General features: G+C 65.4%; 42 protein-coding genes (1 of these 42 only partly in view). 28 read left to right on the forward strand and 14 right to left on the reverse strand.

What is annotated here, in order from left to right; genetic code table 11:
- Nucleotides 1-929 carry the 5' portion of an MFS transporter gene (locus ACROSR_RS04845; protein ID WP_432682646.1) on the reverse strand. The gene continues 451 nt to the left of window position 1, outside the view, so only the first 929 of its 1,380 coding nucleotides appear in the window; it begins with the start codon at nucleotides 927-929; its stop codon lies beyond the left edge, outside the window.
- A gap of 68 nt (nucleotides 930-997) precedes the next feature.
- On the reverse strand, nucleotides 998-1,534 hold the full coding sequence (locus tag ACROSR_RS04850; RefSeq protein WP_432682647.1) for a thioesterase family protein: 537 nt from the start codon (nucleotides 1,532-1,534) through the stop codon (nucleotides 998-1,000).
- 141 nt (nucleotides 1,535-1,675) lie between these two features.
- On the opposite strand from ACROSR_RS04850, the gene ACROSR_RS04855 reads away from it, so the two are divergent.
- The 3 genes from ACROSR_RS04855 to yaaA all read left to right on the forward strand — a co-directional run bounded on the left by ACROSR_RS04855 (nucleotide 1,676) and on the right by yaaA (nucleotide 4,873).
- Complete coding sequence (locus ACROSR_RS04855; RefSeq protein WP_432682648.1) at nucleotides 1,676-1,963, forward strand: YggT family protein; 288 nt, start codon at nucleotides 1,676-1,678, stop codon at nucleotides 1,961-1,963.
- Nucleotides 1,964-2,042: 79 nt separating this feature from the next.
- On the forward strand, nucleotides 2,043-4,079 hold the full coding sequence (gene recQ / locus ACROSR_RS04860) for a DNA helicase RecQ (RefSeq protein WP_432682649.1): 2,037 nt from the start codon (nucleotides 2,043-2,045) through the stop codon (nucleotides 4,077-4,079).
- Between the two features lie 32 nt (nucleotides 4,080-4,111).
- Nucleotides 4,112-4,873 carry a peroxide stress protein YaaA gene (gene yaaA, locus ACROSR_RS04865; protein ID WP_432682650.1) on the forward strand — a complete coding sequence of 254 codons (762 nt, stop codon included), beginning with the start codon at nucleotides 4,112-4,114 and terminating at the stop codon, nucleotides 4,871-4,873.
- Here yaaA and ACROSR_RS04870 read toward each other — a convergent pair.
- From ACROSR_RS04870 to ACROSR_RS04890, 5 genes are all read right to left on the reverse strand, one after another.
- Nucleotides 4,861-7,035 (reverse strand): response regulator, encoded by a 2,175-nt coding sequence (locus ACROSR_RS04870; RefSeq protein WP_432682651.1) that lies wholly within the window; start codon nucleotides 7,033-7,035, stop codon nucleotides 4,861-4,863. The genes yaaA and ACROSR_RS04870 overlap by 13 nt on opposite strands.
- 86 nt (nucleotides 7,036-7,121) lie before the next feature.
- Nucleotides 7,122-8,297: an acetyl-CoA C-acyltransferase family protein gene (locus ACROSR_RS04875; RefSeq protein WP_432682652.1), complete on the reverse strand. Its 1,176-nt coding sequence runs from the start codon at nucleotides 8,295-8,297 to the stop codon at nucleotides 7,122-7,124.
- Between the two features lie 577 nt (nucleotides 8,298-8,874).
- Nucleotides 8,875-9,594, reverse strand: coding sequence for a metallophosphoesterase family protein (locus ACROSR_RS04880; RefSeq protein ID WP_432682653.1), 720 nt, complete (start codon nucleotides 9,592-9,594; stop codon nucleotides 8,875-8,877).
- A 258-nt stretch (nucleotides 9,595-9,852) separates the two neighbouring features.
- Nucleotides 9,853-10,311: a DNA polymerase III subunit chi gene (locus ACROSR_RS04885; RefSeq protein ID WP_432682654.1), complete on the reverse strand. Its 459-nt coding sequence runs from the start codon at nucleotides 10,309-10,311 to the stop codon at nucleotides 9,853-9,855.
- 4 nt (nucleotides 10,312-10,315) lie between these two features.
- The gene (locus ACROSR_RS04890) at nucleotides 10,316-11,785 is read right to left on the reverse strand and encodes a leucyl aminopeptidase (protein ID WP_432682655.1); all 1,470 of its coding nucleotides are present in this window, start codon (nucleotides 11,783-11,785) and stop codon (nucleotides 10,316-10,318) included.
- A 148-nt stretch (nucleotides 11,786-11,933) separates the two neighbouring features.
- Here ACROSR_RS04890 and ACROSR_RS04895 point away from each other — a divergent pair, with 148 nt between their 5' ends.
- Genes ACROSR_RS04895 through rsmA form a run of 6 tightly spaced genes read left to right on the forward strand, consistent with a single transcriptional unit; the run spans nucleotide 11,934 to nucleotide 19,383 of the window.
- A complete protein-coding gene (locus ACROSR_RS04895; protein WP_432682698.1) occupies nucleotides 11,934-13,061 on the forward strand; it encodes an LptF/LptG family permease in 1,128 nt (375 codons plus the stop codon).
- A complete protein-coding gene (lptG, locus tag ACROSR_RS04900; protein ID WP_432682656.1) occupies nucleotides 13,058-14,149 on the forward strand; it encodes an LPS export ABC transporter permease LptG in 1,092 nt (363 codons plus the stop codon). The genes ACROSR_RS04895 and lptG overlap by 4 nt, the downstream gene beginning before the upstream one ends.
- A complete protein-coding gene (locus ACROSR_RS04905; RefSeq protein WP_432682657.1) occupies nucleotides 14,146-16,314 on the forward strand; it encodes an LPS-assembly protein LptD in 2,169 nt (722 codons plus the stop codon). The genes lptG and ACROSR_RS04905 overlap by 4 nt, the downstream gene beginning before the upstream one ends.
- Nucleotides 16,302-17,567: a peptidylprolyl isomerase gene (locus tag ACROSR_RS04910; RefSeq protein WP_432682658.1), complete on the forward strand. Its 1,266-nt coding sequence runs from the start codon at nucleotides 16,302-16,304 to the stop codon at nucleotides 17,565-17,567. Before ACROSR_RS04905 ends, ACROSR_RS04910 begins: the two co-directional genes overlap by 13 nt.
- Nucleotides 17,564-18,535: a 4-hydroxythreonine-4-phosphate dehydrogenase PdxA gene (gene pdxA / locus ACROSR_RS04915; RefSeq protein WP_432682659.1), complete on the forward strand. Its 972-nt coding sequence runs from the start codon at nucleotides 17,564-17,566 to the stop codon at nucleotides 18,533-18,535. The genes ACROSR_RS04910 and pdxA overlap by 4 nt, the downstream gene beginning before the upstream one ends.
- A complete protein-coding gene (rsmA, locus tag ACROSR_RS04920; RefSeq protein WP_432682660.1) occupies nucleotides 18,532-19,383 on the forward strand; it encodes a 16S rRNA (adenine(1518)-N(6)/adenine(1519)-N(6))-dimethyltransferase RsmA in 852 nt (283 codons plus the stop codon). The genes pdxA and rsmA overlap by 4 nt, the downstream gene beginning before the upstream one ends.
- 214 nt (nucleotides 19,384-19,597) lie before the next feature.
- Here rsmA and ACROSR_RS04925 read toward each other — a convergent pair whose 3' ends face one another.
- The gene (locus tag ACROSR_RS04925) at nucleotides 19,598-20,263 is read right to left on the reverse strand and encodes a DUF1638 domain-containing protein (protein WP_432682661.1); all 666 of its coding nucleotides are present in this window, start codon (nucleotides 20,261-20,263) and stop codon (nucleotides 19,598-19,600) included.
- Between the two features lie 96 nt (nucleotides 20,264-20,359).
- Here ACROSR_RS04925 and ACROSR_RS04930 point away from each other — a divergent pair, with 96 nt between their 5' ends.
- The gene (locus ACROSR_RS04930) at nucleotides 20,360-20,851 is read left to right on the forward strand and encodes a hypothetical protein (RefSeq protein WP_432682662.1); all 492 of its coding nucleotides are present in this window, start codon (nucleotides 20,360-20,362) and stop codon (nucleotides 20,849-20,851) included.
- 13 nt (nucleotides 20,852-20,864) lie between these two features.
- Here ACROSR_RS04930 and ACROSR_RS04935 read toward each other — a convergent pair whose 3' ends face one another.
- Both ACROSR_RS04935 and ACROSR_RS04940 read right to left on the reverse strand, forming a co-directional pair.
- Entirely contained in the window at nucleotides 20,865-21,569 is a 705-nt protein-coding gene (locus tag ACROSR_RS04935) for a corrinoid protein (protein WP_432682663.1), read from the reverse strand.
- Nucleotides 21,570-21,972: 403 nt separating this feature from the next.
- Nucleotides 21,973-23,361: a M20/M25/M40 family metallo-hydrolase gene (locus tag ACROSR_RS04940; protein WP_432682664.1), complete on the reverse strand. Its 1,389-nt coding sequence runs from the start codon at nucleotides 23,359-23,361 to the stop codon at nucleotides 21,973-21,975.
- Between the two features lie 246 nt (nucleotides 23,362-23,607).
- On the opposite strand from ACROSR_RS04940, the gene hemA reads away from it, so the two are divergent.
- The 6 genes from hemA (at nucleotide 23,608) to ACROSR_RS04970 (ending at nucleotide 30,170) form a co-directional block, all read left to right on the forward strand.
- Nucleotides 23,608-24,831, forward strand: coding sequence for a 5-aminolevulinate synthase (gene hemA / locus ACROSR_RS04945; RefSeq protein ID WP_432682700.1), 1,224 nt, complete (start codon nucleotides 23,608-23,610; stop codon nucleotides 24,829-24,831).
- A gap of 113 nt (nucleotides 24,832-24,944) precedes the next feature.
- The gene (locus tag ACROSR_RS04950) at nucleotides 24,945-26,198 is read left to right on the forward strand and encodes a helix-turn-helix domain-containing protein (protein ID WP_432682665.1); all 1,254 of its coding nucleotides are present in this window, start codon (nucleotides 24,945-24,947) and stop codon (nucleotides 26,196-26,198) included.
- Nucleotides 26,199-26,281: 83 nt separating this feature from the next.
- Nucleotides 26,282-27,409 carry a flavodoxin-dependent (E)-4-hydroxy-3-methylbut-2-enyl-diphosphate synthase gene (gene ispG, locus ACROSR_RS04955; protein ID WP_432682666.1) on the forward strand — a complete coding sequence of 376 codons (1,128 nt, stop codon included), beginning with the start codon at nucleotides 26,282-26,284 and terminating at the stop codon, nucleotides 27,407-27,409.
- Nucleotides 27,410-27,626: 217 nt separating this feature from the next.
- Nucleotides 27,627-27,977, forward strand: a complete 351-nt coding sequence (locus ACROSR_RS04960) for a hypothetical protein (RefSeq protein ID WP_432682667.1) — start codon at nucleotides 27,627-27,629, stop codon at nucleotides 27,975-27,977.
- A complete protein-coding gene (locus tag ACROSR_RS04965; protein WP_490166892.1) occupies nucleotides 27,877-29,256 on the forward strand; it encodes a DNA-packaging protein in 1,380 nt (459 codons plus the stop codon). Before ACROSR_RS04960 ends, ACROSR_RS04965 begins: the two co-directional genes overlap by 101 nt.
- A gap of 158 nt (nucleotides 29,257-29,414) precedes the next feature.
- Nucleotides 29,415-30,170: a GGDEF domain-containing protein gene (locus ACROSR_RS04970; RefSeq protein ID WP_432682668.1), complete on the forward strand. Its 756-nt coding sequence runs from the start codon at nucleotides 29,415-29,417 to the stop codon at nucleotides 30,168-30,170.
- A gap of 167 nt (nucleotides 30,171-30,337) precedes the next feature.
- Here ACROSR_RS04970 and ACROSR_RS04975 read toward each other — a convergent pair whose 3' ends face one another.
- Nucleotides 30,338-31,006, reverse strand: a complete 669-nt coding sequence (locus ACROSR_RS04975; protein ID WP_432682669.1) for a ChrR family anti-sigma-E factor — start codon at nucleotides 31,004-31,006, stop codon at nucleotides 30,338-30,340.
- Nucleotides 31,007-31,011: 5 nt separating this feature from the next.
- Nucleotides 31,012-31,572 carry a sigma-70 family RNA polymerase sigma factor gene (locus tag ACROSR_RS04980; protein WP_432682670.1) on the reverse strand — a complete coding sequence of 187 codons (561 nt, stop codon included), beginning with the start codon at nucleotides 31,570-31,572 and terminating at the stop codon, nucleotides 31,012-31,014.
- Nucleotides 31,573-31,787: 215 nt separating this feature from the next.
- Here ACROSR_RS04980 and ACROSR_RS04985 point away from each other — a divergent pair, with 215 nt between their 5' ends.
- The 6 genes from ACROSR_RS04985 to ACROSR_RS05010 all read left to right on the forward strand — a co-directional run bounded on the left by ACROSR_RS04985 (nucleotide 31,788) and on the right by ACROSR_RS05010 (nucleotide 36,764).
- A complete protein-coding gene (locus tag ACROSR_RS04985; protein ID WP_432682671.1) occupies nucleotides 31,788-33,086 on the forward strand; it encodes an NAD(P)/FAD-dependent oxidoreductase in 1,299 nt (432 codons plus the stop codon).
- Nucleotides 33,083-33,838, forward strand: coding sequence for a DUF1365 domain-containing protein (locus ACROSR_RS04990; protein WP_432682672.1), 756 nt, complete (start codon nucleotides 33,083-33,085; stop codon nucleotides 33,836-33,838). The genes ACROSR_RS04985 and ACROSR_RS04990 overlap by 4 nt, the downstream gene beginning before the upstream one ends.
- Nucleotides 33,835-35,076 (forward strand): MFS transporter, encoded by a 1,242-nt coding sequence (locus ACROSR_RS04995; protein WP_432682673.1) that lies wholly within the window; start codon nucleotides 33,835-33,837, stop codon nucleotides 35,074-35,076. The genes ACROSR_RS04990 and ACROSR_RS04995 overlap by 4 nt, the downstream gene beginning before the upstream one ends.
- Before the next feature lie 2 nt (nucleotides 35,077-35,078).
- Nucleotides 35,079-35,639: a DUF3833 family protein gene (locus ACROSR_RS05000; RefSeq protein ID WP_432682674.1), complete on the forward strand. Its 561-nt coding sequence runs from the start codon at nucleotides 35,079-35,081 to the stop codon at nucleotides 35,637-35,639.
- A complete protein-coding gene (locus ACROSR_RS05005) occupies nucleotides 35,636-36,370 on the forward strand; it encodes an SDR family NAD(P)-dependent oxidoreductase (protein WP_432682675.1) in 735 nt (244 codons plus the stop codon). The genes ACROSR_RS05000 and ACROSR_RS05005 overlap by 4 nt, the downstream gene beginning before the upstream one ends.
- A 67-nt stretch (nucleotides 36,371-36,437) precedes the next feature.
- A complete protein-coding gene (locus ACROSR_RS05010) occupies nucleotides 36,438-36,764 on the forward strand; it encodes a DUF3775 domain-containing protein (RefSeq protein ID WP_432682676.1) in 327 nt (108 codons plus the stop codon).
- Nucleotides 36,765-36,945: 181 nt separating this feature from the next.
- Here the strand turns inward: ACROSR_RS05010 and ACROSR_RS05015 are convergent, their stop codons facing one another.
- Both ACROSR_RS05015 and ACROSR_RS05020 read right to left on the reverse strand, forming a co-directional pair.
- Nucleotides 36,946-37,353 carry a c-type cytochrome gene (locus tag ACROSR_RS05015; RefSeq protein WP_432682677.1) on the reverse strand — a complete coding sequence of 136 codons (408 nt, stop codon included), beginning with the start codon at nucleotides 37,351-37,353 and terminating at the stop codon, nucleotides 36,946-36,948.
- Nucleotides 37,354-37,414: 61 nt separating this feature from the next.
- Complete coding sequence (locus ACROSR_RS05020) at nucleotides 37,415-38,989, reverse strand: lysine--tRNA ligase (RefSeq protein WP_432682678.1); 1,575 nt, start codon at nucleotides 38,987-38,989, stop codon at nucleotides 37,415-37,417.
- 118 nt (nucleotides 38,990-39,107) lie between these two features.
- Between ACROSR_RS05020 and ACROSR_RS05025 the strand changes: the two genes are divergently transcribed.
- The 6 genes from ACROSR_RS05025 to ACROSR_RS05050 all read left to right on the forward strand — a co-directional run bounded on the left by ACROSR_RS05025 (nucleotide 39,108) and on the right by ACROSR_RS05050 (nucleotide 44,108).
- On the forward strand, nucleotides 39,108-39,533 hold the full coding sequence (locus ACROSR_RS05025) for a tellurite resistance TerB family protein (protein ID WP_432682679.1): 426 nt from the start codon (nucleotides 39,108-39,110) through the stop codon (nucleotides 39,531-39,533).
- A gap of 76 nt (nucleotides 39,534-39,609) precedes the next feature.
- Complete coding sequence (rpiA, locus tag ACROSR_RS05030) at nucleotides 39,610-40,398, forward strand: ribose-5-phosphate isomerase RpiA (RefSeq protein WP_432682680.1); 789 nt, start codon at nucleotides 39,610-39,612, stop codon at nucleotides 40,396-40,398.
- 13 nt (nucleotides 40,399-40,411) lie between these two features.
- Nucleotides 40,412-41,767: a glutathione-disulfide reductase gene (gor, locus tag ACROSR_RS05035; RefSeq protein ID WP_432682681.1), complete on the forward strand. Its 1,356-nt coding sequence runs from the start codon at nucleotides 40,412-40,414 to the stop codon at nucleotides 41,765-41,767.
- Nucleotides 41,768-41,837: 70 nt separating this feature from the next.
- The gene (hflK, locus tag ACROSR_RS05040; protein WP_432682683.1) at nucleotides 41,838-43,028 is read left to right on the forward strand and encodes an FtsH protease activity modulator HflK; all 1,191 of its coding nucleotides are present in this window, start codon (nucleotides 41,838-41,840) and stop codon (nucleotides 43,026-43,028) included.
- Between the two features lie 4 nt (nucleotides 43,029-43,032).
- Nucleotides 43,033-43,914 (forward strand): protease modulator HflC, encoded by an 882-nt coding sequence (gene hflC / locus ACROSR_RS05045; protein ID WP_432682685.1) that lies wholly within the window; start codon nucleotides 43,033-43,035, stop codon nucleotides 43,912-43,914.
- Nucleotides 43,911-44,108, forward strand: coding sequence for a DUF2065 domain-containing protein (locus ACROSR_RS05050; protein ID WP_432682687.1), 198 nt, complete (start codon nucleotides 43,911-43,913; stop codon nucleotides 44,106-44,108). The genes hflC and ACROSR_RS05050 overlap by 4 nt, the downstream gene beginning before the upstream one ends.
- Nucleotides 44,109-44,186 lie beyond the last annotated feature (78 nt).

Here is a 44,186-nt window from a genome sequence, read left to right on the forward strand (position 1 = left end):
CAGGAAAACAGCGCCGCCGAGATCGCGCCGACGATGCCGAAGATGCCGACCGAGGTGATCGACCAGTTGAGCACGAGGATCGCGTAGGTGCCACCGAACCCGTACAGCCCGTTGAGCGCGTCGCGGTAGAACATCGACGAGCCGAGATATGTGCTGAGGCTCAGGCGGTGGCGCAGGCTTTTCACGGTTTTGCTGAGAAGCCCGAGCGCGCCGGCAAGGCCGCGCCCCTGCCGCGCCGGGCCTGTGTCGCGCACCCAAAGGAAGTACGGGATCATGAAGACCGCGAACCACAGTGCCGTGAACGGGCCGACGACCCGCGTGCCCTCGCGCGCGGCGGCGTCCAGCCCGAACGCCGGGTCGAGGCCGATCAGTGTCTTGCCGCTGGGCTGTTCGACGAACAATGCCAGCATGATCAGCAGCGACAGCACCCCGCCCGCATAGCCGAAGGCAAAGCCGGAGCCGGACAGGTCGCCCGCCTCTTCGGCGGTGGCAAGAGAGGGCAGTTGCGAATTCACGAAGATCAGCGCGTATTCCGCCCCGATGAATCCGATCCCGAAGGCGACAAGACCCCACCACAGGTTCGATCCGTCGGGCAGCATCCACCAGATCCCGAAGGCGCCGGCCACGTACATCGTTGAAAAGATCACGATCCACGGCAGACGCTTTCCCGTCGTGTCCGCGAACGCCCCAATGATCGGTGCCCCGAACCCGATGATCAGCCCGGTCACCGTCAGGCACCACGACCACATCGTCTGGGCGCGGGCATCGGCGACCCCTTCGCTCAGCCCGGTTGTCATGAAGTGATCCGAGGCGACCGAGGCGAAATAAGGCCCGAAGATGAAGGTGATCAGAAGGGTGTGATAGGGCTGGCTGGCCCAGTCGAAAAAGAACCAGCCCCAGATGCGTTTGCGCGGTGTGATGCCAGTCATGCCTGCCCCTTTGATCCTCGGGGGATATGACCGCTCAATCCTTGGGCGTGCAAGCTATTCCTGCCCGGTCACTCCTGCATGGGCGGCCAGGGCCGAAGGGCGTCGGCCTCGATCCACCCGCGCACCCATTCGGGCTGTGCGGGGCGGGGCGTGTCGGCGCCAAGCTCTGCGATCACGGTCTCGGGCGGGATGATTCCCGGCTTGCCGGTGACAGCGGTGCGATAAAGGATGTGATTGGCGCAGTGGCCGTCGCGCGTCCACATCGACTGCTCGATATAGACGAACTTGTCGTCCCACCAGACCACGCGCGAGCGCATCTCGACCCGCTCGAACACGCGGACGCGGCGGCGGTAGCGGATGCTTGCCCCGGCAATGGTCAGGCCCCAGCGGTTGCGCTTGAGCACCGCGATCAGTCCGGCGCGCCCTGCCAGCGGAATGCGGCCAAGGTCGTACAGTGTCAGCGTGCGCCCGTTATTGAGCTCGCGCCACAGGTCGATATCCCACGGCAGGCAGTAGTGCTGCGACACATGCGTGCCGGTGACCGGCAGTGGCGCGGACTTGCGGTGTTTGTATAGCTGCCACATCAGGCGGACGACAGGGTACATAAGCGGTCTCCTTCGGGGGGCGGCTTGGCACCGGCGCGCCGGGCGGTCAACCGCGACCGTGCGTCAGACTTGCGCTTTCAGGCAGGCTCGCTTAGGGCCTGATCGCGCAAGATCCAACGACGTTCAGAAGGACAAACGCCCATGCAATCGCTTTACCAGATCCTGATGCTGCTGCTCGATATCGTTTGGTTCTTCATCATCGCGCATGTGATCATGTCCTGGCTCATCAATTTTCAGGTTCTCAACCTGCGACAGCAATTCGTGGCGCAGATCTGGTATGGCCTCAACCGGTTGCTGGAGCCCCTGTACTCGCCGGTCCGCAATATACTGCCGCCCATGTCGGGCATCGATCTGGCGCCTCTGGTGGTGCTGGTGGGCGTTTACGCGCTGCGCATCGTCCTTATCAACAACGCGGCGGCGTTTTACTGATCGCGGGCCTTGCCCCCCGAATTGTGGTGTGAAACAGTACTTGTGACAGCATATATGGTATAAACTCACAGGTTCGCCCATGCAAAGCGCCGTAACGCTTCTGCGCGACGTCTTTGGATTCGACGCGTTTCGTCCCGGACAGGAAGAGATCGTCCACACCGTCGCCACGGGCTGCAACACGCTGGCGATCATGCCGACGGGCGGCGGCAAATCCCTGTGTTTCCAGTTGCCCGCGTTGATGCGCGACGGGGTCACCGTCGTGATATCGCCGCTGATCGCGCTGATGCGCGATCAGGTGCGCGCGCTGAAGGCGGCCGGGGTCGAGGCCGGCGCGTTGACCTCGGGCAATACCGAAGAGGAAACCGCCGAGGTCTGGGAAAAGCTGGAATCCGGTCGTCTGCGCCTTCTCTACATCGCGCCCGAACGGCTGTCGGCGGGATCGGCCATCGGCATGTTGCGGCGGATCGGCGTCGGCCTGATCGCGGTGGACGAGGCGCATTGCGTCAGCCAATGGGGGCACGATTTCCGGCCCGATTACCTGCGGATCGGCGAATTGCGGCGCGCGCTGGGTGTCCCGCTTGCGGCCTTCACCGCCACCGCCGACGCCGAAACCCGCGACGAGATCGTCGCGAAGCTGTTTGATGGCCAGCCGCCGCAGATCTTCCTGCACGGTTTTGACCGGCCCAACATCCACCTTGCCTTCCAGCCCAAGGACGGGCCGCGCCGCCAGATCATGGAGTTTGCCGAGGCGCGCAAGGGACAGTCGGGCATCGTCTATTGCGGCACGCGCGCCAAGACAGAAAGCCTAGCACAGGCGCTGGGCCAATCCGGGCACGCGGCCTGCGCCTATCACGGCGGGATGGAGGCCGATCAGCGCCGCCATGTCGAACAGCGCTTCAACACCGAGGACGGGCTGATCGTGGTCGCGACCGTGGCCTTCGGCATGGGCGTGGACAAGCCCGATATCCGGTGGGTCGCGCATGCCGACCTGCCGAAATCCATCGAGGCCTATTACCAGGAAATCGGGCGCGCAGGCCGCGACGGGGCACCGGCCGAGACGATGACGCTGTTCGGTCCCGACGATATCCGCCTGCGCCGGTCGCAGATCGACGAGGGGCTGGCCCCGCCAGAACGGCGCATGGCCGATCACGGGCGGCTGAACGCCCTGCTGGGGCTGGCCGAGGCGCTGACCTGTCGCCGGGTGGCGCTGCTGCGGTATTTCGGGGAAGAGGCCGCGCCCTGCGGGCATTGCGACCTGTGCGAAACCCCGCCCCAGTCCTTCGACGGTACCGCAGCGGTGCGCAAGGCGCTGTCGGCGATCCTGCGGACCGAGGAACGCTTCGGCGCGGGGCATCTGATCGACATCCTGACGGGGCAGACCACCGACAAGGTCACCGCGCGCGGTCACGACCGCCTGCCCACCTTCGGGGTGGGACGCGACATCGACAAGCGCGGCTGGCAGGGGGTGTTCCGCCAGATGATGGGGCACGACCTTGTGCGCCCCGATCCCGAGCGTCACGGCGCGCTGGTGATGACCGAGGCCGCGCGCCCGATCCTGCGCGGCGAAGAGGCGATCACCCTGCGCCGCGAGACAGCCCCCCGCGCACCGCGCCCGGCGGTCAAGGCGCTTGTCTCGGACGAGGATGCGCCGCTTCTGTCTGCGCTCAAGGCGAAACGCCGGGCATTGGCCGAAGCGGCCGGCGTGCCCGCCTATATCGTCTTCAACGACCGGACCCTCATCGAGATGGCCGAGACGCGGCCCGCCAATCAAGATCAGATGGCCCGGATCGGCGGGGTCGGTGCGACCAAGCTTGAACGGTATGGCGCGGCGTTCCTGGCGGTCATCAACGGCGGAACCGAGACCGTGCACCCGACTCGTCGCAAGCTGGCCGGGGGGGCCGCGGGCGAAGTCTACGACCAGTTGATCGAGGTGCAGGCGCAGCTTGCGCGCGGACCGGACGGCATCGACAAACCGCTCAGCTGTTCGGCCGCGGCGCTGGCCAAGGTGGCCCGACAGCGTCCGCGCGACAGCGATGAGATGGCCCGGCTTATCGGCGAGAAATATACCGAACGATTCGGTCCCGCATTTCTGGACGTCCTGCGCATGGCGGATTAACTCCACCGGTACCGTTACATAGGAATGCACATATGCTGGTTGTCGTCTCGCCCGCCAAGAAACTCGACATGAGTCCCGCCCCCGGCGTAACGCCGACCCGGCCCGCCTTTCACGCGCAGGCCGAGGACCTGGCATCGGTGGCGCGTGGATTGAGTGTCGGCGATCTGCAGGACCTGATGAAGATCAGCGAAAAGCTCGCCCGGCTCAACGCCGACCGGTTCGCAGAGTTCGGCACGATGGAGGCCAAGCCGGCCGCGCTTGCCTTTGCGGGCGACACCTATCAGGGTCTGGAAGCAGACAGTCTCGATCCCGAAGAGATGGCTTGGGCGCAGGATCATTTCCGGATTCTGTCGGGGCTTTACGGGCTGCTGCGCCCGCTTGACGCGATAGAGCCGTACCGCCTGGAAATGGGCAGCCGCCTCAAGACCGCGCATGGCAAAACGCTTTACGACTACTGGGGCGACACGATCGCAACGGCGCTCAACGCACAGGCGGCCGCGATCGGGTCCGACACGCTGGTGAATTGCGCCAGCCAGGAATATTTCGGGGCCGTGGACCGCGCCGCGCTGGACCTGCGGGTGATAACCCCGGTCTTCATGGAAGAAAAGGCGGGCACGCCGAAGGTCGTCAGCTTCTATGCGAAGAAGGCGCGGGGGGCCATGGCCCGTTTCATCATCCAGCATCGTCTGACCGATCCCGAGGCTCTCAAGGATTTCGACATGGGCGGTTATCGGTACAATGGCGACATGTCGGATGGCGACAGCTTCGTTTTCCTGCGCGATTACCCGGCCTGAGCATCGGCAACGTCCGAGACCGGCTGACGTGCGTCATCGGGGCGTGCGTCGACAATCCGCGCGATGATCGCCTCCTTGCGCAGCGGTTTGGTCAGGTAGTGATCGAGGCCCGCCGCAAGGATTTCGGCATCGTCGCCCTTTATGGCATGTGCCGTCATGGCGACAATGGACACATGCACCCCGCTGTCGGATTCGATCGTGCGTATCGCGCGGGCCGCGTCCTTTCCGTCCATTTCGGGCATGGATATGTCCATGAAGATGATGTCGGGATCAAAACGTTCGTAGAGTTCAACCGCCTCACGGCCGTTTTCGGCGAATTGCAGGTCGATATCGAGGGACTTGACCATCTTGGAAAACACCAGACGGTTGGTCTTGTTATCCTCGGCCGCGAGCACGCGCATCGGTCTTGGCCCGGCCCCTGCATGATCTGCGTTGGGGTCTGGGGCGACGGCGCAGAGCGCGTCGATCAAGGCGCGGCGCGGCGCGGGTTTGTGGACCACCGCCTGCACGCGAGTGCGGCCCGGTTCCCGATCTGCCTGTCCGGCGTTCCGGCTGAACAGGATGATCGGCATCTCGTGGCCCGCACCGCGCAGCGCCTCGGCCAGTTCGAGCCCGTCCATTTCGTCCATGGTATGCTCGCACAGGATCACGTCGATGTCGCCATCGACAAGGTCGAGCGCCTCGGCCGCGCTGCCGCAGCCGAGCACGTCAAGGTTCAGGCCGGATAGCTGGCGGGTCAGGATCGCGCGGTTCGCCTCTTGCGGGTCGACGATCAGGGCGCGCCGCAGGCCGGCGGGCAGGCGTGGCTCCCATGTCGTGTCGGGGTTTGCCACCGGCAGCGTCACGGAAAATCCGAAGGTCGATCCCACGCCCGGCACGGATTCGACCCAGATCTCGCCCTGCATCAGCTGGACCAGCTTTTGCGAGATCGCGAGACCAAGCCCGGTACCCTCGAACTTGCGGTTCCTCTCGTCGTCCACCTGGTTGAATTCGCCGAAGATATGCTCGACCTTTTCGGGTGGAATGCCGATCCCGGTATCCTCGATGCTGACATGCACGGTGGCCGTCTCGCCGTGCCCTTGGGGCACGCCGGTCACCCGGACAAGGACATGCCCCGCCTCCGTGAACTTCAGGGCATTGCCCAACAGGTTCGTCAGGATCTGGCGGATCCGCCCCGGATCACCGATCAGGCCGGTGGGCAGGAAAAGATCGTACTCGACCAGCAGATCCAGCCCCTTGTCGCGCGCGGTCGTCTGCATCAGCGTCACCAGCTCGTGAATGCAATGTTCCAGATCAAAGGGCACCGCCTGCAGCGACAGCTTGTCGGCCTCGATCTTGGAGTAGTCGAGCACGTCGTTGATGATCTCCAGCAGCGCCTCGCCGGAATGCTTGATGGTCGAGGTATAAAGCCGCTGTTCCTCGGTCAGGTCGCTGTCCAGCAGCAGATCCGCCATGCCGACCACACCGTTCATCGGCGTGCGGATCTCGTGGCTCATGTTGGCAAGGAAGGTGGACTTGGCCCGGTTGGCCATCTCGGCCCGGCGGCGGGCCTCCTTGAGATCCTTTTCATAGCGGATCGATGCGCTGATGTTCTGGACGAGGCTGACGACATCGCCGCCATGGCCGCGACGGTCGGTGAGCTTGATGTAGTGGCCGTTCCAGAGGCGGATCACATCGGAGGCGGGATTGTCCTGCTGCCATCGGTCGAGCATGCGCTCGCGCCACTCATGGGGTTTCAGATCGCCGATATCGACGATGCCCTCTTCGGTGAGAACCTGCAGGATCTCGATATAGCTGACACCGGGCCTGACGACCTCGACCCCGTCGAAGACCGCAAGCCACGCCTCGTTGGCGGCGATCATGCGGCTGTCGGCATCGAAGAAGGCGAACCCGTCCTGGATCGTCTGGATCGAATGCCACAGCCGCCGTTCGGCAATCTCGACCTTTTCATGTGCGACGCTGAGATCCGATTTGACGCGGATATTCTCGTCGCGCACGGTCTGAACTTCGGCGCGGGTGTCGTGGATCTCGTTTGACAGGGCGCGCGCGTGGTTGCCCAGCTTGCGGTTGGCGGCCTGCAATTCCGCCTGTTTCTGTTCCAGCAGCCGTTCGGCGGCCAGTCTGGCGCGTCGTTCCTCTGCCAGCTTGTTGGCAAGGGTCATGCCCATCCTCCGACCTGCCGGACCGTGTTTGTGTCACAATCCGGCATCGTCGTGAACAGGCGGTTAACGCGCGCGGGAATGTCCGGTCAGAGCGCCTCGATGGCAATGGCGATGCCCTGGCCACCGCCGATGCACATGGTGATCAGCGCGCGTTTGCCGCCGGTGCGCTCCAGCTCGTACAGCGCCTTGACGGTCAGGATGGCGCCCGTGGCGCCCACGGGGTGGCCCAGTGCGATCGCGCCGCCATTCGGGTTCACGCGGCCGGCATCAAGGCCCAGCCCCTTGTTGACCGCAAGCGCCTGCGCCGCAAACGCCTCGTTCGATTCCACGACGTCGAAATCGCTGGCACTCAGCCCGGTCTTCTCCATCAGGCTCTGGACGGCGGGGATCGGGCCGATGCCCATCACCTCGGGGCGGACGCCGGAATGCGCATAGCCAAGGATCCGCGCACGGGGTTTCAGGCCCGCGGCCTCGGCCGCCTCGGCGCGCGCCAGCACCAGCGCCGCCGCTCCGTCGTTGATACCGCTGGCATTGCCGGCGGTTACGCTGCCGTCCTTCTGGAAGGCCGGGCGCAGGCCGGCGAGTCCTTCGGCGGTGGTGGGCTTGGGGTGTTCGTCGGTCTCAAACGCCACCATGTCGCGCTTTACCCGCACTTCGACGGGCACGATCTGTGACTTGAACCGCCCTTCCTCGATCGCGACGCCCGCCCGGCGCTGGCTTTCCAGCGCGAAGGCGTCCTGATCGGTGCGGCTGATATCGTGCTCCTTCGCGACGTTGTCGGCGGTCACGCCCATGTGGCCCGACCCGAAGGGACAGGTCAGCGTGCCCACCATCATGTCAAGCGACTTGATATCGCCCATCTTGGCGCCCCAGCGTTGATCGGGCACGATGAAGGGCGAGCGGCTCATGTTCTCGACACCGCCGGCGAGGCCGAAATCGGCATCGCCCAGCATCAGGGACTGGACGACGGACACGACGGCTTGCGCGCCCGACCCGCAGAGGCGGTTGACGTTCATCGCGGGCGCGGTGTCGGGGATGCCGGCGTCGATGGCGGCGACCCGGCTGACATACATGTCGCGCGGTTCGGTGTTGATGACGTGGCCGTAGACGACATGGCCGATCTGCCCGCCCTCGACGCCCGCACGTTTCATCGCCTCTTTCGCCACGAGCGCGCCAAGCTGCGTGGGCGGCGTTCCGGCAAGCTTGCCGCCAAAGGTGCCGATGGCGGTGCGGCAACCGTCGAGTATCACGATGTCGGTCATGGGGTCCTCCTGTGAATCCTGTCGGGACGACCCTAGCGACTTGGCCCCGCGCTTGGCAACGATCATCGGCGGGGCTGCGTAAAGGGTGTACGTTTTTCACCCCTGATGTGTACACAAACCCGCGGCTTGCCGCGGCGGCGCTTGGGTGGTTTTGCCAATCACCCCATCCGCCCCTGTCGCGCGAGTGTAGTGCCATGACCATCCGGACCGATGCCGGTATCCGACGATTGCCTGTACAGGACGACCTGACCCGCGCCGACGAGACGCTGATCAAGACTTGCCGGGCGGATGAGCCGACGGTTCTGGGCGAGGATTTACCCGACGGCCCGAGCGACGCCCGCACCGTCCACGCCGACCTGCTGCGTCATCTTTCGGCAACATCTTCATCGACCGGGTCTCAACCGCTACCGCACGGAACAAGGCGCGCCGCCGCGCATCGCCGCGCCCCGGCCCTTCTCTGCGCGGGCCGCTTTTCCGTGCGGGGCCTCTTGGCGGGGTGGGGCGCTTTGGGGCTGAGAGATCGTCCGGTCGAGCCGGACAATGACCAGGGGCCGGCAAGTGGGCTGCGGAGTGACGCTCAGGGGCAGAGGGCGATGCGGCCCGTGCTTGACAGAAGCCAGCCATTGGTGCCCTCGAACACCGCGGGCCAGAGTGGGTGACCGTAGCCCGCCCCGGCGTCGAGGTCGACGCGGTTGCCGAAATATTGCGGGAACTCGAGCGCGGTGTGCCCGTGCACCACGAGCCATGGATGCGCGCCCTCGTAGTCGAGAAAGCCGTTGCGGATCCATTGAAGATCCTCGGGCCGCTGGTCTTCAAGCGGTATGCCGGGGCGGATGCCGGCATGCACGAAGAGCAGATCGCCGTCCTCATGCCAGAGCGGCAGGCCGGCCAGCCAGTCGCGATGCGCCTGCGGCACGGCGTCTTGGGCCGCGCGCCATGCGGCGGCATCGTTTTCTTCGGTCACGCCGTAGGAGGCCAGCGTTTCCGCCCCGCCCAGCCGGTGGTCTCGCCACGACAGGCCCGACTTGATCTGCGCGAAGTGCAGGCTGCCCGTGTCGAGGAAATCAAGAAACATCTGGTCGTGATTGCCGCGCAAGACGGTCCAGGGGTGACCGTCGGCCTGGCCCTGCATCAGGCGTTCGATCACCGTGCGGCTGTCGGGGCCGCGATCCACGAGGTCGCCGAGAAAGACGATGCGGGCGTCGGGCCCGCCATCGCGCGCGACCAGCGCGAGGGCTTGTTCAAGCTGGGCGGCCTGCCCGTGAATGTCGGGGATGGCGTAGATCGGATCCGTCATTGGGGCGGTAAAGCGTGGTGCGGGGGGAATGTCCAGAGGGGGGGCGTGGCGCCGGGTGCTCAGGCGCGGAATCGAGGCGCGCTTGCGCGCCGCCGCGCATCGCCGGGCCGCCCCCCGGCACGGCGATTTGGCTGACACCTGCGCGACGCTCGGATGTCGTTCGGGGCTGCCGACATCAAGTGCTGTCGCCCATGGCTTGGATCGCCGCACCGCGGCCCGTCGATGCGCGGCTTTCCCCGACTTTCGGGAAATGCCGCCTTATCTCTCGGCCTTCTTTTCCCAGCGGCCGGACTCTTCGGACCAGTATTGTGCGGCACAGCCCGCGTGGGTCAGGGTCTTCCACTGGCCGCGGGCCCGGTCCAGCGCCGTGGCGTCGTTGCCGTCGAAGAGGATGCAGACGCGCGACAGCGCGGCGACCTCGTCGGGCGCTACCTCGGCACCGTCGACGGCCATCACGCAGGTGGCCCCGTTGGGATGGTCCGCCGTGGTGGTCAGCAGCACCGGCTGGTCTGCATCATGCGGCCCGCCGGCCAGCCCGTGCGGCAGGAACCCGTCCTCGGGGCCCAGCCAGAGCTGCCGGTCGAGCCAGTCGAGGCGGTCGGGGTCCGTGCCGCGCACCGCGACCCGCCAGCCCGCCCCGAGCGCCTTTTGCAGCAGTTGCGGCAAGGTGGCCTCGAGCGGGCGGCGCGTCAGGTGGTAGAAATAGGCGGCGCCCATGCCGTCAGCCTTCCAGCATGTCCGCCACCAACCGGTTGAGGGTCATGACCCCCCAGCCCGACGCGCCCTTTGGGGCATAGGTCGTTTCCGCCTTCACATGGGCGACGCCGGCAATGTCGAGATGCACCCACGGCATGTCATCCTTGACAAAGCGATGCAGGAATTCCGCTGCGGTGATGGTGCCTGCCGGACGCCCGCCCGCGTTCTTGACGTCGGCGATATCGCTTTTCATCATGTCGGCATAGGCCTTGCCCAGGGGCATCCGCCACAGGCCCTCACCCTCGGCCTTTGCGGCCTTCAGCACCGCGTCGCAGAGCGTGTCGTCGGTGCTGAGCGCCGCGGCATTCTCGTGCCCGAGGGCGACGATGGCGGCCCCGGTGAGGGTAGCGAGGTCGATCACGCCGCGAGGCTTGTAGGTTTCCTGCGCATACCAAAGCACATCGGCCAGAACCATGCGGCCCTCGGCATCGGTGTTGATCACCTCGATCGTGTCACCCTTCATCGAGGTCACCACGTCGCCAGGTCGCGTGGCGCGGTCCGACACCATGTTTTCCACCAGCCCCACAAGGCCCACGACATTCGCGCGCGCCTTGCGCCGGGCCAGCGTGCGCATGACGCCCGCGACTACGCCGGCGCCGGCCATGTCCATCGTCATGTCTTCCATGCCCTGCGCGGGCTTGATGCTGATGCCGCCGGTATCGAAGATCACGCCCTTGCCCACCAGCGCCAGCGGCGCATCGCCGGCGTCGCCACCCTGCCATTCCATCACCGCGAGCTTGGAGGGGCTGGCACTGCCCAGGCCGACGCTGAGCAATGCGCCCATGCCCAGCTTTTCCATGTCGGTCTCTTCAAGGATGGTGACCTTGAGACCGAGATCCTGCATCGCCGCGATCCGACGCGCGAACTCGCTGGTGGTCAGGTGGTTGGCCGGTTCGCTGACGAGATCGCGGGTGAAGAACACGCCATCGGCGACGGCGAGGGCCGGTGCGGCCTCGGCCTCTGCGTCCTCGGGATTGGCGACCATCGCGGTGATCCGGCGCGGCGCGGGGCGTTCCACCGATTTGTGGTCGGTGAAGTCATAGCCGCGCAGGACCGCGCCCAGCACCACCTGAACCGGCCGCTTGAGGCTGCCGCCCAGGATCAGCAGCGGCCCGTCGCCCATGGCGCGGCCAAGCCCCACACCGGCGCGACGGCTGTCCTCTATGCCGGCATTGCGGGGCAGCACGACGATATCCAGCGCCTCGGCGGCCATGCCAGCGGGCCAGGCGAGCGTCAGCACGTCGCCGGGGGATTTCTTGTCCAGCGTGCCCGATTCGACGATGCGGGCCAGCGTGCCCTTGGTCACGCGATTCACCCGCCGCGCGGCTTGATCGAGCTTGCCATCGGGGGTGACACAGACCGCGACACGCCCCTCGGCGGTGGCGATCGTGTCGAGATCGGTCTCTGTGAAGGTGACGGACGCGGGCGTGGTCATCGAAGGACTCCTGTATTTTCCCTGTTTCGCCAGACCTAGCGCGCCATGCACCTGAACGCCAGTTAGCAGTTTTCCCGGTGCATCAATTCGGCTAGTCTGGCCGACACGTGCTGTCATGGGGGACAATGTGACCAGATTCGACAGATACATGCTGTCGCAATTCCTCGTGATGTTCGGCTTTTTCGCGCTTGTTCTGGTCTCGATTTTCTGGATCAACAGCGCGGTGCGCATGTTCGACAAGCTGATCGGTGACGGCCAGCCCGCGTGGGTGTTTCTGGAATTCGCGGCGCTGACCCTGCCGGGTGTGATCGGGGTCGTGCTGCCGATCGCGGCCTTCGCGGCGGCGGTGTACGTGGTGTACCGGATGTCGTCGGAAAGCGAGCTGACGGTGATGCAGGCGATGGGCTATTCGCCGCTGCGTCTCATGCGTCCGTTGTTGATGTTCGGGGTGATCGTGGCCCTGATGATGTCGGTGCTGGCGCATGTCCTGATCCCCACCAGCATGAGCCAGCTGCGCCTGCGCGAAGACGAGGTGTCGCGCAACATCACGGCCCAGTTGCTGAGCGAGGGCGAGTTCTTGCACCCCGCGCCGGGCATCACCTTCTACATCCGCGAGATAACGCCGGCGGGTGAATTGCGCGATGTGTTCCTGTCCGATCGCCGCGGCCGCGACAGCGCGGTCACCTACACCTCGACGCGCGCCTACCTGGTGCAGGATCAGGGCGCCACGCGGCTGGTGATGGTGGCAGGGCTCGCCCAGACCATACGGCAGGACAGCGATCGTCTGTTCACGACCCATTTCGACGACTTCTCTTACGATATCAGCAGCCTTGTCAGTCGCGATGCGATCGATCTCGACAAGGTCGCCTACGCCTCGACCCTCGACATGCTGCGCGCCCCCGAGGCCGTCGCCGACCGCACCGGTACATCCTACGGTCTGGTCATGTCGCAACTGCACGGCCGGTTCACCGACGCGCTGATGGGCATCATCGCCGCGCTGGTGGGGTTCTGCACGCTTCTGGTCGGCAGCTACAGCCGGTTCGGCGTGTGGCGCCCGGTGGGTCTCGCCTTCGGGCTTCTGGTGGGTATCAAGATCGTCGAGAGCGCAGTGATCGCGCCGGTGCTGGTCAATGGCGCGCTGTGGCCGGTCTTGTACCTGCCGCCGCTGATCGGCGTGGCCGTCTCGATCCTGTTGCTGAGCCTTGCCACCCGTCCCGGCCTTCTGCGGCGGCTGGTCGCGCGTCTGCGGGGCCGGGTGACGGGAGCGCAGGCATGACGCTGCATCTCTATTTCGCGCGCCGCTTTCTGCTGAGCTTTCTGGGCGTGGCGCTGTCGCTGGCCGCGCTGATCGCGCTGATCGAGTTGCTGGACGAACTGGGCGATTTCCCCGACCGGCCGTTCGGGGATGTGCTGACGCTGGTACTCTACAAGATGCCGTGGGCGAATTACGAAATCCTGCCGCTTGTCATCATCCTGTCCTCGGTCGCGCTGTTCGTGCGGCTGGGGCGCAGTTCCGAGCTTGTGGTCGTGCGGGCATCGGGCCGGTCGGCGCTGGGCGGGCTGCTCGCGCCGGTCTGCGTGGCGCTGATCATCGGGTGTCTCGGGGTGGCCATCGGCAACCCTATCGTCGCGGCGACGTCGAAACGCGCGCACGATCTTCAGAACCTCTATCGCGGGGCCGAAACCGCGTCGCTCGCGATCGCGTCCGAGGGGCTGTGGCTGCGGCAGGGGGGCGAGAACGGGCAGACGGTGATGTTCGCAGCGCGCGCAAGCTCGGATCTGGGTACGCTCTACGAGCCGAGCTTTCTGGATTTCGACAGCGACGGCGCGCCGCTGCGGCGCATCCAGGCCGAGTCGGCCGTGCTTGCGACGGGCGAGTGGCTGTTGCGCGACGCGAAGGTCTGGGACCTGTCCGAGGACGGCAACCCCGAGGCCGGGGCACGGCGGATGGACACGCTTGCCATCCCGTCCGATCTGACGCAGGAGCGGATCATCGAAAGCTTCGGGCGGCCCCGCTACATCCCCGTCTGGGACCTGCCGGACTTCATCGCCCAGCTCGAGGCGTCGGGTTTCTCGGCGCGCCGCTATGCCATCTGGTTCCAGAGCGAACTGGCCCGCCCGGTGTTCTTCGCGGCGCTAGTGCTGATGTCGGCGACATTCACCATCCGGCATGCGCGCGGGGCCAATATGGGGCTGATGGTGCTGCTGGCGGTGATCGTGGGGTTCGGGCTTCATTACATCCGCAATTTCGCGCAGATCCTCGGTGAGAACGGGCAGATCCCGGTGGCGCTTGCGGCCTGGGCGCCGCCCGTCGCGTCGCTGTTTCTTGCTCTGGGGCTGCTGTTGCATCTGGAGGATGGATGAGACGCGTGTTGTGCCTTCTCGTCGCCGGGCTGGCGATGCTGGGTCCGGTGCGGGCACAAGAGACGCCCGGCCCTGCGATGCTGGTGGCCGACGAGGTGCGCCTGACCGCCGCGTCCACACTGGTCGCCACCGGCAATGTCGAGGCGATGTATCAAGGCCGCCGTCTGACGGCCGAGAGGATCGTTTACGACCGCAGCGCCGACCGGCTGACGATCACCGGTCCGCTGACCCTGACCGAAGCGGGTGACACCGTGGTGGTCGCACAAAGCGCAGAGCTGGACCGTGACCTGACCAACGGCATCCTGCGCGGCGCCCGCATCGTGATGCAGGACCAGTTGCAGCTTGCGGCCCGGCAGATGCGGCGCACCGACGCGCGGTATAACCAGCTTTACAAGGTGGCCGTGACCTCGTGCCGGATCTGCGAGGACGGGCGGCCGCCATTGTGGCAGATCCGGGCCGAACGGGTGGTCCACGATCAGGAAAAGCGCCAGCTTCATTTCGAGAATGCGCAGCTGCGCGTTCTTGACACGCCGATCCTGTACCTGCCGCGCCTGCGCCTGCCCGATCCGACGGTCGAGCGTGCAACGGGGTTTCTGACCCCGTCGCTGATCAATTCCAGTCTGTTGGGCACGGGCCTGCGCGTGCCGTATTTCATCCGGCTGGGCGACCATCGCGACCTGACGCTCGTGCCGTTCTGGGCGACCGAAACGCGCCGCCTTGGCCTGCGCTACCGGCAGGCGTTCCGACGCGGCGAGATCGAGATCAACGCGGCGGTGGCGGATGACGATTTCAACCAGCGCGGATCGCGGGGCTACCTGTTCGCCGAGGGGCGGTTCGATCTGCCACGTGATTTCACCCTGCGGTTCGATCTCGAGATGACCAGCGACGACACGTTTCTTCTGGATCACGGGTTTTCCGCCAAGGACCGGCTGACCAGCGAGGTGTCCGTCGAACGCGCCCGGCGCGACGAATACATCTACGGCGCGCTGGCGCATTACCGGTCCCTGCGCGACGGCGAAAGCAATGCCACATTGCCGTCGATCGTCGGCGATGCAGAATATCAACGGCGGTTTTTTCCCGCGCGCCTTGGTGGCGAGCTTCGGTTTTCGGCCGCCGCCCACAGCCATTATCGCAGGTCCGACCGTGTCACGGACGGCCCGGATTTCGACCGCTTCGCCGACGGGCGGGATGTCACGCGGCTGACCACGGGGCTGCACTGGCGGCGCAACTGGCTGTTGCCCGCGGGCGTGCTCGCCGAGTTCCGCCCCGGGGTGACGATTGATCATTTCGAGATCCGCCAGATCGGCATGACAGCCCAAGCGCAGGCCACCGAGATCACGCCGACAGCGGCCGCCCGGCTGCGCTGGCCGCTGATCCGGGCCGGGCGTGGGGGCGTTGCACATGTGATCGAGCCGGTGGCGCAGCTGGCCTGGTCGGGGGGCGCGAACCCCGACATTCCGCAGGATGAGAGCACGGCCATCGAGTTCGACGAGGGCAACCTGTTCAACGTGTCGCGTTTCAGCGCCCCCGACCGGCGCGAACGCGGCTACGCGGCGGCCTACGGGCTGAGCTACACTCGGATCGATCCCGAGGGCTGGCAGGGACGGCTGGCCGTCGGGCAGGTGCTGCGCGACGACCGCCTGCTGGAGCCCGACGGCACGCCCACCTTCACCCGGTCCTCGGGGCTGCGCGACCGCCGGTCGGATCTGCTGATCGCCGCGCAGATCCGCAATGCCAACGGCCTGACCGTCACCGCGCGCAGCCTATTTGACGGCGTGTGGGACACCACCAAGGCCGAGGCCCGCGCAAGCTGGTTCAACGACCGCACCGATATAGGGGCGACCTATATCTGGCTGTCCAACGATCCGCGCGAAAGCCGGCCCTCGACCGTGTCGGAATGGGCGATCGACGGCAGCTACCGCTTTGCCCGTCACTGGACCGCGCGCGCCGAATGGCGCTATGACGCGGTGACAGAACGCAACATCCGTGCCGGTGCCGGGCTGACCTATTCCAACGAATGCGTGGACATCACGCTTTCCGTCTCGCGCCGCTTCACCTCTTCGACTATCCTTGAACCTGAGACCAACATCGGCTTTACCGTGGGATTGCGGGGATTTTCCGCAGCGACCCAGGACCAGAGCTTTACACGGACATGCAGGAACTGATCACAATGACCCCCAGCTTGCGTCGCATCCCGGCCCTTTTGGCCAGCTTCATTCTCGGGATCGCGGTGGCTGTCGCGGCGCCGACCGGCCCGGTCGGGGCGCAAAACCTGTTCGCGCCGGTGATCTACGTCAACGATCAGGCAATCACGCGCTACGAATTGCAGCAGCGCGCGCGGATGCTGGGCCTGTTTCGCGCGCCCGGCGATCCGCAGCAGCTCGCCCGCGAGCAGTTGATCGAGGAACGCATCAAGCTCGAAGCGGCGCGAAACGCCGGTGTCAGCCTTCCCGACGAGGCGATCCGCAGCGGCATGGAGGAATTCGCGGGCCGCGCCGACATGGGGGCGGATGAATTCATCGCGGCGCTTTCTCAGGCCGGCGTGTCCGAGGAATCGTTCCGCGAATTCGTCCGGGCCGGGATCACGTGGCGCGAATTCACCCGCGCGCGCTTTGCCCCTCGCGTCTCTGTCAGCGACGCCGATCTGGAACGCGCCACGCAGGCGCTGACCGGCGGCTCGGCCGTGCGCGTGCTTCTGTCCGAGATCATCCTGCCGATCCAGAGCGCCGAACAGGCCGAGGCGCAGCAGAACCTTGCCGCGCGCATCGCCAACGTCGAGAGCGAAGCCCGCTTTGCCGCCTTTGCCCGCGAGCATTCCGCGGCCGGCACCGCCCGGCAGGGCGGGCGCATGAACTGGACGCAGGCCTCGGATCTGCCCGAGGGGCTGCGCCAGATCGTGCTCGCGCTGGCACCCGGAGATGTGTCCGACCCGTTGCCCATCGACGGGGCGTTGGCGATCTTCTTCATGCGCGATATCGAGGAGACCTCTGTCACCCGCCCGGACTATTCCGCGATCGAGTACGCGACCTACTACATCCCCGGCGGGCGCAGCCAAGAGGCGCTGCGCCGCGCCGCACGCGTCCGGGCCGACGTGGATACCTGCGACGATCTTTACGGCGTCGCGCAGGATCAGCCGCCCGAGGTGCTGGAACGCCGGTCGCAGCCCCCCGAAGAGATTCCAGCCGACATCGCCGCGCAGTTGCGGCGGCTGGACCCCGGTGAAACCTCGGCCGAGATCACGCGCGGTGACGGCCAGACGCTGGTCTTCCTGATGCTTTGTGGCCGGTCCCCCGAGCTGGACGGCGAGCAGCCCACCGTCGAGGACCTGTCGAACTTCATCCGCAACCAGCGCATCCAGTCCTTCGCCGACGGCTATCTCGAACAGTTGCGCGCCGAGGCGCGGATCGTCGAACCGTGAGGCGGCCCGTCGCGCTGACTTGCGGCGAGCCTGCGGGCATCGGCCCCGAGATCGCTGTCGCGGCGTGGCGTGTGGTGGGCACGGAGGTACCGTTTTTCCTGATCGGCGACCCGGACCACCTTCCCGACAATGCGCCGCATGTGGTCATCGATTCCCCGTCCGAGGCGACGGCGGCCGCGGCGCGGGGTCTGCCGGTGCTGCCGCATGACTTCCCCGGTCCGCGAACCCCCGGTACGCCTCAGCCGGCCCAGGCCCAGGGTGTGATCGACGTGATCGCGCGCGGCGTGAATCTGGTGCGATCGGGTCAGGCGCTGGCGCTTTGCACCGCGCCCATTCACAAGCAGGCGCTGCAGGAGGGGGCAGGGTTCAGCTATCCCGGCCATACCGAATATCTTGCGCATCTGGCGGGGGTGGACCGAGTGGTGATGATGCTCGCCTCGGACCGCCTGCGCGTGGTGCCGGCGACCATCCACATCCCGCTGGCCGAGGTGCCGGGTGCGCTGACCGGCGACCTGCTGGAGCAGGTGATCCGCATCACCCATGCCGCGTTGATCCGCGATTTCGGTTTTGCCGCCCCGCGTCTGGCCGTGGCCGGGCTGAACCCCCATGCCGGCGAGGGCGGGCGCATGGGCCGTGACGAGATCGAGGTCATTGCCCCGGTGCTGGACCGTCTGCGCGCCGAGGGGCTTGATCTGCGCGGGCCGCTATCGGCGGACACGATGTTTCATGCCGCGGCACGGGATCGTTACGATGCCGCCATCGCCATGTATCACGATCAGGCACTGATCCCGATCAAGACGCTGGATTTCGACCGCGGCGTGAATGTCACGCTGGGGCTGCCGTTCATCCGCACCTCGCCCGATCACGGCACGGCGTTCGACATCGCGGGACAGGGCACCGCCAATCCCACCTCACTGATCGAGGCGCTGCGCATGGCGTATCGCATGGGGCGGGCGCGCGCGGCATGAGCACGCTTGACGGGCTGCCGTCCCTGTCCCGCGTGATCGCCGCGCATGGCCTGACGGCGCGCAAGTCGATGGGCCAGAATTTCCTGCTGGATCTGAATCTGACATCCAAGATTGCCCGTCAGGCCGGCGATCTGGGCAACTGCGACGTGCTGGAGATCGGCCCTGGCCCCGGCGGGCTGACACGCGGTCTGCTGGCCGAGGGCGCGCGCCGGGTGTTGGCCATCGAGAAGGACGTGCGCTGTCTGGCCCCGCTGGCCGAGGTGGCCGAGGCTGCGGGCGGGCGCCTGCAGGTCATTCATGGCGACGCGCTGGACGTCGATCCGCTGGCGCATCTGACGCCGCCGATCCGGGTGGTGGCGAACCTGCCCTACAACGTGGGCACCGAATTGCTAGTGCGCTGGCTGACGCCTGCGGACTGGCCGCCCTTCTGGTCGTCGCTGACGCTGATGTTCCAGCGCGAAGTGGCCGAGCGGATCGTGGCCGCGCCCGGATCGAAGGCCTACGGGCGGCTGGCGCTGCTGGCGCAGTGGCGCGCCGACCCCCGGATCGTGCTGCATCTGCCGCCCGAGGCCTTTACCCCGCCGCCCAAGGTATCCAGCGCGGTGGTGCATCTGACGGCCCTCGACGCGCCGCGGTATCCGGCCGATCCGAAGATACTGGAGCGGGTCGTGGCAAAGGCGTTCAACCAGCGGCGCAAGATGCTGCGGGCGGCGCTGAAGGGCACCGCCCCCGATATCGAGGACCGGTTGATCGCCGCCGGTATCGCGCCCACCGACCGCGCCGAGACGGTGGATCTGGAGCGGTTCTGCGCGCTGGCCCGGCTGATGCCCGGCGGGGCGGAGGGATGACAAGGAGCCTCGGGCGCACACTTGGGCTGCAGCCCCGGCGCGACGCACCACAGCGCCATCGCATGTCCGCCCTGCCGGACAGGCGATTTGGAAAAGCCGAGCGCGTCGATCGGGGCTATTTCGGTGTGGCAGGGATAAGGCGCGTTGAAAAACGGTTGGGCTCGCCTGCCCGCGGACATGCGATGGCGCTGCTTTGGCAACCCGTCGCCCTTTGTCAGGTATCGGGTGTCGTCGCCTCGCGTTGCAACACCGTTTCCAGATCGCCGTAACCGGTGAAGCGGTACTCGTAATCCAGCCCCAACCGGGCGGCGCAGTCGCGGGCCTTGGCCTCGAGCGCGGCATCCTTGGTCTGCGCCTGGTAGATCAGCGTGGTGTAGTTGCCAAAGATCATGTCGCGCAGCTCGGGATGCCGGTCGAGGCCCATGGGCCGCCAGACGAAGGCATCGAATTGCCGCACCAGGAAATCCGTCAGGTAGAAGGCCGTGATTTCGTCGTCATGCGCTGCGAAGGCCTCCACCCCTTCGAAAAAGGCGTAGCAATGCGGGCCGGTGACCATCTCGACGCCGAGTTCCGCGCATTTGGCCTGTAACAGACCGCCGGTGCCGCAATCTGCATAGACGACGAAGACACGGGCATAATCGGCACTACGCTCGGTCACGGCGCGCTCGACCTCTGCGGGGATGCGGTCGGGATAAAGGTGCAGCTTGGCCGGCAGGCAGTGCAGATCCATGTGATCCCAGCCGTTGAGCCGTTTCAGCGCGAGGATCTCGTGCGCGAGCGCGCCGCAGGCGATCAGCAGGATCCGGCCCGCGCCGCTGGCCGCGAGGCCCTCGCGGGTCAGCGTGGCGGGATCGGGCAGGGATGTGTCGCGGTCGTTCACTGGGTCTGACCTTTTCGTTTCATCATGCGGGAGGGTTTTGTGACCCGGCCCTGTGCTGGTAGTGTCAAGACACACACCCTTGCAGGATATCCGCGCATGACCTTCGCGTCCAAGCTTTCCGCCGCCCGCGCCGCGCTATTCCGCAGCCTCGGGCTGATGTTCATCTCTGGCTTTTTCGCCACCGTCGCCTTCGACCTCTGGGGGCAGGTCGTCAGCCCGAGCCTCGGCTTTGCCACCCTGTCGCCGCATGGGCTGGCGAAAAGCCTGCTGGGGGCGTATGGCCTGCCGAATGGCGATTTCGCCGGGTATTTCGTGCATTTCTATCTTGTCGGGCTGGTCGGTTACCCGGTGGGCTGGCTGCATGTGTTCCGTCCCGTCTGGTCCCGGCTCGGCCCACGGGGCGGGTGGCCGGTCGGCGCCGCAATCTACGGCTTCGGGCTGTGGCTGTTCGCCATCGGCGGCATCACCGCGCTTGCGGGGCTGCCGTTCTTTCTGAATTTCACCGGCATCACCTGGGTCGCGCTGGCGGGGCATGTGCTCTACGGCGTCGTTCTGGTGGCGGTTCTACGCCTGTTCGGCGCGCGGTGACCGCGCGCCCTGCTCAGACCGTGGCCAGCGAGTTGTGCTTGCGCGCCATGAAGGTCTTGGCGGTTTCCACGGCGACGGCGGCATCGCGGCAATAGGCATCGGCCCCGATCGCGCGGCCGAACTCCTCGTTCAGCGGCGCGCCGCCCACCAACACGATGTAATCGTCGCGCTTGCCTTCGGCGATCATCGTGTCGATCACCACCTTCATGTAGGGCATCGTGGTGGTCAGCAGGGCCGACATGCCCAGGATATCGGGCTTTTCGCTTTCCAGCGCGGCAAGGTAGTTCTCGACCGGGTTGTTGATGCCGATATCGACCACCTCGAATCCCGCGCCCTCCATCATCATCGACACCAGGTTCTTGCCGATGTCGTGGATGTCGCCCTTGACCGTGCCGATCACCATCTTGCCGACGCGCGGCGCGCCGGTCTCGGCCAGCAGCGGTTTCAGGATGAACATGCCGCCCTTCATCGCGTTGGCCGCCAGCAGCACCTCGGGGACGAACAGGATGCCGTCGCGGAAATCCTTGCCGACGATGGTCATGCCGCCGACCAGCGCCTCGGTCAGGATGCGGTAGGGCTGCCAGCCGCGTTCCAGCAGGATGTTGACGCTTTCCTCGATCTCGTCCCGCAGGCCGTCATAGAGGTCGTCGAACATCTGCTGGACAAGCTCCTCGTCGTCCAGGTCCGCGAGGATGAGGTCGTCTTCTTGGTCCGACATCGTGGGAATCCCTGACTGATATGCGATTGCGCATGGTGGCATCTCTTCAACCACTTGACCCATCCCGCGCGGTCCCACTTTCCGAATTGCGACGCAGGTCACACCGCGACCGACCTGCGGGTCCGGATTCGGGACGCTGTGGCGGAAATGTCGACATGGTTCGGGGGCCGGCAGGGCTGAACCGGGCTTGGGCGGAAATCGGGAATTTCGCCCCGCGCTGAATCTTGGTTCCGCGCGGAGTCAACGCCAAAGGCCGGCGCGCATCGCCCGGCCGCCCCCCGTCAGGCGATTTGGCTGCAACCTGCACAGCGCGCCAAACGTTTCCTGACTTGGCTGGCATAAAGCACTGCCAAACTCAGGATGGATCGCCGCACTGCAGCCCGTCGATGCGCGGCGGCGCTGCTTACCGCGCCAGTGCGTCGAGGACGCGCGCCCAGCTTCGGATGCCCTTGTGGAAACTATCGACGTTGTATTTCTCGTTGGGGGAATGGATGGCGTCGTCTTCCTGGGCAAAGCCGATCAGCATGGCATCCAGCCCGAGGATCTGCTTGAAATATCCTGCGATCGGGATCGAGCCGCCCATGCCCGCGAACACCGCCTCGCGGTTCCACTCGTCGCTGAGCGCCTGTCGCGCGGCCTCGAATTCGGGGCGATCGGTGTTCATGACCGCCGCCGGCGAGCCGTCGAGATCCTGGTTCCACGTCACCGTCGCGTCGGTCGACAGCCGGTCCTCGACATGTTTGCGGATCTTGCCGCGCAGGCTGTCGGGGTCCATGTCGCCGACCAGCCGGCAGGTCAGCTTGCAATGCGCCTCGGCGGGGATCACGGTCTTGGTGCCCGCCCCCTGATAGCCACCCCAGAGGCCGTTGATTTCCAGCGTCGGGCGCGCCCACTGCTGGACGAGCGTGGAATAGCCCGCCTCGCCATGCGGCATCGTCATGCCGACCGATGACAGGTATTCGCCCTCGTCGAAACCGCAGTGTTCCCATTGCCTGAGCTGGTCTGCGGGCACCTCATGGACGCCCTCGTAGAACCCTTCCACCGCGACGCGGCCCTGGTCGTCATGGAAGGATGCGATGATATTCGCGATCTCGCGCAGCGGGTTGAGCGCGGGGCCGCCGTAATGGCCCGAATGCAGGTCGATGCGCGGCCCGTGCAGTGTGAATTCGTCCTTGAGCATGCCGCGCAATTGCGACGAGATCGACGGCACGCCCGGCGCGACCATCGAGGTGTCGCAGATCAGCGCGAGATCGGCGTCAAGCTCGGCTGCGTTCTCGTTCAGGAAGGGTATCAGCGAGGGCGAGCCCGATTCCTCTTCGCCCTCGAAGAAAAAGGTAATGCGGCAGGGCAGGTGGCCGTGGACGTCGTCCCAGGCGCGGCAGGCCTCGACGAAGGTCATCAACTGCCCCTTGTCGTCAGAGGCCCCGCGCGCGCGGATTACCCGGCCCTTTTCGGTGTCCTGAATTTCAGGCGCGAAGGGGTCTGTATCCCACAGGTCCAGCGGATCGACGGGTTGCACGTCGTAATGTCCGTAAAACAGCAGATGCGGGCCGGTCGCCCCCTCGGGACCATCGATATGCCCCACGACCATCGGGTGGCCCGGCGTGGGGCGTTTTTCCGCCGCGACCCCAAGACTGACCAGATCGGCCACGAGCCAATCCGCCGCAGCCTCGCAATGTTGCCCATAGGCAGGATCGGTCGAGATGGACGGAATGCGCAACAGCCCTGTAAGGCGGTCGAGGGCGTCGGGCAACGAATCGTCGATACGGTCGAGAACGGCGGAAAGGGACATGTTGGGCCTTTGGGTTCGGGAAGGATCTTGCGCCGCGATCGTAACAGGCGATCGCATACTGTCCAGCGGCTTGATCGCGCCTTGACACAGGTCAAGGAGGCGCGGGGCGGCAATTTGTAACCTGTTGTCTGGACAGGATGCGACATATATGCATTTTGAAAATGGAATATGTGTGACGTGACATGCCGGGAGGCGCGCCCGGAGCAGAGGAGACCCCGCCGGGGTATGGAAGAAAAGGATCTGCCAGTGGATTATTCGGCCAAACTGGATCAAGCGATCGATCGTCTGCACGAGGAAGGGCGCTATCGCACCTTCATCGACATCGAGCGGCGCAACGGCAACTTTCCGCATGCCGTCTGGCGCAAGCCCGACGGGGACGAGGCGCAGATCACGGTATGGTGCGGCAACGATTATCTGGGCATGGGCCAGCATCCTGTCGTTCTGGCGGCGATGCACGAGGCGATCGACGCCACCGGCGCCGGCTCGGGCGGGACGCGCAACATCAGTGGCACCACGGTCTATCACAAGCGGCTGGAGGCCGAGCTGGCCGATCTGCACGGCAAGGAGGCCGCGCTGCTGTTCACCTCGGCCTATATCGCCAATGACGCGACGCTCAGCACGCTGCCCCGGCTGTTTCCGGGCCTCATCATCTATTCCGACGCGCTGAATCACTCCAGCATGATCGAGGGTGTGCGCCGCAATGGCGGGGCCAAGCGGATCTTTCGGCACAACGATGTCGCGCACCTGCGCGAACTCATGGCCGCCGACGATCCCGACGCACCCAAGCTGATTGCGTTTGAATCTGTCTATTCGATGGACGGCGATTTCGGCCCGATCGAGGAGATTTGCGATCTGGCCGACGAGTTCGGCGCGCTGACCTATATCGACGAGGTGCACGCGGTCGGCATGTACGGCCCGCGCGGCGCCGGCGTGGCCGAGCGTGACCGCCTGATGCACCGGCTGGACATCATCAACGGCACGCTGGCCAAGGCGTATGGCGTGATGGGGGGCTATATCGCGGCCTCTGCGCGGATGTGCGACGCGATCCGGTCCTACGCGCCGGGCTTCATCTTCACCACGTCGCTGCCGCCGGCGGTGGCGGCCGGGGCCGCGGCCAGCGTGGCGCATCTCAAGCGCGACCGCGGGCTGCGCGAGCAGCACCAGACGCAGGCCAAGATCCTCAAGACGCGGCTCAAGGGGCTGGGCCTGCCGCTGATCGACCATGGCAGCCATATCGTGCCGGTGATCGTCGGCGACCCGGTTCATACCAAACAGCTCAGCGACATGCTGCTCGAAGGGTACGGCATCTACGTGCAGCCGATCAACTACCCCACGGTGCCGCGCGGGACCGAGCGTTTGCGCTTTACCCCGTCGCCCGTGCATGGACCGGACGAGATGGACGGCCTGCTGCGCGCCATGGACGAGCTGTGGTCGCATTGTGCGCTGAACCGCGCAGAGTTGGCCGGTTAACACTTCTGCGCGTGCAATGGATTTTGCGATGTGCTAATCTTCGAGTAATAAGATGGTGGCTAGACTCGGTCTGATCGGGTTAAGGCGACAGACACGCAAGAGGCACAGAGCGCATGGTTGGGCGGCGAATTCCCCGCGTTTTCGAGGGTGATGATCCTGATGTTCGCGGGTTCGACGCGTTCGATTTGCGGCTTGGTGACCTCATGCGCGGCGAGCGTGCGACGCTCGGAAAATCTCTTCTGGATGTCGAACGAGAGCTGAAGATCAAGGCGAATTATGTCGCCGCGATCGAAAATGCCGATCCGTCGGTATTTGACACGCCGGGCTTCATTCCCGGATATGTCAGATCCTATGCCCGGTATCTGGGCATGGACCCGGACAAGGCGTTCAAGACCTTTTGCGCGGAATCCGGATTTTCCATCGCGCACGGAATGTCCGCCGAAGCGTCGTCGGTGCGCAAGCCCGTCATCGCCCCCACGCGCAAGACGCAGGCGCAGCAAGATCCGCTGATCTCCCCGAATACGCCGTTCCTGCCCGCCAGCGAGAGTTTCATGGCCCGGGTGGAGCCGGGCGCGATCGGATCGGCGCTGGTTCTCGTGGCTTTGATCACGGCCATTGGCTATGGCGGCTGGAGCGTTCTGCGACAGGTACAGCAGGTCCAGTTGTCGCCTGTCGAGAACACGCCATCGGTTCTCGCCGATCTAGACCCGCTGAGCGGGGCGATGGCCCCGGACGACAGCAACGCGGAGGACAGCGACGCGGCCGGAGTCTTTCAACCGCCCCGCGACGAGCGGATGAGCCGCCTTTACCGTCCCAAGGCGCTGGACGTGCCGGTCATGGTCGCGCGCGATGCGCCGATTTCCACACTCGATCCGCGCGAGGTCGGCACGCTGGCGCGCGACACGTCCATGCCAGAAATCGACCGAAGCATCGAGATGGCCCTGCGCGAAGCGCAACGTCCCGATACCGATGTCAGTTCCGGCCCGGACGCGGACGCGGAGACCCCCGCGACACCGCAGGTCGTCGAGGGGGCGCCGGCGCAATTACAGGTGGTCTCGGTGCGCCCGTCCTGGGTCCGCGTGCGCGGCGGGGATGGCACCGTCATTTTCGAGGGCATCATGAACGCGGGTGAGACATATGATGTGCCGATGACGGAAGAACCGCCAACCATACGGATCGGGGCGTCGGGTGCCGTCTACTTCGCGGTGAACGGTCAGCACTACGGACCGGCAGGCGCGCGCGGGGCGGTGACGTCGAACCTGGCGCTGGCGCCGGATACGCTGACCGACCGTTACGCGGTGGCCGATATCGATGCCGATCAGGATCTCATGCAATACGTGGCCGAACTGGACACATCCCGCGACTGAACGGTCACGGGTGATTGCCCCGCTGGCATGTGCGTATTACCTTGATCCCGAAACGTCATACCAGACCGGATGGGATCAACGAGATGTCGCTCAACCATATACGTCCGTGGCGCAACATTTACCGCCGCAAAAGCCGCCAGATCATGGTGGGCAACGTGCCTGTCGGTGGCGACGCGCCGATATCCGTTCAGACCATGACCAACACGCTGACCACCGACGTGGCGGGCACCGTCGCACAGGTGCAGGCCGCCGCCGAGGCGGGCGCGGATATCGTGCGCGTCTCTGTCCCCGACGAGCCGTCGTCGCGGGCGCTGAAGCAGATCGTCGCCGAGAGCCCCGTGCCCATCGTTGCCGACATCCATTTCCATTACAAGCGCGGGATCGAGGCCGCCGAGGCGGGCGCGGCCTGTCTGCGCATCAATCCCGGAAATATCGGTGACGAACGCCGCGTCCGCGAGGTGATCGCGGCGGCGCGCGATCACGGGTGCTCGATGCGGATCGGGGTCAATGCCGGATCGCTGGAAAAGCATCTTCTGGACAAATACGCCGAGCCCTGCCCCGATGCGATGGTGGAATCCGGCCTTGATCATATCCGGTTGCTTCAGGACAACGACTTTCACGAATTCAAGATCAGCGTGAAGGCGTCGGACGTGTTCATGGCGGCCGCCGCCTATCAGCAACTGGCCGAGGCGACCGACGCGCCCCTGCATCTCGGGATCACCGAGGCCGGGGGCCTGACCAGCGGCACGATCAAGAGCGCGATCGGCCTTGGCAACCTTCTGTGGTCGGGGATCGGTGACACCATCCGTGTCAGCCTGTCGGCCGACCCCGTCGAAGAGGTCAAGGTCGGGTTCGAGATCCTGAAAAGCCTTGGCCTGCGGCATCGCGGGGTCAACATCATCTCCTGTCCGTCCTGTGCGCGGCAGGGCTTTGACGTGATCAAGACCGTCGAGATCCTCGAGGAACGGCTGGAACACATCAAGACTCCGATGAGCCTGTCGATCATCGGCTGCGTGGTGAACGGCCCGGGCGAGGCGCTGATGACCGATGTCGGCTTTACCGGCGGTGGCGCGGGCAACGGCATGGTCTATCTCGCCGGCGCACAAAGCCACCGCATGGACAATGAACGGATGATCGACCACATCGTCGAACAGGTCGAGAAACGCGCCGCCGAAATCGAGGCTGGCGAGGTCACACAGGCAGCGGAGTAGTCGCCGTCGCGCCTCAAGTGGTTAAGAAAATGTAAATAAACCAGACGCTTGGCGCGCGGTGCGATTTGACTCACCGCGCGGTCTCGCGTATAGGTTGTGGCATGCTGGACGAGGTGGGCAAGCGGCCCCGGGGAACACCCCGGTGGCCGTTTTTTCATGTCGGCACGGCGGAGGGCTCCCCTGAAAGAAGAGATAATCGCATGAGGCAAGAGCACGCATGGTTTTGATCACCCCCGACGAGGGGCCCACGGGCCTGACGACCTCTATCAACGCGCTGGAGCGGCAACTGGCGGATATGCGCGAGGAACTGGAGGATCTGTATCTGCGGATCAAGGCCGGGGATCTGGACGAGCTGAAGAACGCAACCAAGGCCACCGGGGAAATCCGGCAATGGCTGAAGATCGCAATAGAAGCGGAGGCGCAACTTGAAAAACGCAAGCGACAAGAGCGTGGCATCGTCCACGGATATGCCATCGATTTCGACGACGCCCGAACTGAGATCGGGTGCCGCATGGATCGTCTCAGAAGGGCAAGATGTTCAGGACGCCTTCCTCGATGCTCTAAGTGACGGTGAATTGCTGGCGCTGCCCTATATCTTCGACTTCTGGGCGCTGGATCACCAGTTGCCGCCGGATGGCGACTGGCGCACGTGGATTGTGATGGGCGGGCGCGGCGCGGGCAAGACGCGCGCCGGGGCCGAATGGGTCCGCGCGCAGATCGAGGGCGCGCGCCCGCTGGATGCCGGGCGCTGCACGCGCCTTGCGCTGGTGGGCGAGACCATTGACCAGGTGCGCGACGTGATGATCTTTGGCGAAAGCGGGATCATGGCGTGCTCTCCGCCCGACCGGCGCCCCGAATGGCAGGCCACACGCAAACGCCTCGTCTGGCCCAACGGCGCCACCGCGCAGGCATTTTCCGCGCATGACCCCGAGGGGTTGCGCGGGCCGCAATTCGACGGTGCCTGGGTCGATGAACTGGCCAAGTGGAAAAAGGCGCGCGAGACGTGGGACATGCTGCAATTCGGGTTGCGGCTGGGTGACGACCCGCGCGTCTGCGTGACCACGACCCCGCGCAACGTGGGCGTGCTGAAGGATGTGCTGGCCGCCGACAGCACGGTTGTCACCAGCGCGCCGACCGAGGCCAACGCGGCGTTTCTCGCCGACGGGTTCCTCGACGAGGTGCGGGCGCGCTATGCGGGCACGCGGCTGGGTCGGCAGGAACTGGACGGTGTTCTGGTCGATGCCGCCGAGGACGCGCTCTGGACGCCCGCGATGCTGGAGGCGTGCCGGCTGGACGTGGTGCCCGATCTCGACCGTATCGTTGTCGCGGTCGATCCGCCGGTCACCGGCCATGCCGGGTCGGATGAATGCGGAATCGTGGTGGTGGGCGCGGTCACGCAAGGTCCAGTGCAGGACTGGCGGGCCTATGTGCTGGCCGATGCCAGCGTCAGCGCCGCCAGTCCAGCGGCCTGGGCCAAGGCCGCGATCCGCGCGATGGAGCACTGGGGCGCCGAGCGGCTGGTCGCCGAGGTCAATCAGGGGGGCGACATGGTGGAACAGGTGATCCGCCAGATCGACCCGCTGGTGCCGTTTCGGTCGGTGCATGCGGGTCGTGGCAAGGGCGCGCGGGCCGAGCCTGTGGCAGCGCTCTACGAGCAGGGGCGGGTGCATCATGTCCGCGACGGCGGCGCGCTGAATGCCCTCGAAGACCAGATGTGCGCCATGACCGCGCGCGGCTTCGAGGGCAAGGGCAGCCCCGACCGGGCCGATGCCCTTGTCTGGGCGCTGACCGACCTGATCGTCACGCCGTCTGCCAAATGGCGCCGGCCAGGTGTGCGGTCGGTGTGACTCGCATACTGCGGGATGCGCCCCGGTGGCGCATCCCGAAAAGTGTGGTCTGAGCCATTGTCGCGGTTTTTGCCAAAATCCTAGGGACTTTCCGCCCCCGCAGGCACCCCGCGTTAACGCCGGGCGGGCATCGTGACCCCGTGTTGAAAGGGGACCCGATGATCGGTTGGCAGTTGAAAACCCGCAAGGATCAATTTCGCTTCACGGTGGTGGTTTCGGTTACCGTCCTGATGCTCAGCCTCGTGTTGCGGTCGATCATCATGCCTCCCGATCTGGTCAAGCGTACGCTTGTGCCGGATGCGGCGATGGCGCTGATGATTGCGGTGCCGATCACCTGGATCATCGGACGGCGGTTACGCGAGGTGCAGGACCTGAGTACGCGTCTGGAACATGCCCTGGACCACGATCTGCTGACCGGCGTCCATACGCGCGCCAGCTTTTACAAAAGGATCGGCGCATTGCAGGATGTGCCCTGCGGGGTGATCGTCGTGGATATCGACCATTTCAAGGGGTTCAATGATCGCCATGGGCATTTTGCCGGCGATCAGGCGCTTCGGCAATTCGCCGCGATCCTGACAAGCAACTGCCGCAACGCGGATATCGTGGCGCGCTTCGGGGGCGAGGAATTCGTGATCGTGCTGCGCGGCGCCGATCTGGACGCCGGGTATGCGGTGGCGGACCGGCTTGCCCGCCGCGTCCGGAAAAGCCCGATCTTCTTTGGCGCGCAAAGCCTGCAACTGACCGCGAGTTTCGGGGTCGCCGCCCTGTCGCGGGGCGAAGATGTGGACACGGTTCTGCAACAGGCCGACCGGGCGCTCTACCGCGCCAAACATGCCGGGCGCGACCGTGCCGTCGTGCACGATCCGGAATGCGAGGGCGATACGTACGCGCCAATCCGAAATCGTGCATCATGACCCTTGGGGGGACTTAATTGATGGCAGATCAGCCCGGTGGGTTTTGCGCATACGGCCAGGCGAGCCGCGTCCGCATGACACATCGTTTGCGAGGCTTTGTCACGTGACGTCTGGTTGCGCAATCGTGACAGCGATCCACGACCCTGAAACCCCGCATCCGCGCGCCGTCAGATTCGCAGGAAGGGTTGAGCAAGCCGCGGTATGAGGGACCGGAACCGAAGCGGGCCGTCCGTGGCCGCGAGGCAAATGCAGTCTGCACCGATGTCGGCGATCGGCGTATGATCAAGGTCCTCGTTGGCCACCTCGATGTCGCCGGGACCGAAATGATCCACCTCGTCGACGAACGCGCCCTGCAGCACGAGGGTCAATTCGGTGCCGCGGTGCCCGTGATCGGGAACCGCCACCCCTGCCGGAATGAACAGAAGCCGCGCCGAGGCATCGCGCGAGGTCGGCAGGATGGCCTGTTTCACACCCATGCCCACCAGACGCCAACGCACGTTGTCCAGAGAGCCGCCGACATAATCGTGCAGCGGCGCGGGCAATACCGTTGAGCCAGTCCGCCGGGCAGCGGGTCGCGTCGATCCCGTGTCGGTCGGACCGCCTGCGCGGATCAGCGCCATGGTCGCCGCGAGGCTGTCCTCGCCGACATCTTCGGTCGCGCTGCGTTCGATCATCGCACCGCCGACGCAGTCGAACGCGCCGAGGCGGGCGCGGCAATCGTCACACATGGAAACATGCGTCGCGACAGTCAGGCTGAAGGCCTCGGGCAGCACGCCTGCGGAATATGCCATCAGCAAGGCGTCGGTGAGGTGATGTTTGATCTGGCTATCTGTCATGGCTGTCACTTCATTTCGTGGCGCAGTCGATCGAGCGCCAGTCGGATACGGGATTTGATCGTGCCGAGCGGAAGCCCGGTTTGCTGGGCGATCTCGGAATGGCTCAGGTCGCCGAAATACGCCTTTTCGATCAGGACGCGCTGCTTGTCGGGCAGGGCCGAGATGGCCTCGCCAAGCTGATGACTTTCCTGTTGCAGCACCAGCACGTCGGCCTGATCGGGTTCCGCCTCGTTGCCCCACGGAAGGTCCTCGGGCTCGGGCCGCTTCTGCTTGCGCAACGCGTCGATCTTTCGGTTGCGTGCGATCGTGAAGATCCATGTCGCCGCAGTGGCGCGGGCCGGATCGAACATATGCGCCTTTTGCCAGAGCGTCGCCATCACCTCTTGCGTACATTCCTCTGCCAGCGTGGCGTCCGATCCGGACCGCATCAGGAAGCCTTTGACCCGCGGTGCGAAATGCGCGAAGAGCCGGGCGAACGCCTGTTCATCCCTGTCATCACGTATGAGAGCAATGCACGCCACCCAGTCCTCGTTTTCTGCTTCGCGTTTCTCGTTCGTCGATGTCACGTCACCAATCCTGCCGCACCTGCTGTTTCGACCCGTGCGTATCACGCATCGCAACGACGGGCGATAGATCCGGTACGTTACTTGGTGTCATTACGGGGGCGCAACCGGATCGGATCACCCGACGTCCGAAAATCTCTTTCTAATCCGGTGACGCGCAAGTGGCGTAAACCGGATAGCACGACCCAGAAACTCCACTCCAACAGGTGCAATACCACATGCCTTTTGAAACGAATGCCTGCGCACGCAGGCGAATTGCCGTCATCGGTGCCGGCATTTCCGGAATGGGTGCGGCAGAGCGTCTTTCAGAATCCCACGACGTGGTGCTGTATGAGGCCGAGCCACGTCTTGGCGGACATGCGCGCACGATTATCGCGGGCAAGCACGGTGACCGCCCCGTCGATACCGGGTTCATCGTGTTCAACTACGCCACCTATCCGCATCTGACCGCGTTGTTCGAGCGGCTCGACGTGCCGGTCGTGAAAAGCACCATGAGCTTTGGCGCCTCGATCCGCGGGGGGGCGCTGGAATACGGTCTGGACGGAGCGGCGGCCTTTTTCGCGCAGAAGCGTAACGCGCTCAATCCGCGCTTCCTGACCATGCTGCGCGATATCTTCCGTTTCAATTCCGGAGCGCTGGACGCCGCGCGTGAACCGGGGCTGACGATAAACGGTCTGACGCGCAAGATGCGGCTGGGGCGGTATTTCCGCGACTACTACCTGCAGCCCTTCTCGGGGGCGATCTGGTCCACGCCGGTCGAGAAGATCCTCGACTTTCCGGCGCTGTCGATGGTCCAGTTCTTCAAGAACCACGGTCTGCTCGGCTATGACGAACAGCATCAGTGGTACACGGTCCAGGGCGGGTCGGTGTCCTATGTCAGCCGGCTGGAGCAGGCGATGCGTGCCAAGGGCGTCGATATCCGGCTCGGCAGTCCGGTCGCTGGGGTCGCCCGCGTCGAGGACGGGGTGCAGGTGCGTGCGCAGGGCGGCGACTGGGAGATGTTCGACGAAGTCGTGATCGCCGCGCATGGCGACGACGCGCTGCGGCTGCTCGCGGATCCCGACGAGACAGAGCGCGCGGATCTGGGCGCCATCAGGTACCAGCCCAACGACATCACCCTGCATGCCGATGCCTCGGTCATGCCCAAGCGGCGCGCGGTCTGGTCGTCGTGGAACTACACCGAGGCGAAGGTCAAGCGCAGCGGACAGATCGACCTGACCTACTGGATGAACAGTCTTCAGCCGATCCCGCACGACGATCCGCATTTCGTCACGCTCAATACCACGCGCCCCATCCGCGAAGATCTGATCTACGATCAGACGACCCTGCGCCACCCGGTCTACGATCTTGCGGCGCTGGAGGCGCGTGATCGCCTGAAGGCCGCCAACGGACGCCGCAACACGTGGTTCTGCGGCGCCTGGATGCGGCACGGATTCCACGAGGATGGGCTGTCGAGCGGTCTGGACGTGGCCGAGGCGATCTGTGCGCGGCACGATCTGTCTGTGGCCGCGGCATGACAGTGGTTGAGCATATCGCAGGGCATACCTGGCACGGGCGCAAGGGGGCGGTCGAGAACGTGTTTCGTTATGGCATCGATTACGTCTTGCTGGATGCCGAGGCGCCTGTGGTCGCGCCGCGCCTGTTCGGACGCAACCGGGGCAGGTTCGCGTCGATCCGCGACCTCGACCATGGCGGCCCGCCGCAGGCCGGTCGCGGGGCGGTCTGGGTGCGCGAGGTGCTGCGCGACCAAGGATTGCCCGATGCGGCGCGGATCGAGCTGCTGGCACAGCCCCGGATGCTGGGCCATGTGTTCAACCCGGTCTCGTTCTGGATCTGCCGTGATGCGGCCGAAGATGTGCGTGTCATCATCGCCGAGGTCGGCAACACCTATGGCGGGCGTCATTCCTATCTGTGCCATCGCGACGATCTGGGCCCGATCACGCCGCAGGACCGGATCCATGCCACCAAGATTTTCTATGTCTCGCCATTCCAGCAGATCGACGGCGGGTACGAATTCCGCTTCGATCTGAGGCCCGACCGGATCGGCATCTGGATCGACTATTCGGGGGGCGAGGGCCGGCTGATCGCCACACTGGTGGGCGCGCGCCGCCCGCTGACGACGCGCGGCCTGATCGCCGCCTTCCTGCGCCGCCCGTTCGGGGCGCGCCGGGTGCTGGCGCTGATCCACTGGCAGGCACTGAAGCTGTGGTGGAAGGGCGCGACCTTCCGGTCGCCGCCGCCCCCGCCCGCCAAAGAGGTCAGCCGATGAGCCCTGCCGACACCGCCACCCCGGCCGCGCTTGCGCCGCGCCTGCCCGGTTTCGCCGTTTTCGGCGCGTTGATCGCGTCGGCGGGGCTGCCGCTATATATCCACGCGCCCAAGTTCTACGTCGATGAATACGGCGTGTCGCTGGCTGCCCTTGGCACGATGCTGGGGGTGTTGCGGCTTCTGGATGTGGTCCAGGATCCAATCCTCGGCCGACTGAGCGGGTATCTCAAAGCGCATCGCGCCGTCAGCGTCTGGGCGGCCGTGGTGCTGATGGCTGCCGCGATGCTGGGGCTGTTCGCGGTGACACCGCCGATCCCGCCGCTTTGGTGGTTCGCCGCCATGCTCACGCTGGTCTTTTCCAGCTTCAGTTACCTGACGATCTGTTTCTACGCCCAAGGCGTCGCGAGCGCGGCGCATCTGCCCGGAAATGGCCATCTGCAACTGGCGCGCTGGCGCGAAACCGGCGCACTGATCGGCATCTGCGCCGCCGCAGTCGCGCCCACGGTGCTGGGCGGTTACACGGGCTTCGCGGTGGCCTTCGCGGGGCTTGCCCTTGTGGCGGTGGTTGCAATGGCCGGCCAGTGGCAGGCGGCGGATGTGCCCGACGGCACCGGTTTCGGGCCGGTCTTGCGCGACCCGATCGCGCGGCGCCTGCTGCTCGTCGCGCTGTTCAACGCGGCCCCGGTCGCGGTCACTTCGACGCTGTTTCTGTTCTTCGTCGAAAGCCGCCTGCAAGCACCGGGATGGGAGGGTCCGTTCCTTCTGATCTTCTTCCTGTCTGCCGCGCTTGCGGCGCCGCTGTGGGGCAAGCTGGCCGAGATGTACGGTGCGAAACGCGTTCTGCTGGGCGCGATGGTTCTGGCGATCGGGGTCTTTGCCTGGGCCGTGACCCTCGGCGCGGGTGACTTGGTCGCGTTCGGCGTGATCTGCGTGCTGTCGGGCGCGGCGGTGGGGGCGGACCTGACGTTGCTGCCGGCGCTGTTTGCGCGCCGCATGTCGGATATCTCGCCCGGCGCGGCCGAGGGATTCGGCCTGTGGTCCTTCGTGTCGAAATTCACGCTGGCGGTGGCTGCGGTATCGTTGCTGCCGGTGTTGCAGACCGGCGGGTTCGAGGCCGGGACGGACAATGACGCGGACGCCTTGCGCCTGCTCAGCCTGCTGTATGGCGGTTTGCCCTGCCTGCTCAAACTTGCGGCCATCGCGCTTCTGGCCCGGACACCGATCGACGAAAGGGGATGACGATGACCGCTTTGGCGTACATGCTTTTGGGGGCCGCTCTCGTGCTGGCTATCGTCCTGCTGCGGGCGCGGGCCGCGAGCTTTGCCGCGCAGCGCCCCGAGGATTACGCGGGCACCGCCCCGGCCTTCGATCTGCGGACGCATCTTGATGGGCCGATCCGGTGCGAGGGCGTGATCTACGGCCCGCTCGGGCGTGTCGCCTCGCGGTTTTCTGGGGATTTCGAGGGCCGCTGGAACGGCAATCGCGGCGTGATGACAGAGCATTTCCGGTATGACAGCGGCAACACGCAGGACCGCGAATGGCGGCTGGAACTGACCGGCGACGGGAATGTCCGGGCCGACGCAGACGACCTTGTGGGCACGGGCACGGGCCGGCAAAGCGGTGCGAGCCTGCGCCTGTGCTACAAGATCCGCCTGCCGAAAGAGGCGGGTGGACATGTCCTTGGCGTGACCGACTGGATGTATGTCACGCCGGCCGGCGTGGTCGTGAATCGCAGCCAGTTCCGCAAGTTCGGGATCAAGGTGGCGGAACTGGTGGCGACGTTGCAAAGGGTGGATGCATGACCGAATGGCAAGGAAAGCGGTACTGGCTCGTGGGGGCCAGCGAGGGGCTCGGCGCGGCGCTGGCGCACAGGATCAGCCGCATGGGCGCCGAGGTGATCGTCTCGGCACGCAATGCCGACAGGCTGGCCGAGCTGGTCGAGGCCCTGCCGGGACGGGCCCGTGCCGTCGCGATGGATGTCAGCGACGATGCCAGCGTGGCCGAGGCGGCAAAGACCGTGGGCGAGATCGATGGCATGGTCTATCTGGCCGGGGTGTACTGGCCGCAGCCCTCGACCCTGTGGACGCCCGAAGAGGTCACCGCGATGGCGGATGTGAATTTCACCGGCGCGGTGCGCGTGCTGGGGCAGGTGGTTCCCGGCATGGTGGCGCGTGATTCGGGCCACATCGTCCTGACCGGATCGCTGTCGGGGTTTCGCGGATTGCCCGGTGCAATCGGCTATGCCTCGTCCAAGGCCGGGGTGATGCATCTGGCGGAATCGATGCGCGCCGACCTGTGGCGCACGGGCGTGCGCGTGCAACTGGCCAATCCCGGTTTCATCAAGACGCGGCTGACGGACAAGAACGATTTTCACATGCCGTTCCTGATGTCGCCCGAACAGGCGGCGGACGAGATGTTCGCCCTGATGCAGAACGATAGCGCATTCCAGCGCCACTTTCCGCATCTGTTCAGCTATGTTTTCCGCTTGTCGCGGTTTCTGCCGGACTGGGCCTATTATCGCCTCTTCGCCTGAGGCCGTCGCAAAGGGTCTCTGCCCGCAGGGGAATCTGTGGCATGATAGCGCGCAAAGGAGAGGGCCCATGCTGGACATCACCGTGAACAAGATCGCACAGGTCGTGCTGATGGCACGAGAGCTTGGCCGCGCCGAGCGCGAGTTGCGCGCCTTCATCGACCGCATGACGGAAGAGGAACAGGCGAGCCTCGTGGCCGTCATGTGGATCGGGCGCGGCACGTTTGACGCCGGGGAATACGACGAGGCGCGGCGCACCGCGTACCAAGAGGCGACAACGCCCTGCGCCGATTATCTTCTCGGGACACCGCACCTTTCCGATCATCTTGAAAACGGGCTGGATGCACTTGGGCTGTCGGCGTCCGAGGACGAGGACGACCTGATCCGGGGCGGGTAAGGTGATGACTCGCGCATCGACTGTCTGTAGTATGGCGATCCGACAGGCCGGACACTGCACTTTATGCCGGCCAGGTCCGGACAACGCCTATGCGTTGCGCTGACGACAGATAAATCGCCGTGCCGGCGGTCGCCCCGGCGCTGCGCGGCCTCTTGATTCGGCGCAAGGCGGCTTCGCCGGATTACCCTTTCTGGATGCTTTCCAGGTAGGCCAGCAGGGCCGCCAGCGGGCGTGGCGTCGGCGTCAGCACCCCGTCGCCGACATCGATCGGCACGGTGTCGCCCTCCAGCAGCGCGCCGAACTCCGGCATCTCCTTGCCCGGCAGGCCGGTGCGGTCATAGCCGTCGATCACCGACAGCACATGCGCGCGCGGGAACGCGCCGTCCATCGTCAGCCGCGTAAGGTCCGAGGGTGGTGGCGTCATGCCGGCGGCCCAGGGGCCGTCGCCCTTGCCAGCGGGCCCGTGGCATTGTGCGCAGTTTTCGGCATAAAGCGCCGCACCCTCGCGCGCGTCGGGCATGTCGCGTGTGACGACGTCATGCGCGCAGGCCGCAAGGGCCACCGTCATCAGAACCAGAACTGTCCGCATCGTTTCGCCTTTCGTTTTGCGAAACCGTAGCAAGGGCGCCGCGGCCCCGCAATGATCCAGATCAGGCCAATTCCTCGGCCAGCGCGCGGTCTATCAGCGTCGCGGTCTCGTCCACGCCGTAAAGCGCGATGAAGCCACCGAAACGCGGGCCCTGGCTGGCGCCCAGAAGCACCTCGTAGAGGGCCTTGAACCAGTCGCGCAGCGGGTCGAAGCGGTCGCGCCCGACGTCGTAGACGATGGATTGCAGCGCTTCGTCCTCGACCGGGCCGTCATAGGCCGACAGCCGGTCGCGCAACTCGGTCAGCGCTTCACGCTCCAACGTGGTGGGGGCGCGGTAGCTTTTGGCGGGGGCGACGAAATCCTCGTAATAGCGCACCGCGTAGCCCGCCGCCGCGTCGAGATCGGGATGCGTCTCGGCGCTCGCGTCGGGGGCGTAACGCCGGATGAAGCCCCAGAGCGTGGCCTTGTCCTGCGCCGCCGAGACCGAGGCGAGGTTCAGCAGCATCGAGAACGGCACGACCATGCGGCTTTCGGGGACGTCCCCCTCGTGGATATGATGCACCGGATTGGCCAGTTTCTGGGTCACGTCCTGACCGGGATAGGCGCGCAATTGCTGGTGGTATTCGTCGACCGCACGCGGGATCACGTCGAAATGCAGCTTCTTGGCGGTCTTGGGTTTCTGGTACATGAAATACGACAGGCTTTCCGTCGCCGCATAGCTCAACCATTCGTCGATCGAGATGCCGTTGCCGGAGGATTTCGAGATCTTCTGGCCGTTGGCATCCAGAAACAGCTCGTAGGTGAAATGCTCGGGCGGGCGGGTGCCAAGCGTCCGGCAGATGCCGTCATAGATCGGCGTGTTGGTCGAGTGGTCCTTGCCGTACATCTCGAAATCCACACCAAGCGCGGCCCACCGGGCGCCGAAATCGGGCTTCCATTGCAGCTTTACGTTTCCGCCCGTTACCGGCAGCGTCCATTCGCGCCCGTCCTCGTCGTCGAAGGTCACCGTGGCCTCGACCGGGTTCACATCCTTCATCGGGACATACAGCACGCGCCCGGTCTCGGGGTGGATCGGCAGGAAGATCGAATAGGTCTGGCGGCGTTCCTCGCGCAACGATTTCAGCATGATCTTCATGATGTCGTCATAGCGTTCGGTGCAACGCCGCAGCACCGTGTCGAACTGCCCCGAGCGGTAGAATTCGGTCGCGCTGATGAACTCGTATTCGAACCCGAACGTGTCCAGAAACCGCCGCAGCATGGCATTGTTATGCGCACCGAAACTTTTATGCGTGCCGAACGGGTCGGGCACGTCGGTCAGCGGCTTTTGCAGATGCGGCTGCAACTGCGCGGGGTCCGGCACGTTGCCCGGCACCTTGCGCATCCCGTCGAGGTCGTCGGAAAAGCAGATCAGGCGGGTTGGAATGTCGCTGATCACCTCGAAGGCGCGGCGGATCATCGTGGTGCGCAAAACCTCGCCGAACGTGCCGATATGTGGTAATCCGCTGGGGCCGTAGCCCGTCTCGAACAGGACATGGCCCTTCTCGGGCGGTCCCTTCTCGAACCGTTTGAGCACGCGGCGCGCCTCTTCAAAAGGCCAGGCTTTCGAATTCATCGCGGCGTCGCGCAGGTCGGGCATCGGAACGTCTCCATCATCGCCGGTCGAACCGCCGGCGGGGTATTGCCGGTTCCTATTGCCGAGGTCCGCAAAGGTCAATATTCTGCGCCGCGACACAGCTTGCCCCGAAAGGCCCGGAATGAACGACCAGCTTCCCCATCCGCTGACCCCGCAGGATTGCCTCGTGGCGGTCATGATCGCGATCGCGGCCTCGGACGAGGACATGCGCACCGCCGAGCTTGTCAAGATCGAGAGCACGATCAACAACCTTCCTGTCTTTGCCGCCTACGATCTCGACCGGCTGCGAACCATGTCGCAGACGGTGTTCGATCTGTTCAGCGTCGAGGACGGGCTGGATGCGCTTTTTGGCCTGATCCGCGAGAACCTGCCCGAGCATCTTTACGAGACGGCCTATGCGCTGGCCTGCGATGTGGCCGCGGCTGACGGTTCTCTCAACGAGCGCGAGTTGCGGCTGCTCGAAGAGATCCGCTACGAGCTGGATCTCGACCGGCTGCATGCCGCCGCGATCGAGCGCGGGGCGCGGGCGCGGCACCTGACGGTGTGACGCGCGGCGTGATTGCCCCTCGCACATCGGGCCGATCTCTTCTATACCGCCGGCGGAACAGACGGGAGCCGCTGCCATGACCGCAGAATTGTCGCCCATCGACATGGCTAAATACGTGGCCGCGAAACGTTCGGTCGATTTCGTCGAGGACGGGATGCGCGTTGGGCTGGGCACCGGCAGCACGGCCGACTGCATGGTGCGCGCCCTGGGCGAGCTGGTACGCGAGGACGGGCTGCGCATCCGCGGCGTGCCGACCTCGACCCGCACCGCCGGTCTGGCGCGCGAGATGGGGATCGAGGTGATCACCCTGGACGAGGCGCGCTGGCTGGACCTGACCATCGACGGGGCCGACGAGGTCGACGGCAATCTCGACCTCATCAAGGGCGGCGGCGGCGCGCTGCTGCATGAAAAGATCGTCGCGGCAGCCTCGGACCGGATGGTGGTGATCGCCGATGTCGGCAAGGAGGTCGGGACGCTTGGCGCGTTTCCCCTGCCCATCGAGGTGATCCCGTTCGGCTGGCAGACCACAAAGGCGCAGGTCGAGGAGCTTTTGGTCAACATGGACGTTCTGGGTCGCGAGGCGACATTGCGCATGACCGCGGGTCAGCCGTTCGTCACCGATGAAGGCAATCATGTCATCGACCTGCACCTGTCGCGGATCGGCAACGCGCACCAACTTGCCATGGCGCTCAACCAGACGCCGGGCGTGGTCGAGAACGGACTTTTCCTCGACATCTGCGATGTGGTTATCCTCGGCCATGGCGACGGCAGGGTCGAGACCCGCGACATCAACGCCGGAACCGTCGAGGAAGATCGGCTCGAGGTCGCGGATACCGACAATCTTTTCACCGATCTGACCGACTGAAGCGGGGGGCGGCATGGCATTCGACTACGACCTGTTCGTGATTGGCGGCGGCTCTGGCGGGGTGCGCGCGGCGCGCGTGGCGTCGCAGCGCGGCGCGCACGTGGCGCTGGCCGAGGAAAGCCGGTACGGCGGCACCTGCGTGATCCGTGGCTGCGTCCCGAAAAAACTCATGGTGTTCGCCAGCGAATACCGTCCCGCGATGGCCGATGCACAGTCCTATGGCTGGACCGTGCATGCCGGCGGGTTCGACTGGCCGGCGTTTCGCACCAGGCTGCATGCCGAGCTTGACCGGCTGGAAGAGATCTATCGCGGCAACCTGCACAAGGCCGGGGTCGAGACCTACGACACCCGCGCGCGGTTGGTTGATCCCCACACGGTCGAACTGGCCGACGGCACCCGCAAAAGCGCCGCGCATATCCTGATCGCGACCGGCGGCTGGCCGGTAAAGCCCGACCTGCCGGGGGCCGAGCACGCCATAACCTCGAACGAGATCTTCCATCTCGACCGGCTTCCCAAATCCATCCTGATCGTCGGGGGCGGCTACATCGCCTGTGAATTCGCCTGCATCCTGAACGGCCTTGGCGTGCAGGTGACGCAATTCTACCGCGGTGCGCAGATCCTGCGCGGCTTCGACGAGGAGGCGCGCGGGCTGGTCTCTGACGAGATGATCCAGTCAGGCGTCGACCTGCACCTTGGCACCAATATCAAGTCGATGGAGCCGGTCGAGGGCGGCTACCGTGTCAGCGCGACGAACGGCACCGAGGCGACCTTCGGCGAGGTCATGGTCGCCACCGGACGCGCGCCCAACACGCAGCAGTTGGGGCTGGAGGACGCGGGCGTGACGCTTGGCCGCAACGGCGAGATTCTGGTCGACGCGTACAGCCAGACCGGCGTGCCGTCGATCTACGCCATCGGCGACGTGACCGACCGCGTCAACCTGACGCCGGTGGCGATCCGCGAGGGCATGGCCTTTGTCGAGACGGTGTTCGGCGGCAACCCCACACCGGTCGATCACGAGCTCATACCGACGGCGATCTTCACGCAGCCCGAAATGGGCACCGTGGGCCTCAGCGAGGAGGATGCCCGCACGCAAGAGCCCGTGGATGTCTACACTACGTCCTTCAAGCCGATGCAGACCGCCTTTGCCGGGCGGCCCGACCGCGCGCTGATGAAACTGATCGTCAGTCGCGCCACGCGGCGCGTGCTGGGGTGTCACATCGTGGCCCCCGGCGCCGGTGAGATGATCCAGCTGGCCGGGATCGCGGTCAAGATGGGTGCCACCAAGGAAGACTTCGATCGCACCGTCGCGGTGCATCCGACCATGTCGGAGGAACTTGTCACATTGAAAACCCCGGTCGAAACGGCTTGATTTTTGGCCTGTCCTGCACAGGTTAAGTCGAGGTCCGTGATAGACGGAAATGGAAGAGGATAATACACGCATGGCTGGAAATTCTGGCGGCCCTTGGGGCGGCGGCAATTCGGGCGGCGGCGGAGACGACCGCGGTCGCAACACTGGCGGCGGACGACGGCCGCCCGACGGTGGGCCGCAAATGCCCGAAATCGACGATCTGGTCCGCAAGGGTCAGGAGCGTCTCAAGGTCCTGATGGGGGGCCGCGGCGGCAACGGCTCTGGCGGTGGTTCCGGCGGTGGCGAGGGTCCGCAATTCGGACGCGGCACCATCGGCCTCGCGGCGTTGGGTGCGGTCGCGGTCTGGGTGTTCGCGAGCGTCTACACCGTCAAGCCCGAGGAACAATCGGTCGAGCTGTTTCTCGGCTCGTTCTCCAGTATCGGCGAGCCCGGTTTGAACTTCGCGCCGTGGCCGCTGGTCACCGCCGAGGTTATCAACGTCACCTCCGAGCGGACCGAGCAGATCGGCCGCAGCGGTGGCGGGCGCGACGAGGGTTTGATGCTGACGACCGACGCCAATATCGTCAATATCGACTTCCAGGTGGTCTGGAACGTGGCCGACCCTTCGAGGCTGCTGTTCAACATCCGCGATCCTCAACTGACCGTGCAAGCGGCATCCGAATCGGTGATGCGCGAGATCATCGCGGCCTCTAACCTTGGCCCAATCCTCAACCGGGATCGGGGGATCATCGCCGATACCGCGCATGAAGACATTCAGGCGACGCTGAACGAATACGAAAGCGGCATCAACATTGTGCGGGTGAACCTCGACACGGCCGACCCGCCGCAAGAGGTGATCGACTCCTTCCGCGAGGTGCAGGCCGCCGAGCAAGAGCGTGACAGGCTGCAGCGTCAGGCAGACGCCTATGCCAACCGCGTGCTGGCCGAGGCCCGCGGTGAGGCCGCGCAGATCCTGGAACAGTCCGAAGGTTACCGTGCCCGCGTCGTCAACGAGGCGCGCGGTGACGCAAGCCGTTTCACCTCGGTCCTGAGCGAATACTCGAATGCCCCCGAGGTGACGCGCAAGCGTCTTTATCTCGAGACAATGGAAGAGGTGCTTGGCGATATCGACAAGACCATCCTCGATGAATCCATCGCCGGCGGCGAAGGTGGCAACAACGTGGTGCCGTATCTTCCGCTGAACGAACTCAACCGCAACCGCACGAGCATGAGCGACAGCGGCTCGAATTCGAGCAGCGGCAGCAGCAATCAGGGGAACTGATCCGATGAGCAACAAGTTGAAACTGATTATCCCGGCCGTGGTGGTGCTGCTATTCCTCGGCTTGTCCTCGATTTTCGTCGTAGACGAGCGCGAGCGCGTGCTGGTGCTGCAATTCGGTCAGATCAAGCAGGTCAAGTCCGAGCCGGGCCTCGCGTTCAAGATCCCGTTCATTCAGGAGGTCGTTCGCTACGACGCGCGAATCCTGTCGCTGGATACCGACATCATCGAGGTGACGCCGTCGGATGACCGCCGCCTCGTTGTCGACGCCTTTACCCGCTACCGCATCCGCGACGTGGTGCAGTTTCGGCAGGCCGTCGGCGTGGGCGGGGTGCGCACCGCCGAGGACAGGCTGTCGTCGATCCTCAACGCGCAGATCCGCGAGGTGCTGGGCGCCGATCAGGTGACGTCGAACACAATCCTGTCGCAGGAACGCCGGTCGCTGATGAACCGCATCCGCGAAAACGCGCAGGCGAGCGCTCAGGGACTGGGCCTCGAAGTGGTGGACGTGCGTCTGAAAAAGACCAACCTGCCCGATCAGAACCTCGAGGCGACCTTCGCGCGGATGCGCGCGGAACGTAACCGCGAGGCCGCAGACGAGATCGCCCGCGGTAACGAGGCCGCGCAGCGCGTGCGCGCACTGGCCGACCGGACGGTGACCGAAACGATTTCGGATGCCGAACGCGAGGCGCAGGTCGTCCGAGGCGAGGCCGACGCCGAACGCAACCGGATCTATGCGGAGGCCTATGGCGCCGATGAAGAGTTCTTCGCCTTCTACCGGTCGCTGGAGGCGTATCAACGCGCCCTGCGCGGGGGCAATTCGTCGATGGTCATGACGCCGGACAGCGAATTCTTCGACTACCTGCGCTCGGCCAATCCCGATCAATGATCGAGACGGCGCTTCTGGCCCTCGGGCTTGTACTGATTGTCGAGGGGCTGGTCTATGCACTGGCCCCTTCGCTTATTGACCAGATGCTTGCGGCGCTCGCCGCCATCCCGCCCGAGGCGCGGCGGCTGATGGGGCTTCTGGCGCTTGTCATCGGGCTGGTGCTGGTCTGGGCCGCCAAGACGCTTGGCGCTTGAATTGTAAGCGCCAGCTGGGCCCCACGGGCTTTTCAGCTTGACGTCTGGAAGTTCCAAGGGAGGAGTTCGTCGATCCGG

Origin of the sequence: Roseovarius tibetensis (assembly GCF_050896375.1) — a bacterium.
In the GTDB taxonomy this organism is placed as follows: Bacteria; Pseudomonadota; Alphaproteobacteria; order Rhodobacterales; family Rhodobacteraceae; genus Roseovarius; species Roseovarius tibetensis.

Coding starts and splice junctions, on each gene's coding strand:
- ACROSR_RS04935 (WP_432682663.1), bottom strand. CDS start 21,569: ATGTCGGACCAAGAAGACGACCTCATCCTCGCGGACCTGGACGACGAG.
- ACROSR_RS05010 (WP_432682676.1), top strand. CDS start 36,438: ATGCTGGACATCACCGTGAACAAGATCGCACAGGTCGTGCTGATGGCA.
- rpiA (WP_432682680.1), top strand. CDS start 39,610: ATGACCGCAGAATTGTCGCCCATCGACATGGCTAAATACGTGGCCGCG.
- rsmA (WP_432682660.1), top strand. CDS start 18,532: ATGAGCACGCTTGACGGGCTGCCGTCCCTGTCCCGCGTGATCGCCGCG.
- ACROSR_RS04960 (WP_432682667.1), top strand. CDS start 27,627: ATGGTTTTGATCACCCCCGACGAGGGGCCCACGGGCCTGACGACCTCT.
- ACROSR_RS05015 (WP_432682677.1), bottom strand. CDS start 37,353: ATGCGGACAGTTCTGGTTCTGATGACGGTGGCCCTTGCGGCCTGCGCG.
- ACROSR_RS04970 (WP_432682668.1), top strand. CDS start 29,415: ATGATCGGTTGGCAGTTGAAAACCCGCAAGGATCAATTTCGCTTCACG.
- ACROSR_RS05050 (WP_432682687.1), top strand. CDS start 43,911: ATGATCGAGACGGCGCTTCTGGCCCTCGGGCTTGTACTGATTGTCGAG.
- ACROSR_RS04930 (WP_432682662.1), top strand. CDS start 20,360: ATGACCTTCGCGTCCAAGCTTTCCGCCGCCCGCGCCGCGCTATTCCGC.
- ispG (WP_432682666.1), top strand. CDS start 26,282: ATGTCGCTCAACCATATACGTCCGTGGCGCAACATTTACCGCCGCAAA.
- ACROSR_RS05005 (WP_432682675.1), top strand. CDS start 35,636: ATGACCGAATGGCAAGGAAAGCGGTACTGGCTCGTGGGGGCCAGCGAG.
- ACROSR_RS04910 (WP_432682658.1), top strand. CDS start 16,302: ATGCAGGAACTGATCACAATGACCCCCAGCTTGCGTCGCATCCCGGCC.
- lptG (WP_432682656.1), top strand. CDS start 13,058: ATGACGCTGCATCTCTATTTCGCGCGCCGCTTTCTGCTGAGCTTTCTG.
- ACROSR_RS04880 (WP_432682653.1), bottom strand. CDS start 9,594: ATGACGGATCCGATCTACGCCATCCCCGACATTCACGGGCAGGCCGCC.
- ACROSR_RS04885 (WP_432682654.1), bottom strand. CDS start 10,311: ATGGGCGCCGCCTATTTCTACCACCTGACGCGCCGCCCGCTCGAGGCC.
- ACROSR_RS04965 (WP_490166892.1), top strand. CDS start 27,877: ATGCCATCGATTTCGACGACGCCCGAACTGAGATCGGGTGCCGCATGG.
- ACROSR_RS04990 (WP_432682672.1), top strand. CDS start 33,083: ATGACAGTGGTTGAGCATATCGCAGGGCATACCTGGCACGGGCGCAAG.
- ACROSR_RS05000 (WP_432682674.1), top strand. CDS start 35,079: ATGACCGCTTTGGCGTACATGCTTTTGGGGGCCGCTCTCGTGCTGGCT.
- ACROSR_RS04940 (WP_432682664.1), bottom strand. CDS start 23,361: ATGTCCCTTTCCGCCGTTCTCGACCGTATCGACGATTCGTTGCCCGAC.
- ACROSR_RS04890 (WP_432682655.1), bottom strand. CDS start 11,785: ATGACCACGCCCGCGTCCGTCACCTTCACAGAGACCGATCTCGACACG.
- ACROSR_RS04985 (WP_432682671.1), top strand. CDS start 31,788: ATGCCTTTTGAAACGAATGCCTGCGCACGCAGGCGAATTGCCGTCATC.
- ACROSR_RS04950 (WP_432682665.1), top strand. CDS start 24,945: ATGGTTGGGCGGCGAATTCCCCGCGTTTTCGAGGGTGATGATCCTGAT.
- recQ (WP_432682649.1), top strand. CDS start 2,043: ATGCAAAGCGCCGTAACGCTTCTGCGCGACGTCTTTGGATTCGACGCG.
- ACROSR_RS04855 (WP_432682648.1), top strand. CDS start 1,676: ATGCAATCGCTTTACCAGATCCTGATGCTGCTGCTCGATATCGTTTGG.
- ACROSR_RS04895 (WP_432682698.1), top strand. CDS start 11,934: ATGCTGTCGCAATTCCTCGTGATGTTCGGCTTTTTCGCGCTTGTTCTG.
- ACROSR_RS05020 (WP_432682678.1), bottom strand. CDS start 38,989: ATGCCCGACCTGCGCGACGCCGCGATGAATTCGAAAGCCTGGCCTTTT.
- hflK (WP_432682683.1), top strand. CDS start 41,838: ATGGCTGGAAATTCTGGCGGCCCTTGGGGCGGCGGCAATTCGGGCGGC.
- hflC (WP_432682685.1), top strand. CDS start 43,033: ATGAGCAACAAGTTGAAACTGATTATCCCGGCCGTGGTGGTGCTGCTA.
- yaaA (WP_432682650.1), top strand. CDS start 4,112: ATGCTGGTTGTCGTCTCGCCCGCCAAGAAACTCGACATGAGTCCCGCC.
- gor (WP_432682681.1), top strand. CDS start 40,412: ATGGCATTCGACTACGACCTGTTCGTGATTGGCGGCGGCTCTGGCGGG.
- ACROSR_RS04995 (WP_432682673.1), top strand. CDS start 33,835: ATGAGCCCTGCCGACACCGCCACCCCGGCCGCGCTTGCGCCGCGCCTG.
- ACROSR_RS04870 (WP_432682651.1), bottom strand. CDS start 7,035: ATGACCCTTGCCAACAAGCTGGCAGAGGAACGACGCGCCAGACTGGCC.
- ACROSR_RS04975 (WP_432682669.1), bottom strand. CDS start 31,006: ATGACAGATAGCCAGATCAAACATCACCTCACCGACGCCTTGCTGATG.
- ACROSR_RS04850 (WP_432682647.1), bottom strand. CDS start 1,534: ATGTACCCTGTCGTCCGCCTGATGTGGCAGCTATACAAACACCGCAAG.
- ACROSR_RS05025 (WP_432682679.1), top strand. CDS start 39,108: ATGAACGACCAGCTTCCCCATCCGCTGACCCCGCAGGATTGCCTCGTG.
- ACROSR_RS04905 (WP_432682657.1), top strand. CDS start 14,146: ATGAGACGCGTGTTGTGCCTTCTCGTCGCCGGGCTGGCGATGCTGGGT.
- ACROSR_RS04875 (WP_432682652.1), bottom strand. CDS start 8,297: ATGACCGACATCGTGATACTCGACGGTTGCCGCACCGCCATCGGCACC.